We start from the raw sequence: 55587 nt of genomic DNA, 5'->3' as shown, positions 1-55587 counted from the left end.
GGTCGACGGTGGGTGCGTCCGGATGGCAGCCGACCATGTAACTGCCCACGGAGAAGCCGTCGAACTCCTCCTCCCAGTCGTCGGGATAGAGGGAGACCTCGTCCAGCGCCCAGGACTTGATGCGCCGGCTGACCTCCTCGACGCGCACCGGATCCGGGTCGGCCACCTGGTGGTAGTACAGGCCGGGGATCGGCCTGCCCTTCGGTGCGGTGGCCGACGGCTCGGGCGCGGCCGGTCCGGGACCGTCCGGCAGCTCCTCCCGCAGGGTGAGGCGCAGGCCGGACGTGCCGATGCCGCTGGGGCCGCGCAGCACCCGCTCCAGGTCGGCGCCCGGCACCGGGACGTCGGCCGCCGGCCCTTCGAGGGGCGGCAGCGCGGGCTCGGGCACCGTGGGCGCGGCGGTCACGGAAGGGGCACTGGGCGGGCCGCCGGTGGCGGCCGTGATGTCACAGGCGCGGGCCGCGGCATCGGTGAGGACCTGAGCGCCGAAGCGGGCGGCCGCTTCCGGCAGGGTCGATTGAGGAGGTGTCGGATCGGGTGGTGGCATCCCTGACTCCTAGAGGGATCGAGAGGGGGGTGGGTGCCCGGCACGGGCCTTTCGGGCATGCGTGACCGGCCCGGGGACCGGGCGACGCACCACGCCGTGCGGACCGCGCGTGCTACCTGGGCCAGTGGGAGATCTGCACGTTCTCCAGGACGCCGACCGCGTCCGGCACGAGGATGGCGGCGGAGTAGTAGGTGCTGACCAGGTACGAGGTGATCGCCCTCTCGTCGAGGCCCATGAAGCGCACCGAGAGTCCCGGCTCGTACTCGTCCGGCAGCCCGGTCTGCCGCAGACCGATGACGCCCTGGCTCTCCTCACCGGTACGCATGATGAGGATGGAGCTGGTCCGCTCCTTGGTGATGGGGATCTTGTTGCAGGGGAGGATCGGGACGCCGCGCCAGGCCGGGACCTGCCGGCCGCCGAGGTCGACGTTGTCCGGATAGAGGCCGCGTGCGTTGAACTCCCGCCCGATGGCCGCGATCGTCCGGGGATGCGCGAGGTAGAACTTCGATCCGCGGCGGCGGGTGAGCAGTTCGTCCAGGTCGTCCGGCGTCGGCGGGCCGGAGTGGGGCTGGATGCGCTGCTTGAAGTCGGCGTTGTGGAGCAGGCCGAACTCGCGGTTGTTGATGAGCTCGTGCTCCTGGCGCTCGCGCAACGCCTCGATGGTCAGCCGGAGTTGTTCCTTGGTCTGGTTCATCGGCTGGTTGTAGAGGTCGGCGACCCTGGTGTGGACGCGCAGGATCGTCTGGGCGACGGAGAGCTCGTACTCGCGCGGCTTCTCCTCGTAGTCGACGAAGGCGCCGGGCAGTTCGTGCTCGCCGCGGTGGCCGGCCGACATGGCGATCTCCGCCTCGCCGCGGTGGTTCTGGCGCCGGCGCGAGCGGGAGCTGAACTCCTCAATGTGGGCCTGCAGGTTCGGGGCCGAGGCGAGCACGGACGCGAAGTCGGCGCGCGACAGGGTGAGCAGGGTGCCGGCGGTCTCGGCGACCGCGGTGTGCTGCCAGCGGGCGCCCTCGTCCAGGAGGGCGTCGTCGCCGAACCGGTCGCCGTCGGCGAGGACGTCGAGGGCGATCTCGTCGCCGTACTCCCCGACGGAGAACTGGCTGACGCGGCCGTGGGCGATCAGGTGGAGCCGGTCGGCGGGCGCGCCGCGCTCGACGAGGGTCTCCCCGGCCCGGAAGTCGTGCTGTTCGCACCGGCCGGCGATGGCGGTGAGCACGTCGACGTCGTCGAAGCCCCGCAGCAGGGCCAGTTCGCCGAGCTCCCGGGGGATGACGCGGACCTGCGCGCCGTCCTGGACGAACTCCACGCTTCCGTCGCCGACGGTGTACGTCAGACGACGGTTCACCCGGTACGTGCCGCCGGTGGTCTCCACCCAGGGGAGCATCCGCAGCAGCCAGCGGTCCGTGATCTCCTGCATCTGCGGGACGGACTTGGTCGTGGTGGAGAGGTTGCGGGCGGCCGCCGTGCCCAGGCTGGACTGCCGGGGCGGCTCCAGGCGAGCGTCCGGGGTGGAGTCAACGGTCATCTGGGAGGGCTCTCCTTGGTCGGGCTGCGGGAGCAAATACGGGGCCAGGGACGGGATTTCGTCCGGATTTCGCAAGAACAGTAAGGGTCCGTCCACCCGTCGAGCCAAGCGAAGTCGGTGACATTAACTCGATGCGATGATCACGGCCGCCCGAGGTTTGCCCGGGCAACGGCGGAACTCGGCCCGGTTTTCGCGGCGCCGCACCCCGCCGACCGCCTGCCGCACGGCCGCTCGCCCGGGGGTGCGTCGAATTCCGGACAGGGGTCGGCTCGGCGGCCGTTGCGTCGACTCCCGGTGGAACCCTCGCTTCCCGTTCGGGCGCCCGTGCGGTGGAACCCTTGCTTCCCGTTCAGCGCGCCCGCGCGGTCGACTCCAGAACCGCCGTCAGGAACCGCCGCACCGTCGCCAGTTCCGCCTCCTCGAACCCTTCCGCGGCCCGCACCACCTCACCGATGACCGGCCCGAAGAAGGTCTCACCGAGCACCGTGGCCTTCTCCTCCACCTCCAGCAGCACGCGTCGCCGGTCGGCGACGTCCTTGCTGCGCCGGACAAGGCCGAGCCGCTCCAGCCGGTCCACCAGGGCGGTGGTGCCGGCCGAGTTCAGCCGCAGCTGCCCGCCGAGCCAGCCGGGTGTGGCCCGGGTGCCGGACCGGGCGGCGTCCAGGAGGTGGATCAGGGCGCGCACGTCGGTGGGATGCAGTCCGTGGCGCACGGCGAACTCGGCGCCGAGCAGGTCGAATTCCACGGTGACCGCGCGCAGCAGGTGCACCAGCCCCATCTCCGTGCTCTTGGCGTCCATACCCGCTCCGCTCCCTCGGCCCTTGCGTACTATCTCGCTGAACGAGATTATCGCCCAGCGAGAGGAACGCGCGATGTCCCCGTCCGCTTTCGACCTTGCCTATGACGCGCTGCTCGCCCGCTGGCCGGAGTCCACCGAAGAACGCGACATCAGGACGCCGTTCGGATCCGCCCGAGTCCATACGTACGGCCCGGAGGACGGCAGCCCGCTGGTGCTCCTGCCCAGCGGCTCGGCGACCGGCCTCTCGTGGTTCGCCAACGCCCCCGCACTCGGTGAGCGACACCGGGTCCATGCCGTGGATCTGGTCGGCGACGCGGGCCGGTCCGAGCGCCAGGGAACCCCGCTGAAGAACGCCGACGACCTCATGGCCTGGCTCGACGCGCTGCTGGACGGACTCGGCATCGCCCGCACCCACCTGTGCGGCCACTCCTACGGGGCCTGGCTCGCCGCCCGTTACGCCGTCCACGCACCCCAGCGGGTCGACCGCCTCGCACTCGTCGACCCCACCCAGGTCTTCGCCGGATTCCGCCCCGGCTACCTGCTGCGCGCCCTGCCCTCCCTGATCCGGCCGAGCGAGGGCCGCGCCCGCGCCTTCCTGGCCTGGGAGACCGCGGGCACCCGCCCCGACGAGACGTGGCAGCGCCTCTACGCGCCGGCCACCACGGTTCCCGGCCGGAAGTTCGTCACCGGCGGCCGCCCCCGGGTCGCCGACCTGCGCATGCCGGTCCTGGTCCTGGTCGCCGAACGCAGCCGCGCCCACCGCGCCGCCCAGGTCGCCGAACGGGCTCGCCGGACGCTTCCGCGGGGCGAGGTGACCCTCCTGTCCGACGCCACCCACCACTCCCTGCCGCACACGGCGCCGGAGCGGCTGAACGACCGGCTGCTGGACTTCCTGGACCGACCGCTCCAGGCGGATCGGGGACTCACCAGCGGACAGGGCTGAGTTCCTCATCCCAGGGCGTGCACGGCTGCCGTCGCGAAGACCATGGTCACCCAGGTCCACAGCACGGCGAGCGCGCCGTGGCCGGCCGTGCGCAGCCTGTCGCCGCGCCACAGCCGCGGTGAGAAGTAGGCGAACTGCATGATCCAGCGCAGGCCCCAGAACAGTGTCTGGGCGCACAGCAGGAAGGTCGGCAGGGGTGCGCCGGTGAGGAGGGCCGGGGCGAACGCGAAGGGGAGCGCGCCGAGCAGTGTGCAGGTCAGGGCGATGAAGAAGAGGTGCGCGTAGGAGACTTGGCGGGTCAGCAGGCTGCTGGCGCGCAGATCCGCGGGCCAGCCCAGGATGCGCGGCAGCGCGGCGTGCACCAGTCCCATGACGATGAGGGCGACACCGACCAGTCGCAACTGGCCCGTGAGGCCGAGGAGTTCCGTCATGCTCACTCCTTGGTGAAGGCGAACGCCGTCACCAGGCGGGCGAGTCGGCGCTCGGCCGCCTGGTGCAGACCGGCGTGCGCGGCGAGCCGCAGCCACTCGGCCCGGGGCAGGAAGTGCCAGGCGCCGGGTCCGAACGCGGCCGTGTTCGCGGCGTCCCTGAGGTGTTCGGTGACGATCAGGGTGCCGCCGGGGCGCAGTACCCGGGCGCATTCCGCGAACAGCTCCTCCCGGTCCCGGGCCCGGCGCAGCTCGTGTGCGGCGAAGACCAGCAGGACGGCGTCCGTCCCGGCCGAGGCAAGGCGCAGCGCGCCGGGGCGGCCCGCCACGGCATGGGCGGGCGGCGGCACGCGGCGCCGGGCGCGTCGTATCGAGCCTTCGTCGGTGAGCGTCGGGTCGTACAGGTCGACGGCGGACTGCCGGGCGGCCGGCCAGCGTGCGGCGAGCGAAGCGCTCACCTCGTCGAGTCCACAGCTCACCACCAGGTACGAGGACGGCGTGCGGGGCAGCAGTGCCGCCAGCCAGTCGTAGGTGTACAGGTCGGAGCGGTCGTACACGTACCAGCCGGCCGCCGTCGCCGTGCCGAGGAGAGTGAGCGCCGCCGCGGATCCGATCCGGGCGAAGTCGCTTACGGGGCGTGGAAGTTGTCGGGCAACGACGCCGGCCGCGACTGCCGTGGCCAGCCCCGCGGCGTACTGCGGCCAGTTGTAGACGATCGCGTCGCGGGCGCCCGAGTGCCGCTGCTCCGGCGTCATCGCACGCCCCCGCTCTCCGTGCGGCGCACACCGCGGTGCCAGCCGTAGTCGACGTCCGCGACGTGGAAGGCGTTGGCGAGCACGGGATCGGTCCCGGCGAGCGGGCCGTGGTCGAAGAACGTCAGACGGCGCACGTCGACGGAGACGGGCTGCGGATCCCACTGGGTGCGGAACGCCTTGACGACGACCACGGAGCGGGTCTGCGGCTCGTACTCGAAGGTGTAGGGCAGCGGCCCGGCGAAGCGGCGTGCGGCGCGCGCGTCGGCGAACGGGCTGTGCGGTGGCAGCGGTGCCGGGGCGGTGCGCAGATCGGCGGCCACCTCCAGGTCGGCGCGCCCGTCGCCGCTGTCGACCCGGAACTCCAGCGAGCCGTCCGTGACGCGTGAACCGATGCGTGCCAGGCGGTAGTTGTAGCGGGTGAGCACGTTCCCGCCCCACCGCATGAAGCGGGTGTCGGTGTCGCTGCGCAGGATCCGCAGCCCGCGCATGGTGCGACCGCCGGGGGTGCGGAAGCGGGTGAAGACGCGGTAGCCGGTCAGCAGGAAGTCGCGGCCGAACCGGGCGGGCAGGCCGGCCGGGCGCAGGGCGCGGGTGTCGACGAGGGCGGCGGCCACGAACCCGTACTCCACGTCGTGCTCGCCGGTCCGGTAGGTGTCGAGGTCAAGGCCGGGAGGCACGAGCGGGCGCAGCACCTGTGCGGGCAGGGCATAGGTGAGGACGAGCGAGTGCGCGAAGCGCGTACGCATCGCTATCGGGTGACGTTGTATCAGGTATCTGGGATCTCTCACGGTTCGATCCTTCTGTCGTCGGTGCCTTGCGGGTCCGCGCCCACGCGGACCACGCGGACCACGCCCCACAGCGCGGAGCGGTCCTGGGCCGCCCAGCCGGGGTCGGCCGGTCCGGGTTCCCGGAAACTCCGCAGGATGACGGTGCCGCCGGGGCGTACTGCGTGACGGACGGCGGTGCGCAGGCGGCGGGCGAAGGCGGGGCCGGGGCCGTCGAGCACGTTCGAGAGGAACACGGCGTCGAAGCCGGCGCGGGGCGAGCCTTCGAGGACGTCCACCACGTCGCCCTGGATCAGGCGGACGTCCGGCGCGAACATCCCCTCCGAGTCGGGGAGTTCGGTGTCGGCCAGCAGTCGCGCCATCCAGGGGTTGGTGCGGTTGGGGTGATGGGCGACGGTCCGTTCCAGGCGTCGCAGCAGCACCTCGTCGAAGCGCGCGGGAACCACTCCCGCGAACGACGGTCGCAGGGCCACGGCGAGTGCGCCGCCCGGTCGCAGGGCGAGCTTGAGCATCCGGCGCAGGCCGGGGCCGTCCAGCTCGGCGTGCCAGCGGCGGGCTTGTTCCGCCGGATCGTCCAGGGCGCAGAAGGCGCGCAGGGCCGGTGCGCGCCAGGCCGGCAGCAGGGCGCCGAGCGTGCCCCGGCCCAGGCGCATCAGCCGTTCCGCGGTGCCGTCCCTGGTCGGGCCGCCCGCGAGCCGGCCGCGCGCGTAGGCGAGTTGGACCAGATTGACGTCCACGGCCGTGACGTCGTGGCCGGCCCGGTGCAGGGCGGCGGCGGTGTCACCGGCGGAGGCGATGCACAGCACTCGCGCGCCGGATGCGGGCAGGACGCCCAGCTCGATGCCGTGGTCCTCGTACATCCGCCCGAACAGGAGGCGCGGGCCGCCGGACCCGCTGATGATCCGGCCACGCGCCCAGGGAGTGCCGCTCACCGGGCCGTCCTCCGCGGCGACATCCACGTCACCATCCAGATCAGGGCGACGAAGGCCAGGTTCTGCGTGAGCAGCCGTCCGGGCTCGTCGATCTGATCGGGGCTGAACAGCAGGCCGCCCGCGTTGAACCCGGCCACGAGCAGCGTCTGCACGACGGCCGCGGCCCGCACCCGCCGCCCGGTCAACACCCAGATCCCGATGGCGACTTCGGTGAGTCCGACGACCACCAGCGCCGTCGTCACCGCCCAGCCGGGCAGGATCGGCACGTCTCCCACGATGGCCCGCTGGTCCGCGCGCCCCGGCCAGACCTTGCACCACCCCCCTTCGTAGAACCACACCAGGGCAACCGCCCCACGAGCGGCCAACGCGTGCCACAGCCCGGGCAGCTGCCGACGCTGCTGGATCTCGGCCACCCCACTCATGCGCACCCACCACCGATCCGCTAAATTGAACGCGTTCAAGAAAAGCATACTGATCGCGAGCATGGAGGATCCACGCATGAAGAGGGGTGGCCGAGTGGCCGCGGGCGTCGGGGCGGCTGTCGTGGTCGCTGTCGTGGTCGCCGTCGTGGTGACCGGGTACGGGTCCGGATCCGACGGCTCCGTGCGGCAGAAGGCGCAGATGCGCAGCTACTGCGTCGCGCTGGGGGACTGGCAGGAGGCCAGGGACGAGGCGAACGGGGACACCGGAGTCGTGAACGGTGCGGGTGACGCGGCGCTGGCCGCGGCCAGGCATCTGGACGAGAGCGGGCTCGCACCCGCGGGAAGCGACCTTCTGGCCGACACCTCCCACGCGGTGAACGGCGACGCGGCCTCCGAGGGCCGTGCCGTGTCCTCCTGCGACGCCGACGGCTTCGAAACCCTGGTCCACCAGCCGTCATGACAGCCGCCGGCCGATCCCGCCAGGCTCCCTTCGGCGAACGGCGGTGGCGCCCGGCGGAATCCGCCGGGCGCCACCGCCACCCCGGATGGTCCGCGCCCCTCACCCTCCGGCGATGGCCTCGCGGATCAGCGGCTCGAACTCCCGCCGCACATAGGCGTCGAACGGCGCCGTCAGCGCGCCGTCGATCACCCGCCCCACCCGATGCCGCGCCGCGAACTCCTTGATCGATGCGCGGGACCCCGGCCCCACGCCACCACCGATGATCAGCACCCCGAACTGCTCGGTCTCCAGCAGCTTGAGGGCCTCTTCGTCGGTGCTCGCTCCTTCCACGTCAAAGCCGTCCGCGCGCAACGTGTCCAGCACGCTTGTCACCCTGGCGGGCGTCCTTCCCAGTACCAGCGTCCTCATGGCCGTTCCTCCCGGTACGTCGGCATCGACGCTCCCGAGCCTAGAAACTCAACCGGACTTGAGGTCAACCCCGACGTGCGGCAGGTCCTAGTCGCCGGTCGTGCCGTCGAGCATCTCCCGGAGGATGTCCAGGTGGCCGTTGTGGCGGGCGGTCTCCTCGGTGAGGTGGAGCAGGATCCAGCGCAGGTCGACGTGGAGCCCGTCGCGCACGGCTCGCCGTGCCTTCTCGTCCAGGCCGTGCCCGGCGGCCAGCTCGCGGTACCGGGCGCTCTGCTCCGCGTACTCGTCGAGCAACTGGGGGAGCGGGAAGTCCACGGCGACGCGCATCTCGCGGTCCGGGTCCTCGTCGGTCCAGGGGCCCTCGTCCTCCTCGCCGAGGAAGACCACCTGGAACCAGTAGTACTCGACCCAGCGGAGGTGGTTGATCAGCCCGCTCATGGTCATCAGCGGCGATCCCGGCAGCAGCGCCTTGCGCGCGTTCTCCGCGGAGACGCCCTCGCACTTGGCGCGGGCGGTGTCGCGTGCGTAGTCGAGGAACGTGGTGAGCTGGGTGCGCTCGTCCCACGCGGGCGGTGTGTCATCGGTTCTGGTCATCGCGCGAAGCGTTCCTGATCAAGGTGACCGATGTCCAGGGCATTTCGGAGCCCGCGCGGCGGCCTCGGACCGGGAGGACCGTGCGGCCGCGGCGGCGGGCGGCCGACGGCGCGCGGGTCCCGGTAGCGCGCGAGTCCCGGTGGCTCCTTACAGATGCCCGCCCGCCACCATCCGCAGCGCGTCCCACAGTGCGCGGGCCACGAGTGCCGCGCCGGTGCGCACCGCGAGTTCCCGCAGCATGCTGCCGCCTTCGCGTCCTGTCCTGCGGTTCCGCTTCATGGCCGGCTCCTCGGTGTCGGGTGTCCGCTGGGATTGCGTTCAGCGCGTTCAGCGCCTTCATCAGGTCGATGGCCTCACCTTGCGGGAGGGGCGTGGTGTTGCGGAAACTGCATCGGGGCGATGCGGAGAACTGGCCACACGAACGGGGTGGGTGACGGTATGTCAGAGAGCGGCGAGGACGACTGGCGTCACCTTCCGCCACCCTCTGACCTCGGCGTCGACGCGCAGGAGTTCCTCCAGGCATTGCGCCTCTACATGGGGTACACGAACCTCTCGCTGCGTGCGTTCGGGAAGAAGCACGGCTACGACCCCGGCACCGTCTCGCGATACCTGAGCGGCAAGCGGCCCGCCACGAGCGTCTTTCTCCGCGATCTGCTGAAGGCGGCGGCGACCGCCGGTCAGCAGGTCGGGGAGAGCGACCGGGCACGCCTGGAGCACCTCCAGCGCCGGTCCCTGGCCGACACCGGGAGTGCCGCCTCCAAGGACATCCTCAGGACCGAGTTCGCGCAGGTCTCCCGGGAGTTCGAGCAGCAGGCCGACACGCTGGAACAGGCCGTGCAGCAGCTCGCCCTGGCCAGGATCGAGGTCTCGGACCACACCGAGCGCATCAGGCAGCTGACCGAGTCCCTGGCCTTGAAGGAACACGACATCCGCGCCCTCGAAGCCCAGCTGGCGGAACACCGGCGCGAGGGGATCGGGCAGCAGGAACTGCGGGACATGACCGACGCCTACGAGCGGGCCCGCGCCGAGGCCGACATCCTCAGGACGGAGCTGTCGAAGACCAGGACGCTGCTGCGCGAGGCGGAGCAGCGGCTGGAGGACAGCCGGCGCGGCATGGAGTTCGTCGCATCGAAGATCGGGCGGGAGCTCCGGGAGCAGGAAGCCGCACACAAGGCCCGGGTGCGGGAGCTGGAGTCGCGGCTGCGATCCCTTCAAGAGGTGGTGAACCGCAGTCAGGTGAGCGACAGCCCGGGCACGGACGACCTCGACGCGCGGGTGCCGGGGGACCTGCCGATCGATCCGCGGCTGCAGAACGACCGCGTCGGCGCAGCCCTGCGCCAACTGCTCGCCCACGCCCGCTCGCCCGGACTGAGCACCGTGAGCCAGCTGTCGTCGGTGCCGCTCGGTGACGTCCAGCGCATGTTCATCCACAACGAGGTACGTGACGAGGAGAAGCTGCGGGCCGTCGCCGTGAAGCTGGCCGAACGCGCGGGACGACCCCAGGACGTCCGGGAGATCATGGATCTCTGGCAGGCCGGATCGCACTGACACCGGACCGGACGCCGTCGGTCTGCCCGCGCGACATGTTCCGGCCGCGTTCCGCTGTGTCGGGTGTTCCCTGGCGGCCACCGGCCGCGGGCACGCTGCCAGCGTGTTCACCCCCGGCGACGAATCCCACATACACAGATGCCGGCTGCTCGGACTCACCGGATCAGCCGCGCTGGCCGTCGGTGGGGCGAACGCCGGTGCGCTGCCCGTCGAGGACGCGCTCGATCCCGCGTCGGGGCCGGCGGCTGTCGGTCTGTTCGGTGCCTACTTCGGCCTCGTGCTGATGGTGGCCGCCTGGCTCTGGCTGGGGCAGGCCGTCCAGGGGCCCCGCCCCCCGGGGCGGCGCAGCATGATCGTGACGCTCGCCGTGTGGGCGGCGCCCCTGCTGGTGGCCCCTCCGCTGTTCAGCCGCGACGTGTACAGCTACCTCGCGCAAGGCGCCATGGTGGACGCCCACATCGACGTCTACGCCCATGGCCCCGACCGGCTCGGCGGGCACCTGGCCGCGCAGGTGCCGTCGGTGTGGCAGGAGACCCCGACGCCGTACGGGCCGGTGTTCCTGTCGTTCGCCGCGCTGGTCGCGCGGCTCACCCGGGCCGAACTGTCCACCGGCGTGCTCGGATTGAGGGGCGTGGCCCTGCTCGGTGTGGCGCTGATGGTGCTGGCGCTGATCCTGCTGACGCGCGGCGACCGGCGGCACTGCGCGACGGGACTGTGGCTGGGCGCCCTCAACCCCTTGTTGTTGCTGCACCTGGTGGCGGGCGCGCACAACGACGCCCTGATGCTGGGCCTGCTCGGCATCGGACTCGTCGCCGCCCAGCGCCGCGCTCCCGCCCTGGGCGCCGTGCTGGTGGCGCTGGCCGCGCTGGTGAAGGCGCCGGCCGCGCTCGGTCTGCTGGCCGTGGTCGCGCTGTGGGCGGGGCAGCTCGACGGCAGGTACCGGTACGTGCGGGCAGCGGGCGCCGCCACGGGCATCACGTTGGCGTGCACCGCCGCCGTCACCGCCCTCACCGGCACCGGGTACGGCTGGATCGCCGCGCTCAACACCCCGATCACCCACAACAACTGGGCCCTCACCTCGGTCCTGGGCCGGGCCACCGCTGCCGCGCTGGGCGGTGACGGCAGCGACCTCGCCGCGCTCGCCGTACCGGCCTGGCGGGTGGCCGGGCTGGCGATCGCGGGTCTCACCGTCCTCCTGCTCTGGCTGCGCGGCCCCCGGCACGGCCCGCTGTTCGCGCTCGGCCTGAGCCTCATCGCGGTCGCCGTCCTCGGCCCGGCGATCCGCCCCTGGTACGTCCTGTGGGGACTCTTCCCGCTGGCCGCCGCCGTGCTGCCGGGGCGCGTCCGGCGGACGGTGGCCGTCGCCAGCGGTGTCCTCGCCCTCGCCGAACTGCCCAGCGGGCTCGCCCCCGACGGGGTCCAGGTCGCCGTCGCGACCTGCGGGGCCCTGGTCGCCCTCGGCGCGCTCTGGTGGGCCCGCCAGATGATCGCGCAGGAGCCCCGCCTGGGCGCGGGAGAAGCGGGGAGCATGCTGTGAGCACGGGGATGCGCGGCCAACTGCGCGCCGAGTCAGGCCGGTTGCTGCCGCTGGGTGTGCTGTGCGCGGCCGTGGCTCTCTTCCTGGCGCTGGTCCCGCTCCACCGCGACTGGTTCGACCTGCGGGTCTACTACGACGCCGTCCACTACTGGGCGGGAGAGGCCGGCGGCCTGTACGACTACCGGGTGCCGGGGCAGGCTTACGGGTTCACGTACCCGCCGTTCGCCGCGGTCTGCATGTGGCCGATGACGCTCCTCAGCTGGCCCCTCGTGGTCGCCGTCGGCACGACGGCCAACCTGGTCGCCGCCGTGACGGTCCTCCGGCTGCTCGCAGGACCGGTCGTCCGCCGCCACGACTTCCCCCGGTTGCCCGCCTACATCGTGGCCGGCTGCCTCTTCGCCCTCTTCGAACCGGTCTACGACACCGTCAGCTTCGGACAGGTCAACCTCTTCCTGCTGCTGCTCGTCCTGCTCGACGCCCGGCAGCTGGCGCGGGGCGGTCGACTGGCGGGCGTGGGCACCGGGCTGGCCTGCGCGATCAAACTCACCCCCGCGCTGTTCATCGGCTACCTCCTGATCACGCGCCGCTGGCGGGCCGCGTCCACCGCCACCGGCGTGGCCGCCGCCGCGACGCTCCTCGCCCACTGGCTGGCCCCGGACACGTCCCACACGTTCTGGGCGACGGCCCTGTGGGACACCAGCCGCCTGGGTGAACTCGCCTACGTGTCCAACCAGTCGTGGCAGGGAGCACTGGCCCGCCTCGCCTACCCGGGACAGCCCAGCTCGGTGTGGTGGGCCTGCGGCGCCCTCGCGGTCGTCGCCTTCTGGGCGCTCCGGGTCCACCGGGCGGGAGCCGAGGACGTACGCCTCGGTGTCGCGGCCACCGGCGTCGCCGCCTGCCTCGTCAGCCCGGTCAGCTGGGTCCACCACCTGGTCTGGCTGCTGCCCGCGCTGGTCCTGCTCGCCGACCGGGCACTCGAACCGCCGCGGCGCCGCGCGCCGTTGGTCCTCGTGGGCGCGGCCTACGTACTGCTGTGCAGCAGTGTCGTGTGGCTGTGGCGCTACGACTCCGGCGGCATCGACGGGTTCATCGGCGGGAACGCCTTCGTATGGGTCGAGGTCGGACTGCTGCTCGCCCTGTCGGCCCGCCCGTCAGATCACCTTGCGCCGCACGAGCGAGGCCAGGACCAGCGCCCCGGGCAGCAGCGCCGCCTCGACGGAGCCGATCCCGCCCGGCGTCGGCACGATCCCGGCGACCACCGTGGCCGTCAGATAGGCGAGGGCGACGTCCAGCGCGGGCACCGGCAGCTGGAGGGCGCGCGCCACCGCGACCATGACGGCGGCCTGCAGCGCGGGGAAGCCGACGGCCCCGCACCACAGGGCGAGCGCACGGGCGGGTCGGGTGTGCAGGGCGCGGGCGTCGGTCAGCGCCGTGCTCAGCAGGTCCTGGACGAAGGCGCGCAGCGGACGCACGCACCACAGCAGTGCGGCCCCGACGGCACCGACCGTGACCAGCAGGAACAGGGCGAGGACGCCCCGCTCGGCGGGCAGCAGGGCGCCTGGCGCGGACGCGTCCGGTGAAGCCGCCATCAGCGCGATCAGCAGCGCGTACCGGCCGATGGGCTGGGCCAGCGAGTACAGCGCGAGCGCCGCGCAGGCCCGCGGGGCCGATATCCCGCACGAGCGCAGGAAGCGCAGCGTCACGACGTGCGCGCCGAGCCCGGCCGGCAGCAGATGGTTGGCGGACCCCGCCGCGACCTGCGAGGCGAACAGGCGCCCGGCGGGCAGCGGCTCCAGCACGGTGCCCTGCCGCAGCAGACACACCGGCAGCCAGCACGCCACGGTGAGGATCCCGGCGGCCACGAGCCACGCCGGGTCCGCGCCCCGCAGTCGGACGAACCCCGAGGCCATCACCGGCCAGTTCCCGGCCGCCCACGCGGCGACCAGGACGAGGGGTACGAGCGGGAGCAACTGCCGTACGGGCAGCCGTCGCAGGGTGGGAGGCAGTGCTGTGACCACGACTCGGCGTCCTTCCGGGGCGCGTGCAACGGCGGGGGAGAGTCCGTCACGGAGATGCCCGCCGCACGGGACGTCACGGTGTCGCGCGGTCGTCGATCGGCGGAACGGTGAGCGCCCCGGGCGCATGCGGCGAGGAAGCGCATGCGGCGAGGAAGGGAGCGCCGACCAGGCCGCTACCAGCGGTTGCGTGCCTCCTCGGCCCAGCCGACCAGCCCGTCCAGATCCGTCTTCGTCCCGTCGTCGGCCAGGGCCCAGCCGGTGAAGTGGCCGAAGCACTGGTGCGTCTCGTTCGCGACGACGCCCAGATTCGTCCGGGACACCTTCTCGTGGAACGGAGTGAACGTCACGTCCACCCGCTCCCCGCTGATGCGCCACGGCCGCAGCCAGTCCGACCGGTCGTAGCTCCAGCGGAGTTCCTCGCCGATCTTGTGCAGGCGGCCGTCGACGACCAGGGCGTTCTCGGTGACGCCCGTTCCGTCGGTCCACTTCCCGCCCAGCTGGATCGCCCGCCCGGGAGCCGCCCCGGCGGCCCAGTTCCAGGTGATCGCGTACGGCCACTTGCCCCGGCCGTGGTCCAGCACGGCGAACGCGTCCGGACCGCCCACCTCGTAGGTGCTGCCGTGCAGCACGAGCGTGCCGCGCACGGGCCGGCCGACGTCCTTGACCGTGTACTGGAACCGCTTGGCGCTCCACGGCACGACGACGCCGAGCGACTCGTGCCCGGGCGGGAGCGGCACTTCGACGTCGAGGCGAACGTCGGGCGCGGTCGCCCGGATCGTGGTGCCGTCCGCGTGCTGCGCGATCCTGACCCGCAGCGAGCCGGCGCGCACCGCGACCTCGCCCGCGCCGCTGCGGGACGGCAGCACCGCGCCGCGGGCCAATGGCACCACCGAGTCCGTGCTGGTCTCCCGCCCGGTCGCGCGGTCCAGGACGTAGAGCCCGTGCACGCCCGCGTAGTCCAGCGACGACACGACCAGACCGACGATGTGGTCGGGCGTGACGATGCCCCAGTACTCCCAGCGCTTCGCGCGACCCCAGCCGCGCAGGTTGGCGGAGTGCAGGGGGCGCCGGGTCCAGCCGACCGCGGCCGGGTTCAACCGACCGTCGGGCAGGCACAGTTCGACGGGGGAGGTCAGCTCGGGTTCGTGCGTCATCAGCGCAGGATAGTTCGCCGTGCCGGAGGGTCGAAGGGGCGTCGTTCGGGTGGTCCCAGCACCACCCCCGGATGCACTGTCTGGCCGCACTGTCCGATCGCGCCGTGTCCGCCAGAGTCGTGGTGGCGGCGGAAAGGGACCGCCGGACGCGACATCAGGAGGAACACGGCATGTCCGAAGCGACAGTTGGGGAACACCGTGGCGTGGGACGACGAGACGTGCTGGCCGGTGCGGCAGCGATGACGGGCGCGATGCTGACGGCGACGGCATCCGTCGCGCCGGCACGTGCCGCCGGGACGACTGCCGGAAACGGCGGCGCCACCGGGCCGTTGGCCTTCACGAACGTCACCGTGATCGACGGATCGGGAGCGCCACCCGCCCCCGGCATGTCGGTCGTCGTCGAGGACGGCCGCATCACCGGACTTGCTCCCACCGGACGCATCAGGCTCCGCCCGGGCACCCGTACGGTCGATCTCACCGGCAAGTACCTGACCCCGGGACTGATCGAGGCACACACCCACAGCGACGGTCCCGAGGCCGTGGTCGCACCGCTGTACGCCCTGACCGGTGTCACCACCGTCCGCGAGATGTGGGGCAAGCCGGTTCACCACGAGTGGCGCGACAAGATCCGCAACGGGGCGCTCCTCGGGCCCCGTTGGGTCATCGGCAGCCCCATCGTCGACGGCGCGCCCTCCCTGTGGACGGCCGACGTCGGCCCGGCCGTCGAGGTGCGCGACGCGGCCGAGGCCCGGCGCGTCGTCCGGCAGGTGAAGCGGGAAGGCGCGGACTTCGTGAAGGTGTACTCGCGCCTGTCCCGCGAGGCCTACTTCGCGCTCGCGGACGAGGCCCGCCGCCAGGGCATCGCCCACCTCGGGCACTGCCCCGACACCGTCCGGATCGCGGAGGCGAGCGCCACCGGCCACCGCAGCATCGAGCACCTGCACGCGCTGCTCCTCGCGACCTCCCGGCACGAGAAGGAGATCCGGCGCCGGCTGGCCGCCGTACGGATCGACCCGGGCGACCCCAGCAGTCTGTCCCGCTACCACAGTTGGTTCCAGCAGGTGCACCCGCTTGAATGGCAGGCGGTGCAGGGCTACGACCGGGACCGGGCCGACGCCCTCTTCCACACCCTGGCGACGCACGGGACCACCATCGTGCCCACGCTCAGCGTGCACCGCACCCTGGAGCTGCCCGACGACGTCCCGACCCGGGCCGAGGAGTGGAAGTACCTGCCCGCATGGCAGGTGGAGAGCTGGCCGGACCAACTGGCCGCCCTGACCGGCGGACGCACCCCCGAGCAGGCCCGGGAGATCCGCCGGATCTTCCAGCACCGGCAACGGCTGGTGAGCGAACTGCGCGACGCGGGCGTACGGCTGGCGGCGGGCACCGACACCGGCACGGGCTACCTCGTCCCGGGCTTCGCCCTCCACGACGAACTGGCGCTGCTCGTGGCGGCCGGTCTCACCCCCGCCGAAGCCCTGCGAGCGGCCACGCAGGACGCGGCCCGCCTGCTCGGTCTGTCCGGCGTCGGCACCGTGGCCCGTGGGCAGACCGCGGACCTGCTCGTCCTCGACGCCGACCCGTTGCGGGACATCCGCAACACCCGCCGCATCCACGGCGTGGTCGTCGACGGCAGGTGGATCCCGCCGCAGGAGCGCAGCCGACTCCTCGCGGACGTGGAAACGGCCGCCGCGCAGACGCCGCCGCCTCAGGAGGCGGTGACAGTGACGGGGTGCGGCTGCGGCGGACATCCCTGAGGGCGGGAGCGCCGGCCCCGCCAGGCCGCCGAACTCCCGGGAGGCAGCGGCGAGATGAGTGGATCCGGTCCGTTTGTGAGGGCCATGCTTCCACTCGGCGTGACGGTTAGCATCACGTGCGCGTGTCTTCCCCCCTATCACTGGAGACTCCCATGACCCGCACACCTCACCTCCCCCTCACCCGCCGCGGTCTCCTGCGCACCGGTGCCGGCGCCTCGCTCGCCGCGCTCGGACTGGGCGTCGGCGCGCAGAGCGCCTCCGCGGACGTGGCCGCCACCAAGCGGTTCGACCTCACGCAGCCGTCGTACGACCTGTTCCGGGACAAGGACCTGCACGGCCCGCGGGTGCAGCAGAGCTTCGCCTTCGACTGGGTGAACAAGTTCCTGTTCGTGGCGACCAAGCGGGACGGCAGCCCCGAATCCGCCGGCGACCTGTGCATCAACAAGCTGGACTTCGACGGGAACTACATCTCGTACATGCACCTCAACGGCTTCGGGCACGGCGTCGCCTTCGCCGCGCTGCCGGACGGCTCCGGAACCGAGCTGTGGATCGAGTGCGCCACCAACACCGGCGGCTACGGCACCGCGCTCGCCCCGATCCGCTACACCGCCAACACCACGCTGGGCTCCCCGGCCGGGTCGGCCGCGTACCGGCCGATCGCCGCGGCCAGCGAGTACACCTGTTCCGTCGACCCCGTCTACCAGCGCATGATCGTGCGCTACCACACCAGCGCGGGCAAGCGGATCGCCGTCTATCCGCTCTCCGCCTTCACGTCGCGCAGCTTCGGCACACCGCTCGTCGACTTCAAGCAGCCGACGATCAGTGGCACCGCGCAGGGGTACGCCCTCTACGGCTCGTACATGTACTACCTGACCGGCGACGCGTACCCCGGCGACGGCACCCCCAGTGGCGACGGCAACACCTACGTCACCAGCGTCGACATCAACACCGGCACCGTGAAGCAGGGCCCCGTCCTCACCAAGGCCGGCTCCACCCTCCACCACCGCGAGCCCGAGGGCCTGGCGATCTACCGCACCGACGCCGGCGAGGCCCGCCTCTTCATCGGCTTCGCCACGGGGTTCGAGGGCGACCGCAGGTCCAGCATCTTCTACAAGAACGACCTGATCTGACGCTCGAACGCCAGGTCGCCCCGCCCTCGGACCCCCGGTCGGTGGGTGGGGCTACGTCGCGTCGGGCAGCCCCAGTGCGGTCATGAGGGCCGAGGCGAGATCCTCGGCGAAGACGGCCGACCCGGTGAGCGCGTGCCGGACGGCCGCCTCGTCGGGCGTCAGTCCGGCGGCCGCGGACCATGCGAGGGCGCTGGTGACCGCGGACTCGACGGGGAAGTTCTCCAGAGGTATTTCGTAGCTCTCCGCCATCTCACGATTGAGCAGGCCCTCCCAGGCGGCTCCGTCCGGCGTGAGCGACTCCACGAACCCCACGTCGCTGTCGTGGAAGGACACCATGACGGCCGGTGCACCGGTGCTCCGGACGATGCGCGCGAGGCTGTGCCGGCCGGAGTCGGCGAACTCCGTGACCTGCCAGCCGCCCGCCAGAACCGCTGTGTCCTCGATGTCGGTGAACCCTGCTTCCCGCATGAGCAGGTGCAGTTCGCCCGTCGACCGGGCCGCCAAAGATCCGCCTGAATTTCCCATGGTCGGCAAGGTAGCCGATGCCTCTGACAAGTCGGCGCGCCCGAGGTTCGGCACGCATTTCTCCCGGCCCGTCACGAGTCCGTACTGTGTGTAACAGGAAGGTAATTGGGTGCGGGGGGTCGGAACGCGGCGCCGGATCGGTGGCTCTTGGTGCTCGTAGAGCGACCGCCGACACTGAGGAAGAAAACGATGCGCGTTCACAAGGTCACCATCGCCGCCCTGGCCGTCGCCGCGGGCCTCTCGCTCACGGCCTGCCAGAACGGCGACGACGGCAAGGGAGAGAGCGCCCCGTCGTCCGCTTCCAGCCCTGCCGGCGGCTCCACCGGATCCGCCGGGGGCTCGTCCGACGGCGGTTCGGGGGCGGGCAGTTCGGATCAGGGCGGCGGGAAGGACTCCGCGGGCAAGACCTCCGGCGGCCAGGGCTCGACCGCGGGAACCGGCTCCGACACGAACAGCAAGACCGGCAAGTGCCGCACCGCCGATCTGCAGATCACGGCGAGCGACAGCACCATCGACGGCGACGACGACCTGTCCGTCGCCGTGACGCTGAAGAACACCAGCGGCCGGAACTGCACGATCTCCGGGTACGCGGGCGTCGACCTGAAGACCAACGCGGGGTCGCTGTCCGCACAGCGCACGGGGCAGGAACCCACGTCGGGCGTCCTCAAGAACGGCGAGTCGGTTGCCTTCGGCATCACCTACCCGGCCAACGACTCGGGCGGCTCCGGCGTCCGCATCACGGGCCTGCTGGTGACCCCGCCGGACGAGACGAGGACGGTCACCCTGAACTGGCCGGGCGCGGCCACGCTGCCCGTCACGGAGGGCGGCGGTTCCCCGGTGAAGGTCGGCCCGATCGGCAGCGCCGGCCAGGGCGGCTGACCCGGCCGCGCCGACGGCTGCCGCCGGCCGTCGGCGACCGTGCGGGAACGTGCGGTTCAGGACGTGGGGGAGTCCTGCAGCTGGGCGGCGAGGGACTTGTCGGGTTTCGGGATGGACCGGTAGTCGGCGTCCGAGGCATCGAGGGCTTCCAGTCGTTGGACGGCGTTGTTGAGCGAGCAGGACAGGCCCCGGTTGTGGGCGGGCCGGTCGCCGCTGAGTCCCACGTCGAGTTCCGGTCCCAGCTCACCCAGGTCGAGCCAGCGGTCGGAGTCCGCGAGGTGCAGCTCGGGCCAGCGCGCCTGGCTGACCTCGCTGTCGGGTGCCGCGTCCTCGTCGTAGTAGCCGGTGCCGTGCAGCTCGGCGAGCCGGGCGGCCTGGGTCAGCCAGTGATCGGCCTCGCGGAGCGCGCCCCGGCGCAGGTGCAGCAGGTACAGGCAGTACGCGGAGACGGTGCTGCCGGCCCCCGCGGCGAACTGCCACCAGAACACCGCGCCTTCCTCCCGGTCGGCGAGGTAGAGCAGCGCCGCGAAGATCCTGGCCCCGGTGGGGTCGATGCGTTCCTCGCTCACGAGGAGCGCGATGTTGGCGGCGGCACGCTCGTCGTGGATCATCAGGGTGGCGAGGTCCTGGAGGTCGCCACCGGCCATGTCGTAGTAGGTGGGCGGGGTTCCCGGGACGCGGGGCGCGGGCAGCACCCCGGCCGGCGGCTGCTGCACGTCGGTCTGTGCGTCATCCCAGTAGACGGCGCTCATCCACAGCGATTCGCCCACGTCGCGTTCCAACCGGGCGCGGGAGGCGGCCAGTTCGGCTTCGTCGGCCGCGTGCGGGAGGCAGAACGCGTCGTCCAGCAGGTCGTCGAGAGTCAGCGCCGGGTCGGGCAGCCGGCTGGTCCTGGGGGAGCGGTGCCACCAGTGGCCGAGCTTCCGGGCGAGGCCGCGTTCGAAGCCGTCCTGCTGGAGACCGTCGCTGAACACGTTGAGTTCGGTGTGGGGCCGGCGAGGGCCGTCGGGATCGCGGTGGGGTGTCACTGGAGGGTCACCCCGTTCAGAAGGTTCCCGTCGGTACGGAGCGCGCAGTACGGAGACATGGATGTTTCTCACTCCTCGTGGTCACGGGTGGTCTTCAGGGACAGGTTGAGGTCGTCGGCGAGTGCCTTGCGCGCACGGAAGCAGTGGGAGCGGACGGTGGCTTCGTCGACTCCCATGATCGCGGCGGTCTGTTTGGTGGTGTGTCCGAGGACGAACCGCAGGACCATCACGTCGAACTGCCGGTCCGGCAGGTTGGCGATGGCTCCGTAGACACCGAGCGCGGATTCCATGACCGCGAGCTGGCTGCGCACGCCTTCGAGGGCGGCGCGGGTGACCTTGTCGAAGACGGCGGTCTGGGCCATCGCGGGTTCCTTGCACAGGCTCTCGAGTTCGACGGCGACTCGGTGCTTGAGCAGGTTCCAGGCGCAGACGTGCGGTCGTTCCTGGCGCATCAGCGACGACCAGTTCACCGCGATGTACAGGAACACCTGGTGGACCAGCCGGTCGGCTTCGGCCCTGCTGCCGAGCTGGAGGTGGGCGTAGCGCTGGTACGGGGCGTAGTACTGGCTGTGGAAGGCCCAGAACGCGGCGGGCAGTTGGACCCCGGCCAGCGCGCGGGCCGGTGGTGGCGAGTACGGCGTGGGCTGACTCGTCATGGCGAGTCCTCCTGGCTCGGGTCAGTCGAGGAGTCGGGGGGAGGGCCGGGCGGGCGGCGCCCTTCGGCGAGCGTGGCGGCTCCGGTACGCACGGCGGCGGCGAGGAGGCGCCGCCCGATGCTGCGGGCGTCGGGGACGGCGATGCGCAGGGCGAGGGACAGCATCAGGGCGTCGTGGATGGCGTCGGGGCTCACGGTGAAGCGGCTCCTTAGGGAGGGCGCCGGCCACCTGCCGAGTCTTCGGAGGCGAGGCGTCGGACGAGCTGTTCTGATTCCAGCTAAGCGACTCAAGTGGTCATACGTGCAAGGGGAGTTCAGGATTCTTGGGTTGCACGGACGTTCGATGCCTCACCCGAGTGGCGTAAGCGCTCGGGGGCCCGCTTCTGCGGGGCGAGTGCGGCCGGGTGCGGGAATCTCAGGAGACCGCGGGCGGCCCCGCCTGCGAGACTTCGCGGCATGACGCGACCCGACCTGACAGAGGCGGAATACGCGGGTGAAGTCGACAGACTCGCCCGCGCGGTCCGGTCCGCAGCACTGGACGAAGGATGGCTCTGCTACGGCCCCGACCCCGAGGACGCGACCGCCCTCCAGCGCGCGGTGAACGCCCTCGCCCGAACGCTGCGCCACCATCACTTCCCCGGTGACGGCTGCGTCGAGGAGGACCGGCCCCTGGTCGAGCTGGCAGGTGTGGTGGTCATCCGGCCGGGAGTGATGCCGTCCGCGTCGGACGAGACCTACGAGCAGGCCTGCCTCCGCATCGGCGTGGAGCCCCGCGAGGAGGGGTGGGCCCTGTGGTGCACGTGGGGCAAGGAGCGCGCCCGCATCACCATGGTGGTGTCGGCCGTCGACACGACGGAAGGGCTGCTCGCGAACTGGTCCCGTGGCGTGCCCGTGAGCCCGGTCCGGCCCGTACCGTCGCAGATCGCGCTGATCCACCAGGGCTGGGCCGGGCCCATGACGCTGTCACCGCGCGCCGTGCGCCAGCTCGGCCTGCTGGAGTCCCCCTGACTCACGCTGCTTCGGTCAGTGGTGGAAGGGGACGGCCGGTGGTCCCTGGGCGGGGCCGGCCCCGTCAAGTACCCCCGGACCGGCCGGTACACGCCGCCAGGACGTGCGGTTCAGGACGACAGCCCGCGCGATCACCGAGGGCCGGGTGCGGCGACGCGGTATGTGGGGTCGCTGCTGCGGGAGTTGTAGAGCTCGGCGAGCAGTCGCGTGTGGTGGCGGTCGCGGCGGATGGCGGTGACCGCGATGAGGGCGATGCAGGTGGTGATGCCGAAGACGCAGAGGAGGGCGCCGATGAGCAGCCGGCCGGTCAACGCGACGAGGCTGCCGGTGTCCCCGATGGCGTACCGGGACGGTCCGCGGGACGAGCAGGTGATCTTGTAGACGCCCGCCCGTGGCGCGTCGATGGTGTAGAGCGGGTTCCACGCCGCGTCGCGGGAGAGGAACACGTCGATCCCCGGATCGCTGAGACCGGGGTCGCCCGGACCGGTGATGCCGCACTTCTGGTCGGGCGACGGGCCTCGCTCCTTGATCCAGATCGCCTTGTCGCTCCCTGCCTCCAGGTGCAGGGTGAGGGAGCCGCCGTCGGCGAACTGGTTGTCGGTGTCCACCGCGTTCATCGCGTCGTGGAACCGGAGCACGCCGATGACCACGCCCAGCACGGTCAGCAGGACGGCGATCACGGCCGACACGGCGTACCAGTATCGGCCGGGTCGCAGGGCGTTCGCCGGTATCCGTGGGGGTGGGGAGGGCTGCATCGACGCATCTTAAACGGCGCAACCGTTCACGGGCGGCGGGCCCGGTGCACGGGGACCACGACGTCTGCCGCAGGCCTGGCCGTGTTCCCGTCGATCATGATTGTCTCAGAGGAACCATGACTGCCGGGGGGCGCGGCGCGAGGCGTGCGACGGCGCGGTTCGGACCGGCGGAGGGGAAGAACAGTGGGACTGATCTACGGCTACGACATCTACCTGCCGCCCCGGAACATCTCCCGGGTGCTGACCGAACTGGCCGAACTGGCGCCGCCGGCCCGTGGCAAGCCCCCGCTGGAGGTCAAGCTCCCGGGCGGCGAGCGGCTCGTCCTGCCGTTCACGTCCCAGTTCAAGAGCGAGCCGGTCGACTGCGCCGACAGGCGCACGCTCGAACTCGACACGTCCCTCATGTTCGACCTCGATGACGCCCTGCGCGCGTACGCGGAGGAACACGGTCCTGAACCCGACGCGGACGGGCGGCTCCAGATCGGGTACGTCTACCTGACGCTCCGTTTCGAGTCACTGCTGCACCCGGGCTACGCGTCGGCGGAGTTCTGGGCTGCGACGTCGGCGATGAGCCGCCTGTTCGCGCGGTCGACCGGGGTCAGGGACGTGTTCACCGGGCTCACCGCCGCCGGCGGCGGAGTGTGCTGCCTGTTCGACACCGGCGACGGAGGTCCGGAGAAGGTGTGCTGGCTCAACGGCGAGACGACCGACGACATGATCTCCGGTCCTCGCTTTCCCGATCAGCGGTCCCTGGTGGCGACGTGGCCGGACCCCGACCCCGCCCAGAGTGAGCCTCAGGAGAACCGGTAACCGGCGAAGTCGCCGATGCGGACGTATCCGAGGCGCTGATAGAGAGCATTGCTGGTGGGATTGTCCGGGTCCGTGAACAGGACGACGTCACTCGCGCCCGCGTCCAGCGCGGCCCGGCTCGCCGCGACGGTCACCGCACCCGCGTAGCCGTTCCCCCGGAGGCGGGCCGGTGTGTAGACGGGGTCCACCCTGACCATGCCGCCGACCACCGAGGTCCGCGCCGCCATGGAGACGGGCGTACCGTCCGGTGTCTCCCAGAAGGTGAAGTGCCTGTCACCGAAGCGCGATGCGGCCCACGAACCGGCGTCGATCAAGTCGATGGAGCGCTGCTCGCCGACGTCGACGCAGAACTCCCGGCACCAGCGCACGACCTGCTCCCGGTCCGCGTCCCCGATGCCACGTCGGCGGCCCGCCGGCCCCGGCTGCGGTGGGGTGAGCGTGCCGAGCCGGTAGAGGTGGGTTCGCCAGAAGAGCTCCGACGCGGCGCCTGTGCGCTGCTGCCACGCGTCGGCGAACGACGTGGCGGTGTCCTGGTCCGCGATGACGGTGGCGGGGGCGTGGCCGAGATCGGTCAGGCGGGCGGCGAGGCGGCCGGCCTGGTCTGCCGGGAGGGGGGTGAGGCCGAGGCGGCCGCTCGTCGTGAGGTAGAAGATGGCGCGTACCTCACCGCCTGACTCCAGCCGGCCGAAGGCGACGGCTTCGGCGCCGTGCGCGTCCGTCCCGCGGATCCGCAGCTTCTCGATGTCCGTGAGGGGTGTGTTGTGCAGGGCGGGCCGTGAGCGCAGGAAGTCGCCTGCCCGGGCGAGGAAGTCGTCCACGTCGTCGGTGAGTTGCCAGTCGTCAGGGAGCATGCCTCATGATCCCTCAGGCGCTGTGCGGCAGTTGCGGGCCGGTCCGGTTCTCGCCGTCCACGAGAGCCACGTCGGGGGACAACCCCCGGCACCGCCCTGGTGGCAGCACGCGGTGCTTCGGGGGGACGGCTGCATGGGCCGATCCCGCCTCCACTGCTGGGATGGTCGCCGAGTGCCCACAGCAGAGGAAGCGGAGGAGGAGTCGTCATGCCTGGACCACGAAGGCGGAGACGCGACGTCCTGGCCCTGTCCGGCGCGGCCGTGGCCGCCCTGGCCGTATCGGCCACGCCCACGGCGGCGGCGAAGCGGTCGACCGGACCCCTGCAACAGCAGGTGGACCTGATCCACGACAGCGGCGCCGTGGGAGTGCACGCCGAGGTGACGGCATCGGGCACGCGCCAGATTGCGTACGCCGGCACGGCCGCGCGGAACGCGCGACATCCGATGCCGCGCAACGGCACATTCAGGATCGGCAGCGCCACCAAGACGTTCACCGCGACAGTGGTCCTGCACCTGGTCGGCGAGGGGCGCATGTCCCTGGAGGACACCGTGGAGCGGTGGTTGCCGGGAGTCGTCCGGGGCCATGGCAACGACGGCAGACGGATCACGGTGCGCCAACTCCTCCAGCACACCAGCGGCGTCCCTGACGTCGGCCCGCGGATCCCCGCATTGACCACCGCGGAGGGCTACCGGGCCGAACGCTTCCGTACGTACACCCCCGAGGAGTTGGTGCGGCTGGCGATGCGGCAGCCGCCCACGTTCTGTGCGGGCAAGGGCTGGTCGTACTCCAACACCAACTACGTCCTCGCGGCCATGGTCATCCATGCGGTCGCGGGCCGGCGTTGGGCCGAGGAGGTGCGGGACCGGATCATCCGCCGCCTGGACCTGAGAGACACCAGCGCGCCCGGCGTCTCCCCGTCCATCGCGGGCCCGCATGCGCACGCGTACGCCAAGTTCCCCACAGGCACAGGCACGGAGGTCGACGTCACCGAGCTCAACTCGACCATGGCCATCGGATCCGGCGCACTCATCAGCACCGTGCACGACCTGAACCGGTTCTACGCCGCGCTCCTCGGCGGTCGTCTGCTCGCCCCGGCCCAGCTCGACGAGATGACGACCACTGTGCCCGCCCCTGAGCTGGGCGTGCGCTACGGACTCGGACTCGCCGAGATCCCTTCGCCCTGCGGCGACAGCTACTTCGGCCACCGCGGCGAACTCCTCGGTTACGTGGCCTGGGCCGGCGCCACCCGGGGCGGGTCACGGGCCGCCGCCGTGTATGTCACCGGCGGCGGCGGTGAGTCGACCGAGCAGGCCATGCTGACCCTCGTGGGTCAGGAGCTGTGCCGGCCGGCAGCATCCCGTCCGTGAGGGCCTTCGATGGACACCTCGGGCAGTTTTCGGGCCAGCCACCCAGGGAGCCACCAGGCCCTCTTGCCGAGCATCTGCATGACGGCGGGGACGATGAGGCAGCGGATCACCACGGCGTCCAGCAGGATGGCGACGGCCAGGCCGAGGCCGAACTGCTGGAGCATGCGGTCGGAGCTGAGGACGAAGGCCCCGAAGACGAACATCATGATGGCCGCCGCGGCCGTGATGACCTTCCCGGTGGAGGCGAGACCTTCCCGCACGGACTGCGACGGGTCCTCGGTGCGGGTCCACTCCTCGTGGATGCGTGAGACGAGGAAGACCTCGTAGTCCATGGACAGGCCGAAGACGATCGCGAAGATCAGCGCGGGGATGAAGGCCTCGACGGGACCCGGCTGTGCTCCGAACCAGCCGTGCTGGAACACCAGGGTGATCACGCCGAGCGCCGCGGAGATCGACAGCAGGTTGAGGACGGCGGCCTTGACGGGGATCCAGACGGACCGGAAGACCAGCAGGAGAAGGAGCGAGGAGAGGCCGACGACGACGGCGACGAACAGGGGGAGCCGGTCGGCGAGCGTCTCGGAGACGTCCTGGGAGGCCGCGGTGGCGCCGCCGACCAGGACCTCGGCACCGGTGGAGTGCTCCAAGGGCGAGGCCACGTCGTCGCGCAGTCGGTGGACGAGGTCCACGGTCCCCTCGTCCTGCGGCGAGGTGGTCGGGTAGACGAAGACGGTGGACAGGGCGCCGTCCTCGGAAGGCAGCGCAGGGCTGGCCGCGGCGACTCCCTCGGTGGCGGTGAGCCGCGCCCGGACGGTCCGGCCGGCTTGCTCGTCGCCCTTCACCAGGATGATGAGGGGACCGTTGAAGCCGGGGCCGAAGCCTTCGGCGAGCAGGTCGTAGGCGTGGCGGGACGTGGTCTCCTGCGGGTCGTTGCCGGAGTCGGCGAACCCGAGACGCATCCCCAGTGCGGGTGCGGACAGGGCCAGCAGGGCGATCACTCCGGCCAGCAGGGTCGGCAGGGGGCGTCGTTGTACGGCGCGGGCCATGGCGCGCCAGCCGTCGCCCTCGGTCCGGCCCTTCTCGGTGGCCTTCGCCTGTTGCTTGAGCACGTGGCGCTGGATGCGCTTGCCGAACAAGGCGAGTAGCGCGGGCAGCAGCACCAGGGACGCGGCCATCGTGATGAGGACGGTGATGGCCACCGCGAGGGCGATGCCCTGCAGGGAACCGAGCCCGAGGGCGACCAGGCCAAGGAGGGCGACGATGACCGTGCAGCCGGCGAAGAAGACGGTGCGGCCGGCGGAGTCGAGCGCCTTGCGGCAGGCCTCCGCGGGCCGCACGCCGGCCAGGAGTTCCTGGCGGTAGCGGTAGAAGATGAGCAGGGCGTAGTCGACGCCGACCCCGAGGCCGACGAGCATCAGGATGGGCGGGGTGAAGTCGGCGACCGTGAAGACGTGCGAGGCCAGGGCGATCAGGCCGATGGCGCCGCCGACGGCGAACAGCGCGGTGATCAGCGGCAGCGACGCGGCCAGCAGGGAACCGAACAGCAGCACGAGGATGACCAGGGCGGCCGCGATCCCGGCGAGCTCGGCGGTCGGTCCCGCCTTGTCCTCCGCATTGCGGGCCGCCTCACCGCCCACCTCGACCTGGAGGCGCTCGGTCGCGATGTTCTGCGCGGTGTCGATGATCCGGGCGACGTCCTCCTTGGGGACCTCCTCCGTCTTGCCGTCGAGGGTGACGGACGCGTAGGCGATCGTGCCGTCCCGGGAGACCGCCGAGGCATCGGAGAAGGGGCTGCGCACGTCGGCGACGCCCGCCATCCGCCGCACCTCGTCCAGCATCGGCTCGATGCCGGCCTCGGCGCTTCGGATGCCGGAGGGGGCCTTGAAGACGATGTCGACGCTGTCGCCCGCCTGGTCGCTGCCGTGCTCCTTGAACAGGTCGGTGGCCGTCTGGGAGTCGGTGCCCGGCAGCGAGAAGTCGTTCTTGTACGCGGAGCCGACCGCGGTCGAGCCCAGTGTGATGGCAGCCACCACGGCCACCCAGAGCACGACGGCGGCCCAGCGGTGGCGCTGCGCCCAGCCAGCCAGGGCGCCGAATCGTCCGAGGGACGTGGACGGTTCGGCCTGGGGCGCGGGCGCAGCGGGGGGCGCGGCGGAGCCGCGGGGGGAAGACATGGTGCCTGCCTCGATGTCGAGCGAGTGGAGTCCGGGGTCATCGCCACGCCCACGACCGGGCGGGCGGCGACATGCCCTCGATCGTTCCCCTGCGCCGCGGTCGCGGGCGTCGGCCCACGGCTGACACGTGCCCTGCACCAGGCGCAGGAGGCGGCGAGCGCGGCGTACACCAGCGGATGTACGGTCCGGCCGCGGCGTACTCCTCCAGCACGCACTCCTGGCGCAAATGCGGAGATAACGGGCAAGGAGTCGTCGTGCTGCGGGCAGAATGAAGCAATGCTCCAGCTCCCCGTGTCCCGCCTCCGCCTGCCCGAAGGGCCGCGTACGGACCTGGCGCTCGCCGGGATCGTGCTGGTGCTGGCAGGAGTGGCCGAAGGGCAGCGGCTCGGCCCGGACTGGCACGCGACCGCGTCCGTCGTCGTCTCCTGGCTGCTGGCGGCGGCCGTGTGCGCGGCGCTGCCGTCGCGGCGGCGCCACCCGGTGGCGGTCGGCTGGTTCGTGGTGATCGGCACGGGCGCCTACTACTTGACGAGCACGGTCGACGGCCCGCTCGTCGTGATCCCGGTCGTGGCGCTGTACGGACTGGCGGCCCGGGGGAGGATCAGGGCGGCGGCCGCCATGGCGGCGGTGATGGTGACCGGAGTGGGCGCGGGCGCACTGGCCGGCACCGGAGACGTCAACGGCACGGCGGTGTTCATGCTGGCGGGCTGGCTGGTCGCCGTGGTGGCGCTGGGCGCGATGCGGCACGGCCGGGTCGCCTACGCCGAGGAGGAGGCCAGACTGCGCGCCACCCAGGAGCGGCTGCGCATCGCCCGTGAACTGCACGACGTGATCGGTCACACCATGTCGATGATCCACGTGCAGGCGTCCTCCGCCCTGCACCGGATGCAGAAGGACCCCCACCAGGCGCAGGAAGCGCTGACGGCCATCAAGCAGGGCAGCAAGGAGGGCCTGCGCGAACTGCGCGCCACGCTCGGGGTGTTGCGCCAGGTCGACGAGGAAGCTCCCACCACTCCCGCACCCGGCCTGTCCCGGATCGGCGACCTGGTCTCCTCGGCCGTCCGCGCCGGCCTGGACACACGCGTCGAGCGGAGCGGGGCGCCGTCCCCGCTGCCGGCCGCAGTGGATCTCGCCGCGTACCGCATCGTGCAGGAGTCGCTCACCAACGCCGTGAGGCACAGCGGCGCCCGCCGCGCCGTGGTCCGGGTCCATCACGGCGACCGGGAGTTGACCCTCGACGTCGAGGACGACGGGAACGGGACCAGGAGGGGGAACGAGGACGGGATCGGGAGCGGGATCGCCGGCATGACGGAACGGGCGCGGGCGCTGGGCGGAACCCTGAGCGCCGGGCCGGGTGACGCGGGCGGGTTCGTCGTGCGGGCCCGGCTACCGTTCTGAGACCACCACGAGCCGATCGGCGGAGCAGCAGATGATCAGGATTGTGCTGGCGGACGACCAGCGCCTCGTGCGCGCGGGGATCCGCGGCATCCTCGACGACGAGGACGACCTGCACGTGGTCGCCGAGGCGGCCGACGGGCACGCCGCCCTGGCCGCCTGTCGCGAACTGCTGCCCGACGTGGTGCTGATGGACATCCGCATGCCCGGCATGGACGGCATCGAAGCCGCGCGACGCATCGCCGCCGACGAGCGGCTCCGCTCCGTGAAGGTGGTCATGCTGACGACCTTCGACCTCGACGAGTACGTGTACGGGGCGCTGCGGGCCGGCGCCACGGGCTTCCTGGTCAAGGACACCGAACCGGCGGAACTCCTGCACGCCGTGCGGGTCGCCGTCCGGGGTGACGCGCTGATCAGCCCTTCCGTCACCCGCCGGCTCATCGCCGAGTTCGCCGGCCGCCCGGAGAGCAGCCGCGCGCCGGACGAGCGGCTCGACGTGCTGACCGGGCGCGAACGCGAAGTGATGCGGCTGATCGCCGCCGGGCGCACCAACGACGAGATCGCCGCGCAACTCGTGGTCTCCCCGCTGACGGCGAAGACCCACGTCAGCCGGATCATGGCCAAACTCGGCGCCCGCGACCGCTCCCAAGTCGTGGTCATGGCCTACGAGTACCGCATGGTCAGCCCCGGCCGGCCCTCGGACTGAGCCACTCGACCCGGCACCACGGGAGCCCGACGATCTTCCGGTCGCGGGTTCGCCGAACCCCGTGCGGGAGCGCTCCCACCATGGAAGGCTGCGGCGTATGGAGACTCGCCCTTTCGTCCGTTCCTATGAGAAGACCGACCGCGACCGCGTCGCCGAGATCTGCGTGAGGACGGCCCACGAGGGCCAGGACTCGTCGCAGATCTATCCGGACCACGACCTGATGCCCTCGATCTTCGCCCTGCCGTACGTGGAGTTGGAGCCCGAGCTGGCCTTCGTGCTGGACGGCGGGGACGGGCAGGCGGTCGGGTACGTCCTGGGTGCCGCGGACACGGCGGGCTTCGCCGACCGGTACCGGGCCGACTGGCTGCCCCGGGTGGCCGACCGGTATCCCGCGCCGACGCGCGAGGCTCGGACGCCGAGCGAGGAGATGATCGGGCTCCTGCACACCCCGGAGCGCATGGTTCGGCCGGAACTCGACGCGTACCCGGCCCATCTGCACATCGACCTGCTGCCTCGATGGCAGGGCAACGGCCACGGCCGCACGCTGATGTGGGCGCTCCTGGACGCCTTGCGCGGCAAGGGAGTTGACGCAGTCCATCTGTGCATGGTGCAGGCGAACCGGCCGGCCAGGGCCTTCTACGACCGGCTGGGGTTCGAGGAGCTGGCCGTGTCCGACCCGGGGCCCGTCTGGTACTTGGGAAGGTCCACGCGGACTCCGTCGTGAGGGAGGGGGAGTGACGGGGGCCGACGCGCCGCCGGTCCTGCGGGAGGCGGGACCACCCCGAGCTGTACGGCGATCTCGTCGAGGCATCCCGGATCGAGGGCGGCCAGGGGCGCGATGACGTCCTCGGTGAAGCCGTGGGCCAGGGAGCGCTTGACCAGGTCGAGGTGGGGCGGGGAGGCCGTCGCCGCGGCGAGGGCCAAGGCCCGGGCGCGGTCGGCCTGGAGATCGTCGATGAGGGGGAGGGCCTCGGCCAGGAGCCCTGCGGAGAGCATCGCTTCCACCAGGCCGGCCAGCACTCCCTCGGAGAGCACCTCGCTCATGCGGCGCGCGTCGGCGTGGTAGCGATCCCACAGGCGCAGACGGACGACGACGTCCAGCGGCACCGTGTTCGTCACGTAGTGGGCGCCGGTGACCAGGGCGGCGCGTTCCCTCGTGGCCGAGAGGCGCGTGTACTCCTCGTCGAGGCCGGTGGCCCGGCAGGCCGCGGCGAGCCAGGGGTGCGCCCAGAGACCACTGTCCAGCGTCAGGTCGGGGTCCGCGGCTGCCGCCAGTCGGGCCGTGATGTCCCGGCACTGGAGAGCGTGCCCGGCGTCGTGCATGGCGAGGACCATCGAGGCGGCCTGCTCCTGCGCGAGGGCGAGGTCCCGCGGGGAACTCTCGGTGTCGGGGAGGGCCGTTTCGCGGATCAGCGCCAGTGCGGCGGGGACGTCGTCGGACAGCAGGTGCGCGCGCAGTTCCAGGGCGCGGCCGGGGAGTTCGGTCCACCGGAGTCGTCGGGCCAGGTCCAGAGCTGTGGCGGCGTGACCGGCGCGGAGGTGGAGCGAGACGAGGTCGCGGGTGACGCGGCTGCGCCAGCCGGAACTGGTCGGGTCCGTCGACCTCTCGATGCCTTCGGTCACGTGAGCGATGAGCCGGTCGAGGTCGTCCGGGGCGTGCTCGCTGTCCGCGACGAGGGCCTTCGCGGCGTCGAGGAACACCTCCACGTGGTCCATCGGATCGTCCTCGAAGCCCGCCGCGAGCCTCATCACGTGGTCGAGACGGCCGAGCCGGGCGGCCGCGCGTGCCACGGCCTGTCCGTCCCATGCACGGTCCGTGTCTTCCTCGTTCCGCAGTACCGTGTGCAGCGCCAGGTCCAGGGCCGGCGCCGCCAGGTCCGCTCGCCCGGCGTCGCCGGCCGACTGCGCGAAGGCCGCGAGGACCGTGGGTGGTGGCGTGCTCCTGATCTCGTCCAGGGCCGTCTCCACCGCACCGACCACGTGAGCGGCCTCCTGGGGCGTGTCGGAGTCGAGCAGTGCGAGGGCGACCTCGGAGAGGCGTTCGGCGCGGGAGGAAGGGACGGTGATGTCCTGGGCGAGGGACACCGCCAGGGAGAGGTGTCCGTTGGACAGGGCTGACCTCGCCGCGTCGCTGAGGAGTTCCTCTGTAGCGCCCGGTTGTCGGGGGTCGATGCCGTGGGCGGCGAGCGTGACGTGGGCGAGCTCGGCAGGATCGTCGTCGGGCGGGTCCGAGGCGGCGAGGCCGAGCAGGTGGAGGGCTCGTTCCTCGTCCTGGTAGGCAGCCGATTCCACGAGTTCGACGGCGGAGAACTCCTCGTTGAGTGCCGCGAGGAGCGCCGCGGGTACGTTCCGGCGGCCTCCCTGCCTGAAGTGCTCCTCGCAGGCGGTGAGGAGGGCGTGCTTCCTGTCGTCGCGGTCCAGGTCCGCGATGTGTTCCAGGAAACGGTCGATGTCACCGAGGAGGACGAAGGCGGTCGCGAGGAGGCCGCAGAATTCGGGGCGGTCCTCCGGGTCGGCTTGCTCGATGGCCGTCTCGGCGAGCGTCCGGGTCAGCTCGGGATCGATCTCGGCCAGCGCGTCGGCGGCGGTGGTGAGGGACCAGCCGTACTCGTCGCCGGTCCCGGTCACGGCCCGGCGCGCGATGTCGGCCGCGCCCGGTTCGCCGTGTCGCGCGAGCGCGCGGGCCGCCCGTACCGAGTGCGCCATCTGTTCCAGCGTCAACCGGCCCGTGACGGCCATGGATTCATGGATGAGGTTCCGCGCCTCGACCGGCTGCTCACCCAGCAGGTGCTCGCCGATCGCCAGGAGCGCGTCGGCCCGCTCGTAGGAGTTCTGCAGGGTGCGGGCGAGCTGTACGCCCTCCTCGGTTCGGCCGAGGCGCACGAGCAGCAGTGGATACGTGCCGGGAACGGTGCGGTGGTCGTCCTCGATGCGGCTGTGGAACAGCGAGACGCGCGTCAGCAGGGTCAGGTCACAGTCGGGGGCCTCGGCGAGGAGCCGTGCGGCGTTGGACAGTTCGGAGAGCGCGGCCAGATCGCCCTTGGTGCGCCGGCGGAGCAGGGCGCGACGCGCGGGGGAGGCCAGCCCTGCCAGCGTCGGGCCGGCGCGCTCGGTGAGCAGGAGGGTCGGATAGGCGTCGGTCAGATAGTCCGGCGTCTCGTCGGGCCAGTCGGCCACGGCGAATCCACCGGCCCACTCGTCGACGGCGATGCGGGTACGGGTGGTCTCCTCGGGTTCCAGGTCCTCCCGCACGGCGGCGGCCAGGATGTCATGGGCCAGGGTGTACCGCGGCGGAGTGCCGGGGCGCTGCTCCACGACCCGCGAGAGGCCGCGCTCCAGGACCCGGCGGATCACCGGTGCGGAACCGCTGCCGATCGCGGCGACGTCCCTGCTGCTCAGGGCGCCTCCGGCGACGGTCAGGGTGGTGAGGACGGTGCGTGGGACGGGCTCGGCGAGGACGTGGTCCAGGTCCTGGCGGGCCCGCAGGAGCAGGCTCGTCGCGGCGGGGAACGGCGTCAGCACCTCGCGGCGGCAGGTGCGCAGCGGGTGGCCGCCGTCCACGTCGAGGGGGAGTTCGGTGTGGCGGCTCGTCACCAGGACGTGCGCCGCCGGTCCGGGAGCGGCCGGGAGCTGGGAGGCGATGCTGGGTTCGGCCAGTGCGCGGTGGTCGTTCTCGTCCAGGCCGTCGACGAGCAGCAGCAGGGATCGTCCGGGGCGGCGCACTGCCCGTTCCCAGAGGCTGAAGAAGGCGGCCGCGTCCGGCCGGGCGGGCGGGAACTCGCCCAGCAGCGCGGCAAGTTGATCACACACGGCCTGGTGGAACTGCTGGACGCGCATCTGCGCGTCGCGCCGGGAGATCACGAACGACACCACGTCGAGGCCGGGTTGGTGTCGCGTGGCGAAGTGCGTGACCAGTGAGGTCTTCCCCGCCCAGGGGCCGGCGACCAGCATCAGGTAGGGGTCGGGTCCGGTCGCGAACGCCAGGAGGTCGGCGAACTCCCTTTCGCGGCCAGTCAGTTGTGCGCACCTGTCCGCGTACTGGCGCACCATCGCCGCGTAGGCCGGGCGTCGCCGCTCCAGACCGTGCAGCGGCCGGGGCACGACGCCGTGCGCGGCCATCAGTTCGCGCGCGAGGGCGGCGCTCGGCCCGGGTTCGCGCTCGCTGTCCGCGCGCGGCTCGTACGCGCCGATCGCGGCGGCCAGCCGGACGGCCTCCAGCCCGCCGGAGTGGGTCGATTCGACGACGACGCCCACGGCCGCGCCTTCGCAGACGACGCCCGCGCCCGAGAAACCGCTCCACTCGTACGCCTCGAGACGTCGGCCGTCCGCCCGGTGCAGCAGCAGCCTGCCCCGCTTCAGGCTCGACCCGAGCGGGATCACTCCGTCGATCTGGTCACTGTCGCGCCAGGTCGCCGCCTCGTCGTCCGTCCAGCTCTGGTGGCGCGGAAAGCCGATCGCGGTGAAGGGGAGCCGCCCATCGGCCTCGCCCGGGACGACTCCGACGGCCATCGGGGCGATCTCGTCGAGCGGTGCATCCGGGGCGAGTTCGACCAGCGCGACGTCCAGCCGGGCGCTTCGCCACACCGTCCTGCCGGTGACGACGGTCTCGTCGGCGGCACCTCCGGACAGGCGCACGCCGATCGGACCGTGGCCCTCGACGACGTGCGCGGCCGTCACCACCAGGGCCGTCGCCAGCCGCAGCCCCGAGCCGTACCCGTTGGCGCCGTCCCGCCGGACCAGGATCTCGGCGCAGCGTCCGGCCAGCGAGTCCGTCACGGCGGGCTTCAGCGCGGGAGTTCGGGCAGGCGGTCGGTGACGGACAGCGGCCGGCCGGCGTCGTCGGTCGGCGTCAGGGTCATCCGCACCCGCTGGGTCCGGCCGCCACTGTACTTGCCGTCGGCGCCCGCCTCGACGACCCACAGCTTCACGCCGCCGCGTCCGCTCGCCTCCCGCGTCATCGTGACCTCGAACTCCAACTCCACGTCACCGACGCCGAATCTGACCCCGCGGCTCGCGCCTTCCTCCTGCGCCGTCTCCAACTGGTCGCGGAGCACGCGGATGTAGTCGGCCAGGAGCACGCCTTCAGGTTCGCTCATCGGTTGCTGCCTCCAGGTATGTCGATCGCCACGAGTCTGCCAGGTGGCTGCCGCGCGCGTACCTGAACCCCGCCCGATCGACCTTCACCCCGGTCCGCGGCGCCACCTGCACAACCAAAGCGGGGAGCGCTCCCCGCTTCGTGTTAGGGTCCGTCGACACGTAAACGGGGAGCGATCCCCAGTTCTGTCCGGGAGTCGCACATGCCGTCCATGCCGTCCATGCCCTCCACGTCGTCGTCCACGCGCACGCAGTACCCCACCGTCCGACTCGCCGACCTCACCGACGACTTCACCACCGACCCCTACAGCGCCTTCGCCGCCCTGCGCACCAGCGGCACCGTCCACTACGCGCGGTTCCCCACGGGAGACGAGTCGTGGCTGGTCATCGGCCACGAGGAAGTGCGCGCCGCGTTCACCGACCCCAGGCTGCGCAACGACGTACGGCACTCCGCCGACTTCCAGGACGACGGCCTGTACGCCGTGGGCCGCAACATGCTCCAGGTCGACCCGCCGGACCACACCCGCCTGCGGACACTGGTGGCCCGCGAGTTCACCGCCCGCCGCGTCCAGGCGCTGTACCCGCGCATCGAGGAAGCGGCCACCGCGCTCCTGGACGCCGTGGCCGCCGACGGCCGCGCCGACCTCGTGGCCTCGTACGCCTATCCGCTGCCGCTCACCATCATCTGCGAGCTGCTCGGCGTCCCCGACGCGGACCGGCCCGCCTTCCGGGCCTGGTCCACGCAGGTCGTCGCCCTGGACGATCCGGAAGGTTCCGCCCGCGCCTCGCAGGAGATGGGCGCGTACCTCGCGGGGCTCGCGGAGGAGAAGCGGCGGCTGCCGGACGCGGCGGACAGCGATCTGCTGCACGCCCTCGTGCGCAGCCACGACGGGGACGGCGCCGACCGCCTCACGCCCGAGGAACTGCTCGGCATGGCCTTCCTGCTGCTCGTCGCGGGACACGAGACCACGGTCAATCTCATCTCCAACGCCGTTCAGCTGCTGCTCGGCCACCCCGAGCAGCTGGCCGCCCTCCGCGCCGACCCCGCACTGCTGACAGGCGCCGTCGAGGAGACGCTCCGCTACGAGTCGCCCGCACCGGCCGGCACCTACCGCTACACCGCCGAACCGGTCGAACTCGGCGGCGCCCGGATACCGGTCGGCGCGCGCGTCGTCCTGTCCGTCGCCGCCGCGAACCGCGACCCCGCGCGCTTCCCGGCCCCCGAACGGTTCGACATCACCCGCGACCCGGCCAGGACACGCGCCCACCTCGCCTTCGGCCACGGCCTGCACCACTGCCTCGGCGCGCCGCTGGCCCGCATGGAAGCGACCGTGGCCCTGCGCATCCTGCTGGACCGCTTCCCCCGGCTCGCCTTCGACGGCGACGGGACGCCGCAGTGGCGCACGAGTCTCATGCGGAGCCTGCGCGAGCTGCCGGTGCGCTGGTAGACGTCGAGGGCGGGCAGCATGCCCTCGGTGCTCGGTGCTCGGTGCTCGGTGCTCGGTGCTCGGTGCTCGGTGCTCGGCGCGCTGTGGTTCGCAAGAGCGCGCGACAGGACCTCTGCGCGCCTACCAGTTCGGGGGATGCTGCCCACAACGCGCCCAGCGGGACGGCCCCGCACGCTAGCGTCACGCCATCGCACGGGTCGGCAGGAAGGCCGGGGATGGGACGTTCAGAGGGACACATCGCGTTGCTGCAGCGTGTGGCGGACACACAGGGTGAGCCGGACGGCTGGGCCACGGCAGGCCCCGGGGTCGACGCACGCACCATGTCTCCGCTGGTCAAACTCGGCCTGGCCAGAGTGGCGTCCGCGAACGAGCAGGCCGAACTCTCCGCAAGGACGGGCGCTCCGCCGCTGTGGGCGGTACGGCTCACCCCGGACGGCTGGGACGTGCTGCTCTACGCGGAGCGGCGGGCCGCCCCCGTAGCCCTCGAACCACCCGCGCCCGGCCTGCAGATGGTGGCGCTGCGCCGTTCGGAACTCGACGTGCTGAAGCGGTTCGTCGCACTCGGCGACCGACTGCGCCACCGCCCCGCGGACGGGCTCCAGCCGGTCGTCGACTCCGCGCGCTTCAACGCCGTCGCCAACCGGTGGATCATGCACGTCGACGGGGCGCAGATGCGGTGCATAGCCCGCGCCTTCTTCCTGGAACGGCTCGGCGGCTCGGCGGCACCGGCCAATCGGTTCGGCCGCATCTACGGAGTGGTCTACCCGCCGCAGCCGATTCCCGTCCCGCACGAAGCGGAGGAGCACAGCGGTACCACCCGGGCGTGAGGGGGCGGGTGGGCGTGCCGGCCGGGACCGAGGAAGATGATGTGTCGTGAACATACTGATGGTGGGTGGCAGCGGCTTTCTCGGGCGCGAGGCGGCTCGGCAGGCGGCGGCCGCCGGACACACGGTCACGGCGACCTTCGCCACGCAGGCCGTCGACATCGCCGGAGTCCGCTGGCTGCCCCTGGACCTGAGCCGTACGACGGAGATCGCGGCGGTACTCGACAGTGTCCGGCCCGACGTCGTCGTCAACGCGTCCAGTGGCGGCGCCGACTGGGCAGTGACGGCTCAAGGCCCGCTCCACCTCGCGCTGGTCGCCGCGCGGCACGGGATCCGCATGGTCCACGTCTCGAGTGACGCGGTGTTCTCCGGGGCCGACCGCGTCCACTACGACGAGTCCTGCCTCCCGGACCCCATCACCCCTTACGGAGCTGCCAAAGCCGCGGCGGAGACCGGGATCCTCGCGGTGCATCCGAGGGCGACCGTCGCCCGTACGTCCCTGATCATCGGCCACGGGCGTTCCGTGCACGAGCGCCTGGTGCACCGACTCGTCGCCGGCACCGCCGACGGCGCCCTCTTCACCGACGACGTCCGCTGCCCGGTCCATGTCACCGACCTGGCGGCCGCCCTGCTGGAACTGGCCGCGAACGGCGCGCCAGGCATCCATCACCTCGCCGGGCCCGACGCCCTGAGCCGCCACGAACTGGGCGTCCTCATCGCCCGCCGCGACGGTCTCGACGCGTCCCGCCTGCGCACGGGGCTGCGGGCGGAGAGCACGGTGCGCGGGGCCCTCGACGTACGCCTCGACAGCCGCGCGAGCCAGCGTCGTCTGCGCAGTGTGCTGCGTGGAGCAGTGGAGTTCCTGCGGTCTGACGTGGCCCCGGCGGGATCGTCGAGCACCGAGGTCGGCGCACGGTAGTCGAATGCCGGAGGCCAGCCGTAAGCCGCCAGCCGCAAGTTTGTCAGCGTCGCGACATATAGAGGTCGAGGGCTTTGTGGAGGACCTTGTTGAGCGGATAGTCCCACTCGCCGAGATACTCCACGGCCTGCCCGCCGGTGCCGACCTTGAAACGGAGCAGGCCCAACAGGTGGTTGTCCTCCTCCAAGGTGTCGGTGATGCCGCGGAAGTCGTAGGTGCCGGCGCCGAGTTCATGGGCGTCGGACATCATCCGCCACTGGATGGCGTTGGTCGGCTGGACCTCGCGCTTGCGGCTGGTCGACGCGCCGTAGGAGTACCAGGCGTGTTCGCCGACGGTCAGCATCGTGGCGGCGGCGAGCACCTCGCCCTCGTGGTGCGCGAGATAGAGACGCATCCGGTCGTCGCCCTCGGCGCGCAGCGTCGTCCACATGCGCTGGAAGTAGGCCAGCGGGCGGGGGATGAAGCGGTCCCGCTGGGCGGTCTCGACGTAGATCTCATGGAAGGCGGGCAGGTCGTCGTAGCCGCCCTGCACGACCGTGACGCCGGCCTTCTCCGCCTTCTTGATGTTGCGCCGCCACTGCTGGTTGAGACTCCGATGTACCTCGTCCAACGTCCGTCCGGCGAAGGGGACTTGGAACACATGGCGTGGCTGGCCCGCGGCGAAGCCGTCTTCGTCGTCGGGTTCGGTCTGCTGCCAGCCCATGCGGCGCAGCCGGTCGGCGAGGTCGAAGGCCTGCGGTTCGTGCGCGGTGGCGTCCACGTCGCGCAGCTTCCTGGCTTGCGGATCGGTGATCGCGGCCTTGACCGCGTCGGCGCTCCAGCGGCGGGTGACCACGGGCGGCCCCATCTTCACCGAGAAGGCGCCGCGCTCCTTCAAGTGGGCGAGCATCGGCTGAAGCCACCGCTCCACGTCGGGAGCCGTCCAGTCGATGACCGGGCCCTCGGGCAGGTAGGCGAGGTACCGCTTCAGCTTCACCTTCGGCAACGGCCGCAGCAGCACCAGCCCCGCCCCGACCAGGCGCCCTTCCTCGTTGAACCACCCCAGACTCTCGGCCCGCCAGTCCGGCTTCACGTCCCCCATGCGGGAACCTGCATGTGACTCACCGATGGCCGGGTCCTAGTGAGGCGCAGGCCCCGGGCAGGTGCTTCGGGAGGGGTGCGCGGCGTCGTCGATCCCGGAGGAGGAACGGACCGCTCGGCCACCGACCCGAGCGAGCCCCGCTCACGGACTGACCAGTTCCTCCCGGTCGTGCACTCCGCTCAGTGTCCGCCGCGGTTCTCCACACAGGGCCCGGACGGGTCCGGTTCCGCGTAGGCGCCGTAGACCTCGGTCGTCACGGCTTGCGACGTGATCTCGGCGGACACGCAGGAACTGCCGTTGTGGAAGGAGAACCAGACGCGCTCGTACTGCGGCGCCTCAGAGGCGATGGCGAGTCCGTTGTCGTCTCCGCACCCCCACTTGGACAGCACGGTGCGCACGCTCTCCTCGCTGAACTGCTTGTTCTTGCGCAGCTTCTCCAGCGCGGGACGGATCAGGCGCGCGGTGGCCTCGCCGGCTGCCCGGTTCTCGGCGGTGAGTTGCCCGGACATCCGGTAGGCGTGGTTCTCGTCGTAGTGAGGGTTCTCCGGAGAGGGACCGCTGTCGGCGGTTGCCGTCCCGGACCGGGTGGGCGATGCGGAGGGCACCGGGTCCGAGGGGGCCCTCGCGCATTTCGGACGTCCGGTGAACGACGGGGACGGGGACGACGGCGCGGCGGATGTGGAGGGGGCCCCGGCCACGTCGTTGCTGTCGACGGTGCCGCACCCGACGAGAAGCATTCCCGCCGCGATTGCCCCTGCGGTGAAATGCACCCAGTGTCTGGACCGGTCGATTCCCATTCCCCACCCCTTGGTTGACGTGGCGCGATCATACGAGCTGCCTCTGAAGAGCGCTTCGAAGTGCCCGCGCCCCACGCGGTCATGACTGCGGAGCAGCTATCTCCGCCGTGACCGGCCATTGAGCGCTGGACGACCTTGAGGCAGATCAGCGGAGGTGCGGGGCGCGATGGTCGGCAGATGCTGCATCATGGCATCGTCGGTGGGGGTGAGCATGGCCAGGTGGAAGATGCGGCAGACCCGGATCCTGACCGGGCGGAGCAAGTGGCCCTTCTACGTGTTCACGCGGGTGACGGACCCGGTGGCGCTGGAGGCGCTCCACAACCACCTGCACGAGGTGCACGGCGCCCTGTGGTGGCCTGACCGGTCCTGGGAGGGCATGGTCGCCGACCATTCCGCCCGGCACGACCGAGACGGGTGGGGCACGCACTCCCATCGCGAGATCCCGGAGACCAGTTGGGAGTGAGAGGGCGAGATCGGGCACGGCGTGGGAGCGATGTCGCGCACTCGCCGGTGGGCGGACACACGACACCTACGTCGAGCGATCGGTAGCAGGGGTGGCAGGAGTCGAACCTGCGGCATCCGGTTTTGGAGACCGGCGCTCTGGCCTCTGAGCTACACCCCTTCGCTGGGCGCAAGTCTGGCATCGCCGTCTGCCTGGCGGCCAACGGATTTTCTGCAGCCACGCGGACGTATGAGAACAAGTGGGCGAGTAGTCTTCGGCGATGAGTGATCAATTGGCCCCCACCGGGCAGGGCAACAGCCCGGCCGGAGGAACCGCCGGATATGCCGAGAGGGCGGACGCGCTCGCCGTCCAGTACGAGGAAGTCACCTTCGAAGAAGTCCACTTCGATGTGCTGCGGCTCGTTCCTGCCGAGCCCTGCCGCATCCTGGATGTGGGCGCAGGGACCGGACGCGATGCCGCCCCCTTGGCGGCCCGTGGGCACAGTGTCGTGGCTGTCGAGCCGACCACGGAACTGCGAGCGCATGGACAGCGAATCCATGCAGACAGCGGTATTGATTGGGTCGACGACGTTCTTCCGGACCTGGCGCTGAGCCAGCACGCAGGCCGCTTCGACGCGGTCTTCGCCACTGCGGTGTGGATGCATCTGGACGCCGAGGAACGGCGGCACGCGATGGCCAGGATCGCCGCATTGCTGGTGCCTGGCGGCCGGTTCTTCGTCAATCTGCGCCACGGCCCTGTGCCCGAAAGCCGCCGCATGTTCGCCGTGTCCGCTGCTGAGACAGTCGAGCTGGGCAGTACGTACGGTCTGCGGACGGTCCACCGAAGCGAGCGTCCCGATCTTCACGGCCGTGACAACGTCTGGTGGAGCTCTCTGGTGCTCCAGATGAATGACGCCGACCACTCGCCCAACTGAACAGGGGCACCGCGATCGCGCGTCCAAGTGCAGCTCGCCATACAGCTCCCCATGCGGCTCCCCGGGATGCGGAAACCGCGGGCAGAGGGTCGGATGGTGCTGATGGAGGGAGTCCTGAGAGAGGACCAGCGACTGTGGCCGACCCGACGCAGGAACCCGCGGACAGCAACAGCACAGGAGGGGAGCCTCCCCAGCTGATGGACGTGGCGTTCGCGCACCGCATACGCAGGGACTTCCAGCGCATCCAGATGGAGCACGAGTTCGCCGTCGACGAAGTGCTGACCAAGGTGTCGATCCTGCGCAGGGAGTTCCTGCACATGCACCGGTACAACCCCATCGAGCACGTCGGCTCCCGCGTCAAATCCCCCGAGAGCATCCTGAAGAAGGCCGCCCGCCTCGGCATCGACCCCACGCCGGAGGCGATCCGGGCCGGGATCTACGACATCGCCGGCGTACGGATCACGTGCAGTTTCATCGCCGACACCTACCGGGTTCTCGAGGCGCTCACCTCCCAGACCGACGTCGGCGTGCTCCGGGTCAAGGACTACATCGCCCAGCCGAAGGCCAACGGCTACAAGAGCCTGCACGCGCTGCTCGAGATCCCCGTGTTCCTCAGCACCGGCCCGGTACCCGTACCCGTAGAACTGCAGGTACGGACGATCGCCATGGACTTCTGGGCCAGCCTGGAGCACAAGATCTACTACAAGTACGAGGGCTCCGTGCCGGCCGAACTCGTCACCAGCCTGACCGAGGCCGCGCACCTCGCCGAACAGCTCGACCAGCGGATGGAGGCGCTGCACACCAAGGTGCGCGGGGCCGGGTGGGAGCGCGCCGAGAACGAGCCGTCGGGCATGAACGAGGAGATGCTGGTGCGGCTGTGGGAGAGCGCCCGCGCAAGCACGGAGTCGGAGGAGAGCGGCCGGTCGGCGGACTGAGGGGTCCGTCTCTCGGCCAGGGCACGGGGTACTGGTTCCCCGTTGCGTCGTCCGCCCCTGCTGAGTGCTGAGTGCTGAGTACTGAGTGTGCCGAGGAGCGCAGCGCTACACCTCCCCGATGCGGCTCCGAGCCGCCGGCACCGTCCGGCCGATCACGGTGGCGAGTGCCGCCCCGAGGGCGCCGACGCCGACCAGGGTCAGCCAGATCGCGGGTGCTCCGGCGGACAGCAGCCCGGAGAGGGCGATCGGCGCGACCGCCCCTGCGACGGTCACGGCGAGCTGGTTGAGGGCCAGGTACCGGCCTCGGAGGGCCTCCGGGGCGCTCTCCGCGGCGATCGTCGACGTGACCGGGCTGCCGAGGATCTCGCCCAGGGTGTAGGAGGCCGCGCCGAGCAGCACGACGGTGACCGCGAGGGTGAGTGCGCTCACGCCGTCGGCGGCGAGGAACAGGACGTAGCCGGTGGCGAAGCAGACGTGTCCCGCGACGAGGACGCGGCTGCGGACCCGTCCGCGGAGCCGGCCGATGACGATGCCCTGGCCGAAGCCGACCATCAGGGTGTTGAGCGTGAAGACCGCTCCGGCCGTCCAGCCCGGCAGTCCGAGGACGTCCACGGCGTAGACCGGTATCGCGATGTTCAGGGCGAACAGTGAGATGGCGAAGCACAGTTGATGAGCGACGACCGGAAGGTAACGCCGGTCCCGGAGTACGCGCCGCCAGCCACCGACAGGGTCGTGGCCCGCCGCGGGACGGGCGTTCGGCACGGACCGCAACAAGGTGAAGGCGGCGACGTAGGACAGGGCGTTGAGGGCCACGATCGTGGCGTAGGCGCCGTCGGTTCCGATGCCGACGGCGACGGCGGACAGGAGACCGCCGAGCGCGTAGCCGAGGTTGCGCACGGACCCGAGGAGGCCGAACCAGCGCTCGCGCTGGCCGGGCGCGGCCAACGCCGTGACGGTCACGCCGTAGCAGCCGAAGAACACGGCCCTGCCGGCGCTGTTCAACCAGGCGCAGACGACGATCTGCCAGGTCTGGCCGACGACGAGATACCCGGCGAAACCGAGCGCCTGGGCCAGGTTCGCCGCTTGCAGCACCGGCTTGGCGCCGTACCGGTCGACCAGTCCTCCGGCCAACGGCCCTGCCGGGAGCGCCAGCAGCCCGGCCGCCGTCAGCGCCGCGCCCACCTGGACCAGCGTCAGCGAGGTCGTGGCCAGGAAGTACAGCATCGATACGGGGATGAAGACGCCGGTGCCGATCGAGTCGATGACGATCGCGGTGACGAAACGACCGTGTCGAGTCTTCGGAGGGCGGATTGCGGAATCGAGGTCTGCCACGACTTCGAAGGTATAGTTTGTATATCGGTATCTACAACGCTACCGGGAGTCCTCCATGGGCAAGGCTTACAACGTCATGGCGGCGACGTGCCCCAGCCGCACCGTCCTGCACCGGATCGGGGCGCGCTGGACGGTGTTCGTCGTCAACGCGCTCGACAGGGCGCCGATGCGCTTCACCGAGCTCAAGGCGCACATCCGCGGGATCACACCCAAGGCGCTCACGGAGACGCTGCGTGCGATGGAGTACGACGGCCTGATCTCCCGCACCGAGATCTCGGCGAACCCGCCACACGTCGAGTACGCCCTCACGGACCTCGGGCGGTCGCTGCTCGTACCCCTCCGCGCGGTCAGGGAGTGGGCGGAGCACCACGTCCCCGACATCGAACGTGCGCGTGCGCAGGCTGAGTCGGGGCGGTGAGGTCGGTAGCCGCTGCCCGGCCATGAGCGACCCGGCTCGGCGCCCGTGTCGGGTGTGGCGGCTCCTGGGGTGACGGCTGGGTGTGAGTGATCGCCGACGGCCGCAGGATCAGAGTTCGTCGGGCGCCATCAGGCAGCCCCTAGAGTCGCCGCATGCGGCGGAGCACTGGACTGGTGATGGTGGTCGGCGTGGCCGGCCTGGCTTGGGGTGAGTGGCTGAACTGGCGGTGGTCGCGGGTGCTCGTGGGGGACCGCGAGGGCGGTTCCGTTGCCGTCGTGGTGTTGGGGTACCGGAATCCGCAGGAGACGGCGAACCCGATCAACCGTTGGCGGGTCCGTGCCGGGATTCGGTCCGTCGTCGATCGCGAGGCGCGGGAGACCCGCGTGGTGTTCAGCGGTGGTGCGGCCGCAGGCCAGGGTGCCACGGAGGCGCAGTTGATGGCTGACTACGCGAAAGCGGTGCTGGGGTTCGACGGGCGGGTCGTTCTTGAGGATCGGAGCGCGACCACGTGGGAGAACATCACCAACGTGATTCCCGAGCTGGAGGACGTCGACCGCATCAAGGTCGTCTCCCAGCCGGCTCATGCGCTCAAGGCCCGCGCCTACTTGCGGCGGCAACGCCCCGACCTCGCGGGGAAGTTGGTGCGCGCGAACGACTATCGACCGGGGGAGTGGCCGGCCGTCAAACCGCTGCTCGCGCTCTACGGGCTCTGGTCACTTCGTGGTCTCAGCGCCGACGAGCGCAAGGTCGCGCCAGGGTTCGGCCGGTTGCGGCAGGGCGCGTCAAAGGTACGGTCTGCGCCATGGACACTGGAGAGCTTGAGGTCAATGGTCGGGCAATCATCGACGCGAACCGATTCATGACGCTGGGGACCGCCGACTCCGACGGCCGGCCCTGGGCGTCGCCAGTCTTCTACGTGGCCGACGGGTACTCGACGTTCTACTGGATCTCCTCGCCCGAGGCGACACAGGTCCGCAACATCGCGGTGCGGCCCGAGGTCGGCATCGTGGTGTTCGACTCACAGCAGGAACCGGGCTCCGACGAGGCGGTGTACATGGCCGCCACGGCGTGCGAACTGACCGGAGCCGAACTGGACCGGGGCCTGGAGATCTACCTGAGCGCGGCACCGTTCGGCAGGGGACCGGAGGCCTTCCGGCCGCCCGGGCAGTACCGGGCTTACCGAGCAACGGTGACCGAACACTCCATGCTCTGCCCGCAAGCGTCGAGTGAGCCGTGCCCCGCGCACGGCCGCGTGTCCGACCACCGCATGCCGGTATCCCTGTAGCAAGGACCCGTACCGGAACTCACCACCCACTCGGCGCACAACCATCAGCCGTCTCCACGGGTCTCTCAGGTGAATCTCGTCCCTGCGCACGCGTCTCGATCTCGCCTGCGCCTCAAGGAGGAACCGTGGGCATTCGTCGACCCGCCGTATCGACCGCTGTGGCTGCCGCCCTGATCGGATCGCTCGGCGTCCCCATCGTGGCGGGCACCGCATCCGCGAAGGCCGGCGCCACCACCGTGCGCGAGGACTTCGACGGCGACGGCTACCAGGACGTCGCCGTCTCCGCCGCCGGCGCCAAGGTCGGCGGCCAGCTCTGGGCCGGATACATCACGATCACCTACGGCTCGGCACACGGCATCGACCCCGCGCGCACGACCACCATCACCGAGGACACCCCCGGTGTGCCGGGCACCTCCGGGGACAACCACGTCTTCGGGTACGCGATGATCGCCCGCGACCTGGACGGCGACGGCCTGACCGACCTGGCTGCGGTCGCCCGCGGCTACCGGCCCGACGACAACGCCAGCGGATCGGTGATCGTCCTGTGGGGTCGCAAGGGCGGCATCACCGGAGAGGGCGCCGTGCGGGTCCCCGCACCCGCGAACGCCCAGGTCGGCGACGACATCACCGCGGGCGACTTCGACGGCGACGGTCACATCGACCTGTTCATGAGCAACGGCGAGGACTACGACTACCACGACGTGCTCTACGGGCCCTTCGGACGCGACGGCGCCCCGGCCCGCGAGCAGCAGGTGAAGGTGTTCAGCACCGACAACTTCATCAACTCCACGGCGGCGGGTGACTTCAACGGCGACGGCATCGAGGATCTCGCCACCTTCTACGTCTACGAGAACCACGCCGAGGGCGGCAAGCTCTGGCTCGGCACCAAGACCGGCCTGTCCACCGTCCCGCAGCGGCTGAACTCCGCGGCCGCCACCGCCGTCGCCGACTTCGACCAGGACGGGTACGCGGACCTCGCCACCCGGATCTTCCCGGGTGAGGACACCGAGGCCACCGACGACGACCCCGGCACCGTGAAGATCTTCTACGGGTCGGCGTCGGGCCCCAGTCAGACCAGGACCCAGACGATCACGCAGGACACGGCGGGCGTGCCCGGGGCGAGCGAGAAGGGCGACCAGTTCGGCGATCGGCTGAACGCGGGCGACGCGAACGGCGACGGATACCCCGACCTGGCCGTCGGCGTGACCGGCGAGGCGATCGGCACGAAGACGCGAGCCGGTGCGGTGGTGCTGCTCAAGGGCGGCAAGGGCGGGCTCACCGGCCAGGGAGCGCAGGCGTTCCACCAGGACACGGCAGGTGTGTCGGGCGTCGCGGAGAGCGGCGACGTGTTCGGCGGGTCGGTGCGCCTGCTGGACGTGACGGGTGACGGGAAGGCGGACCTGGTCGCGAGTGCGCCGGGCGAGAACCTGGACCTCGTCGTGAACGGTGGCGCGGTGTGGATGCTGCCCGGCGCCGCCTCCGGCGTGACGGCGTCGAAGTCGGTCGCGCTGAACCCGAGGGACATCGGGGCGCCGGCCACGAAGGCGTTGTTCGGCTGGAACCTGGGCGGCGACAACGGCCCCGGAGCACTGATCCCCTAGCGGGCGGCGGGTGAGCGCGGGCCGTCGGCGGGTGATTTCCCGGACGGCCCTCCTCACCGGTTTCAGGCGCCGTTCGGCCAGGTCAGACGCCGGGCGAAGTGTGTCCAGGCGGCCACGACCACGAGCGTGGCCGCCAGACCGCCGAGCGTCATGACCGTCGACGGCGACGTCCGGTCCACGATGACGCCACCGGCCAGCGCGCCGAGGGAGATCGTCGCTTGGAAGGAGGCGGTGAAGAGCACCGACGCCGCCTCCGGAGCGTGCGGGGTTGCCTTGGCGAACCACGTCTGCGAGGAGACGGGGACGGCGCCATAGGCAACGCCCCACACGACCAGCAGTGCGACGGCACCGGCCTGCCGGCGGCCGAGTACGGGCAGCAACAAGGTGACGGCGGCGATCATGCCCGCGGCGACACCGAAGACCACCCGGGGACGGCGGCCCACCACTGCGCCGCCCACGAAGTTGCCGACGATTCCCGCGGCTCCGTAGACCAGCAGGAAGACGGTGATCAGCCCTGAGCCGGCCTGCGTGACCTGCTCCAGGAACGGAGTGAGATAGGTGTAGGCGCCGAAGTGCGCCAGCACGGCCAGGAACGTCAGCAGCAACGCGAAACGAGTGTTGACGCCCTGGCACATGCCGCGCAGCACACCCAGGCGGGTTGGCTGCTCAGGTGTGAGCGGCGGCAGCACGAGGAGCAGCAGGGCCAGGACACCGACGGCGAAGGCGCCCAGCACCATGAACGTCGTCCGCCAGCCCGCGAGGTCCCCGATGAACGTGCCGGCCGGTACGCCGAGTACGGAACCCAGCGGTACCGCGGAGAAGATCACCGAGTTGGCCCGTCCGACCGACGTCGCGGGTACCAGACGCGGGGCCAGTCCGGCGCCGATCGACCAGAAACCGCCGATGACGATGCCGACGACGACACGGGAGAGCAGGACCAGCCAGTAGTCCGGGGCCGCCGCGGCCAGGAAGTTCGCCCCGGCCAGCATGAGCACGAACACGCACAGCATGAGACGGCGGTCGATGCGCGCGGTCGCCACGGTGATCACGGGCGCGGAGACGGCCGCGAGGATGCCGGGCATGGTCATCATCAGCCCGGCCGCCCCGTCGGAGACGGCGAAGCTGGAGCCGATCGTGGTGAGCAGGCCGATCGGCAGGATCTCGGTCGTGACGATCGAGAAGATTCCCAGCATGACCGCGACGACGGCCAGCCAGCCGACCAGAGGGGACCGCGTCGGTAAGTCGACTTCGCCGGGGCGGGGTGTCGCGGCGGAGTCGGCGGAGGTGGTGGTGGCGGTAGTGGTGGTGGCGTTTGTCGAGGTCATGACTTCCGTCCTGGGGAGGGACCGGCGTTGCGTGATCAGTCCACAGGGCCTGCGCGGTGAACGCTGGCAGGTATGCGACGTCACCCGTGCGGTGCGCGGGGATCGTGGCGGTGCGTGACCAAGGCGGTGCCGCGGGAGTTGGGCAGGCGATGTCCCTTTGTCCTCTTGTCGTCGAAGCAGGGAGAACCTCCATGCGCATCCGTACCGCCACCGCCGCGGGAGCCGTCGTCATGGCCTTGGCCGCGCCCGTTGTCTGGTCCGCCCCGGCCGTTGCCGCCGGGCCCGAGCCGGGTACGGGCACCGTCGTGCTGTCGGACGAGGCGTTCGGCAGTTTCGACCGGGCGGACGAGGACGAGCAACTGCTGATCCTGACGGATGCGTCCTACCGCGAGGCGTGGCTCTTCTGCCTGCGCTCCACGGAGCCCAGCCACGTCGAACGCAACGGGTGGGGCCCGGGGTACGTGTGCATTCCGGACGGGGCGGTGCAGTAAGGGAAGTTGGAGGCCCGGGCCCCACTCGTAAATTCGGTGTTCCGCGCACACGCACGACACGCAAGATGGTGCGCATGACTCTGCCCACGCCCACCCTGCACACGGACCGCCTGCGACTGCGGCCCTTCACCGCCGCCGACGCGGACCACCTCTACACGCTGCACAGCAACACCCACGTGATGCGTTACTGGGATTCCGAGCCGTGGACCGACCGGGCTCGCGCCGACCGGTTCATCGCGATGTGCGGGAAGGTCGCCGACGAGGGCACGGGGGCGCGGGTGGCTGTCGACCGTGCTGCTGACGGCGCCTTCGTCGGCTGGTGCGGTCTGATCGGATGGGACCAGGGCAACCGCAGCGCGTCATTGGGCTACTGCCTCGACGAGTCGATGTGGGGCCACGGCTACGCGACGGAGGCCGCGCACGCCTTGCTGGGATGGGCGTTCGACACGCTGGATCTCAACCGGGTGCAGGCCGAGGCCGATACGCGCAACGCGGCATCCGGCCGGGTCCTGGAGAAGAACGGGTTCGTGCGGGAGGGGACGCTGCGGGAGGACTGCGTCGTGAACGGCGAGGTGTCCGACTCCTGGGTGTACGGGCTGCTCAGGCGCGAGTGGCGGCCGTAGACCACGCCGATCCCGGCTCCCTGGCGGGGCGCCATGTGCCCTTCGGCGGACCTCAGCTGGGAGGGAAGGCACGTTTCGTGAGCTCTTCGGAGACCTGCCAGATGCGTCGGGCCTGTTCGGTGCTGCGAAGGCGGGAGTAGAGGTTCTGTTCGCCGGGAGCGCCACCCATGTGTCCGAGCCCGCCCGGCCCGTAGAACCCGCCTGGTCGGGCCTCGGGGGAAGTAGCGGCGTACAGGGCGGGAAGTTGTGCGGTGTGGACCGTCCCCACAAGGATGCCGCGGGCCGACAGCGCTCGGATGAGGCGCACGCCCAGGGTGTCCTCGGCGCGGCCCATCTCGGGGCGTGCGGCGAGCAGGTTCGTCGGAGCGACCCCGGGGTGGGCGAGGTTGCTCGTGATGCCCCAGTCGTGGGCCCGGCTGCGCCGGTCGAGTTCGAGGCCGAAGAGCCCGAACGCGATCTTCGACTGGCGGTAGGCCTTCATGCCGTCGTAGGTGCGTTCCCAGTTCAGGTCGGCCCAGTTGATGGAGCCCTGCTTCGCCGCGACGCTGACCTGCGAGGTGACGCGCGCCCGGCCCGCGCGCAGCAGGGGGAACAGATGGGCCACGAGCGCGAAGTGGCCGAGGTGGTTGGTGCCGAATTGGAGCTCGAAACCGTCGGAGGTCGTCCGCCGCTCGGGCGGGGTCATGACGCCGGCGTTGTTGATGAGGATGTGGATCGGCCGGTCCTCCGCGCGCAGGGCGTCGCCGAGGGCGGCGACGGAGGCGAGCGAGGACAGGTCGAGCTCGCGGAGTGACACGTCGGCCTGGGGGACCGTCCGGCGGATCGTGGTGAGCGCGGCCTCGCCCTTGTGCGGGCTGCGGACGGGCAGGACGACTTCGGCGCCGGCCGCGGCGAGCCCGGTGGCGAGGCGGAGCCCGATGCCGTCGCTGCCTCCGGTGACGACGGCGCGCTTGCCCGACAGGTCGGGGACGGTGATGTCGATGGGCTTGCGCGGCATGGGATCACTCCGGGGTCGTGTCGTTGCGTCCACCGCCGTGGACGTCATCGAGCCTCGTTCGCCGCCCTGGCGGCGGCAACCCGTGAAGGGGGGATCGATGATCCGTGGATGTCGCGAGGTGGGGGAGGTAGAAAGGAGGAGCGAAGAGCCAAGTGGCCCAGCACGGTGAGGACGGCGCACGGTGATCGATCGGACCGGACTTGCGGACTTCCTCCGACGCCGACGGGAGTCACTGCAGCCCGAGGACGTGGGGCTCCCGCGTGGCCGGCGCCGTAGGACGAGCGGGCTGCGGCGGGAGGAAGTGGCCGTGCTGTGCCACATGTCGACCGACTACTACGCGCGTCTGGAACGGGAGCGCGGGCCTCAGCCGTCCGAGCAGATGATCGCCGCCATCGCGCAGGGCCTCCGCCTCTCCCTCGACGAACGCGACCACCTGTTCCGCCTCGCCGGGCAGACACCTCCCCCGCGGGGTGTGGACAGCGAGCACATCGGCCCCGGACTGCTGCGCATCCTCGACCGGCTGCAGGACACCCCTGCGGAAATCGTCACGGAACTCGGCGAGACACTGCGGCAGACCCCGCTCGGCATCGCGCTCACCGGTGACCTGACCGCATACAGCGGCCCGGCCCGCAGCCTGGGCTACCGCTGGTTCACCGACCCGACCACGCGCGGGCTCTACGCTCCCGACGACCATCCGTTCCTCACCCGGATGTTCGTCTCGGGGCTGCGCGGGGTGGCCACGCTGCGCGGCCCCGGATCCCGTGCGGCCCACTACGTCGATCTGCTGCTCGCCGAGAGCGAGGAGTTCCGGCGCGTGTGGCACGACCACGAAGTCGGCATCCGGCCCGACGAGGTGAAGCACTTCGTCCACCCCGAGGTCGGCCCACTGGAGCTGACCTGCCAGAGGTTGCTGGACCCGGACCAGTCGCACTTCCTGCTCGTCTACACCGCCGTCCCTGGCAGTGAGAGCTACGAGAAGCTGCAACTGCTGTCGGTCATAGGAACGCAGGCGCTGCGCCGGACGGGCTCAGGGGGAGAGTAGACGGGCCGGCATCGGAAGACGCCGATGCCGGCCCGCTCCAGTCCTGCGGCGCGACTACTTCAGGGCGACGCTGTCACCGCCGGCGGTCACCGCGCTCGTCGTGCTCGTGCCGGCGAACTTCCAGCGCCAGGTGCCGGCCGAGTTCGCCGTGACCGTCGTCTTCAGCTTGCCCGCGCTGTCGGTGGTCACGGTCTTGACCGTGGAGTAGGTCGAGGAGCCGGACTTCTTGAACTGCAGGGCGACCTTCTGGGAGGTGTACCCGGCGTAGACGTTCGTGTTCCAGTTGGCCCGGGTGAGGGCGCCGGTCACGGTCAGGGTGCGGCCCTTGACGACGGGCTCGGGGCTCGCCTGCGTGGCGGTCAGCTTGGCGTAGCGCTTCACCTTGACCGTCCTGCTGGTGTCGAGCGTGTAGAAGTCCTGGTCGTTGGCGGCGGCCTCGGCGTCGAGGTGCCAGGTGCCGGCCTGGACGTTCTTCAGGTCGGCGTAGTCGTCGGAGTCGTTCGCGTCCAGCGAGTACGTCCAGGTGCACTTCATGGTCGTGGTCGTCGGCCGGGTGCAGGACGCGTCGACGGGGAACGTGATGTGCTGGTCGGGGCTGACCAGCTTGCCGCCGTAGATGCCCTTGATGCCGGAACCGTCCTTGGCGGTCGCCACGACGGTCAGGGACTGGGCGGCGCTGACGCCGACGTTCACGGTGGACTTGCTGAACGTCACCGACGTGAAGGTGGTGTCGCCCTTGTGGGCGTCCGCGTGCGCGGCGGGCGCGAGGACGCCGAGCAGGGCGAGGGTGCCGCCCGCGGCGGTGGCGGCCGTACGGATTCGCATGGTTCTCCAGGCAGGATGAGCCGGATCTCGGTCCGGGCGTGGAGAAGACACCCGACAGGTCAGGTTGGTTGTACGGGCGGTGGGGCCGGTTCTCCCGGCCTTGGCCGGTGGGCGGCGGATAGCGGTGTCCTATGGCTGCTATTGGGAGATCGCCCGTTGTTCACCCACTGTTCGCGGGGCGAGGGTGGCGGTGACGATCCCACCGGCTGCGAAGGAGCAGACCATGGCTGTGGCACCGGGTGACATGCGGTTCGATGTGGCAGAGCGTTTGACGGGCAATTACATCGGTGGGCAGTGGGTCGCGGCGCAGTCGGGACAGCGCCGCGCCGACGTGAACCCGGCCGACTTCTCCGACGTCCTGGGGGAGTTCGCGGAGTCCGGTGGCGTCGACGTGGACGTCGCCGTCGACGCGGCCGCGCAGGCCCTCGACCACTGGCGCGGCATCGGCCCCATCGAACGGGCCGGCTACCTGACGAAGGCGGGCCGCATCCTGGAGGCACGCTCCCAGGAACTGGCGTACGCGATCACGCGGGAACAGGGAAAGCTCCTGAAGGAGGCGACCGGGGAGGTCCAACGGGCCCTGGCCGTGCTGGAGTTCACGGCCGGACAGGCCCGCCTCCTCGGCGGTGTCACCGCCCCCGCCGAGGAGGCACGCACCTTCGCGTACACCTTCCGCAAGCCGATCGGCGTGGTCGGGCTGATAGCGCCGTGGAACTTCCCGCTGGCGATCCCGATGTGGAAGGTGGCGCCGGCGCTGCTGGCCGGCTGCACCGCCGTCCTCAAGCCGTCACCGCTGACGCCGCTCACCTCGGCGCTGCTCGTCGACGTGTTCCGGGAGGCGGGCCTGCCCGACGGGGTGCTCAACCTCGTGCAGGGTGATGCCGCGGCCGGTGAGGCACTGGTCGCCAACCCGGCCGTCGCCGGCATCAGCTTCACCGGATCGCTGCCGATCGGCACCGCGATCCATGCGGGCGGTGCGCACCGGCTGCTGCGCACCCAGCTCGAACTCGGCGGCAAGAACGCCGTCGTCGTGTGTGACGACGCCGACCTGGACAAGGCCGTGAACGCGGTCGTGCACGGCGCGTTCGGGCAGGCGGGCCAGCGCTGTTCGGCGACCAGCCGGGCCGTCGTCGACGTACGGGTGCGCGAGGAGTTCCTGGAGCGGCTCGTCGCCCGCGTCGCGCATCTGCGGGTCGGGCCCGGCTTCGACGAGGCGTCCGAGCTGTGCCCGGTGGTGGACACCGCCCGCCGCGACGCGGCCCTCGCGGCGATCGCGGGCGCCCAGCGCGGCGGCGGCAAGGTGGTGTGCGGCGGCGGCCGCGAGGAACGCCCGGAGCTGCCCGAGGGCTGTTACGTCCAGCCGACCGTGATCCGGGACGTGCCGTGGGACGCGGAACTCGCCCAGGAGGAGGTGTTCGGCCCGGTCCTCGCGGTGGTCGACGCGGACGGCTTCGACGACGCGCTGCGCATCACCAACTCGGTGAAGTACGGCATGTCGGGGACCGTGTTCACCACCTCGCAGACCCGCGCCTTCGAGGCTCTGGAACGCTTCGAGGCGGGCATGCTGCACGTCAACCGGCCGGGCGTGGGCGCGTACGCGCACCTGCCGCACGTGGGGGACAAGGCCAGCCAGTACGGGCCACCGGAGTGCTCGCCGGAGGTCTTCGACTTCTACACGGCCTGGCACTCGGCCTGCATCTCGTACTGACACTCGTACGCGCGTCTGGACCTGGCATCCAGTACTGAACCCTGCACGCCGAAAGGGCCGGAGCCCCACCAGGGGCACCGGCCCTTTTCGACGTCGCCGTCAGGCGGTCACCGGGGCGTCGCGGTGCGCGGGCGGCGGTTCCAGTGGGGGAGCATGACGAGGCCGGCCAGCGCGGCGGTGATCGAGAACAGGATGAACAGGGCCGAGCCGGAGAGGAAGCCGGGCAGCAGCCCGCCCAGGATCGCGCCGACCGAGCCGCAGCCGTTGACCAGGCCCGCCGCGGTGCCCGCGGCCTCCTCCGTGCCGAAGTCGACCGCGGCGACGCACGAGATCATCGAGTCGGCCGCGTACACGGCGAGTCCGATCACGCCGAGCAGCGCGATCATGATGCCGACGCTGTCGGTCGCGGTGAGCGGCATGAACAGGGCCAGGACGACGGTGAGTACGGCGAGTGCCAGCACGCAGGCGGGGACCCGGCGGGACTGGAAGAGCCGGTCCGACACCCAGCCGACGACGATCGGCGCGAGCACCCCCGCCGCCCCGAACGCGATCGGGATGAGGGTGGCCCCCACCTTGTCCACCTGCGGCAGCCGGTCGCTGACCAGCACCGGGCCCCACAACAGGATCGCGTATCGGGCCGGCTTGAGCAGGAAGTAGGCGGCGCCCAGAGTGAGCACCATCGGGTCGCGCAGCGTCTTGCGGTACAGGGCGAGACCGCCGTGCCGGGCCGGCACGGCGGGAGCGGTCTGCTCCGTGTCGCCCGCCCCTTCGGGTGCGTTGCGCTGGAAGAGGACGAAGAGGACGAGGACGACGGCCAGGGTCGCGGACCCGCAGAAGAACGCCGCCTGCCAGCTGTCGAAGACGGAGTAGGCGAGCCAGCCCAGGAACGGGGGTGCCGCGAGACCACCGAACGCGTAGTTGGTGGACCAGAACCCGAGCACCCGGCCCCGCTCGGCGACCGGGAAGAAGGCGCCCATGTTCTTGCACAGGGGCGCCCACCCGGCCGACTGCGCCAGGCCCATGAGGACCATGGCGCCGCCGAAGACGAGCACCCCGGTGAAGGCGCCCATCAGCAGCCCCGCGCCGATCGCCCCCACCATGCCGGTGATGACGACGACCCGCGGCCCGAACCGGTCGGACCAGGCGCCCCACACGAACTGCCCGACGGCGTACGCCGCGAGATAGACGGCGTCGATGACACCGAGGACGCGTTCGGAGAGCGTGTGGGCGAGGAGCGGGTCGTCGAGGATGCCGAGCTTGGCGACGGAGAACGCCTGCCGGACGAAGTAGAAGCCCGCGTACGCGACCCAGGTGATGGCGAAGATCTGCAGGCGCAGGCGCTTGCTCACCAGGTACGGGTGAACGGTGCGCTGGGCCTCGCGGGTGGTGACGGGTGGTTCGGTGTCGGCCATGGTGAGTCCAATCCTGGAAAGAGCGGAATGGAGCAGGGGAGGGCTGAACCGTGGACCGGCGGAGGACGTGGGGAGTCGCCCACCGCGTCCGGGTACGGCACGGCACGGCACGGCCCCGGCGCGCACCTCGGCGGCGCGCCGGGGCCGGGAAGGCCTTTCGG

General features: G+C 71.4%; 54 protein-coding genes, 1 tRNA gene and 3 pseudogenes (1 of these 58 only partly in view). 28 read left to right on the top strand and 30 right to left on the bottom strand.

Annotated elements, in window-relative coordinates:
- The 3 genes from M4J07_RS09860 to M4J07_RS09850 form a co-directional block, all read right to left on the bottom strand.
- On the bottom strand, window positions 1-547 hold the 5' end (the start) of the coding sequence (locus M4J07_RS09860; protein WP_255969815.1) for a family 2 encapsulin nanocompartment cargo protein terpene cyclase. 779 nt of this gene lie to the left of the window's left edge; the window shows 547 of its 1326 coding nt (coding positions 1-547); its start codon is at window positions 545-547; its stop codon lies off the left edge, out of view.
- A gap of 112 nt (window positions 548-659) precedes the next feature.
- The gene (locus M4J07_RS09855) at window positions 660-2072 is read right to left on the bottom strand and encodes a family 2B encapsulin nanocompartment shell protein (RefSeq protein WP_255969812.1); all 1413 of its coding nucleotides are present in this window, start codon (window positions 2070-2072) and stop codon (window positions 660-662) included.
- 349 nt (window positions 2073-2421) lie between these two features.
- Window positions 2422-2871 carry a MarR family winged helix-turn-helix transcriptional regulator gene (locus M4J07_RS09850; protein ID WP_255969809.1) on the bottom strand — a complete coding sequence of 150 codons (450 nt, stop codon included), beginning with the start codon at window positions 2869-2871 and terminating at the stop codon, window positions 2422-2424.
- A 73-nt stretch (window positions 2872-2944) separates the two neighbouring features.
- Between M4J07_RS09850 and M4J07_RS09845 the strand changes: the two genes are divergently transcribed.
- The gene (locus tag M4J07_RS09845; protein ID WP_255969806.1) at window positions 2945-3814 is read left to right on the top strand and encodes an alpha/beta fold hydrolase; all 870 of its coding nucleotides are present in this window, start codon (window positions 2945-2947) and stop codon (window positions 3812-3814) included.
- 5 nt (window positions 3815-3819) lie between these two features.
- Here the strand turns inward: M4J07_RS09845 and M4J07_RS09840 are convergent, their stop codons facing one another.
- The 5 genes from M4J07_RS09840 to M4J07_RS09820 are packed head-to-tail and all read right to left on the bottom strand — an operon-like array spanning window position 3820 to window position 7136.
- Window positions 3820-4245: a hypothetical protein gene (locus M4J07_RS09840; protein ID WP_255969803.1), complete on the bottom strand. Its 426-nt coding sequence runs from the start codon at window positions 4243-4245 to the stop codon at window positions 3820-3822.
- 2 nt (window positions 4246-4247) lie between these two features.
- Window positions 4248-4997 carry a class I SAM-dependent methyltransferase gene (locus tag M4J07_RS09835; RefSeq protein ID WP_255969800.1) on the bottom strand — a complete coding sequence of 250 codons (750 nt, stop codon included), beginning with the start codon at window positions 4995-4997 and terminating at the stop codon, window positions 4248-4250.
- Entirely contained in the window at window positions 4994-5743 is a 750-nt protein-coding gene (locus M4J07_RS09830) for a DUF2071 domain-containing protein (protein WP_255969797.1), read from the bottom strand. Before M4J07_RS09830 ends, M4J07_RS09835 begins: the two co-directional genes overlap by 4 nt.
- 38 nt (window positions 5744-5781) lie before the next feature.
- Entirely contained in the window at window positions 5782-6714 is a 933-nt protein-coding gene (locus M4J07_RS09825) for a BtaA family protein (protein WP_255969794.1), read from the bottom strand.
- On the bottom strand, window positions 6711-7136 hold the full coding sequence (locus tag M4J07_RS09820; protein ID WP_255969791.1) for a DoxX-like family protein: 426 nt from the start codon (window positions 7134-7136) through the stop codon (window positions 6711-6713). Before M4J07_RS09820 ends, M4J07_RS09825 begins: the two co-directional genes overlap by 4 nt.
- 76 nt (window positions 7137-7212) lie before the next feature.
- Between M4J07_RS09820 and M4J07_RS09815 the strand changes: the two genes are divergently transcribed.
- Window positions 7213-7596: a hypothetical protein gene (locus tag M4J07_RS09815; RefSeq protein ID WP_255969789.1), complete on the top strand. Its 384-nt coding sequence runs from the start codon at window positions 7213-7215 to the stop codon at window positions 7594-7596.
- A gap of 99 nt (window positions 7597-7695) precedes the next feature.
- Here M4J07_RS09815 and M4J07_RS09810 read toward each other — a convergent pair whose 3' ends face one another.
- The 3 genes from M4J07_RS09810 to M4J07_RS09800 form a co-directional block, all read right to left on the bottom strand.
- Complete coding sequence (locus M4J07_RS09810; protein WP_305127490.1) at window positions 7696-8004, bottom strand: hypothetical protein; 309 nt, start codon at window positions 8002-8004, stop codon at window positions 7696-7698.
- An 87-nt stretch (window positions 8005-8091) separates the two neighbouring features.
- Window positions 8092-8598 (bottom strand): DinB family protein, encoded by a 507-nt coding sequence (locus tag M4J07_RS09805; RefSeq protein WP_255969783.1) that lies wholly within the window; start codon window positions 8596-8598, stop codon window positions 8092-8094.
- A 147-nt stretch (window positions 8599-8745) separates the two neighbouring features.
- Complete coding sequence (locus M4J07_RS09800; RefSeq protein WP_255969780.1) at window positions 8746-8877, bottom strand: hypothetical protein; 132 nt, start codon at window positions 8875-8877, stop codon at window positions 8746-8748.
- 159 nt (window positions 8878-9036) lie between these two features.
- On the opposite strand from M4J07_RS09800, the gene M4J07_RS09795 reads away from it, so the two are divergent.
- The 3 genes and pseudogenes from M4J07_RS09795 to M4J07_RS09785 all read left to right on the top strand — a co-directional run.
- The gene (locus M4J07_RS09795; protein ID WP_255969777.1) at window positions 9037-10146 is read left to right on the top strand and encodes a hypothetical protein; all 1110 of its coding nucleotides are present in this window, start codon (window positions 9037-9039) and stop codon (window positions 10144-10146) included.
- Between the two features lie 103 nt (window positions 10147-10249).
- Window positions 10250-11683 carry a polyprenol phosphomannose-dependent alpha 1,6 mannosyltransferase MptB gene (mptB, locus tag M4J07_RS09790; RefSeq protein ID WP_255969774.1) on the top strand — a complete coding sequence of 478 codons (1434 nt, stop codon included), beginning with the start codon at window positions 10250-10252 and terminating at the stop codon, window positions 11681-11683.
- Between the two features lie 8 nt (window positions 11684-11691).
- Window positions 11692-12534: pseudogene (locus tag M4J07_RS09785) on the top strand (glycosyltransferase 87 family protein); the annotation flags it as partial.
- 300 nt (window positions 12535-12834) lie between these two features.
- On the opposite strand, the gene M4J07_RS09780 reads toward M4J07_RS09785, so the two are convergent.
- The gene (locus tag M4J07_RS09780; protein ID WP_308284744.1) at window positions 12835-13593 is read right to left on the bottom strand and encodes a lysylphosphatidylglycerol synthase transmembrane domain-containing protein; all 759 of its coding nucleotides are present in this window, start codon (window positions 13591-13593) and stop codon (window positions 12835-12837) included.
- Between the two features lie 281 nt (window positions 13594-13874).
- Window positions 13875-14855: a DUF2804 domain-containing protein gene (locus tag M4J07_RS09775; protein ID WP_255969771.1), complete on the bottom strand. Its 981-nt coding sequence runs from the start codon at window positions 14853-14855 to the stop codon at window positions 13875-13877.
- Window positions 14856-15058: 203 nt separating this feature from the next.
- On the opposite strand from M4J07_RS09775, the gene M4J07_RS09770 reads away from it, so the two are divergent.
- Together M4J07_RS09770 and M4J07_RS09765 are read left to right on the top strand one after the other, a co-directional pair.
- Complete coding sequence (locus M4J07_RS09770; protein WP_255969768.1) at window positions 15059-16612, top strand: amidohydrolase family protein; 1554 nt, start codon at window positions 15059-15061, stop codon at window positions 16610-16612.
- Between the two features lie 152 nt (window positions 16613-16764).
- Entirely contained in the window at window positions 16765-17742 is a 978-nt protein-coding gene (locus M4J07_RS09765) for a phage baseplate protein (RefSeq protein WP_255969765.1), read from the top strand.
- A gap of 51 nt (window positions 17743-17793) precedes the next feature.
- On the opposite strand, the gene M4J07_RS09760 is transcribed toward M4J07_RS09765, so the two are convergent.
- Complete coding sequence (locus M4J07_RS09760; protein ID WP_255969762.1) at window positions 17794-18267, bottom strand: hypothetical protein; 474 nt, start codon at window positions 18265-18267, stop codon at window positions 17794-17796.
- A gap of 189 nt (window positions 18268-18456) precedes the next feature.
- Between M4J07_RS09760 and M4J07_RS09755 the strand changes: the two genes are divergently transcribed.
- A complete protein-coding gene (locus tag M4J07_RS09755; protein WP_255969759.1) occupies window positions 18457-19146 on the top strand; it encodes a DUF4232 domain-containing protein in 690 nt (229 codons plus the stop codon).
- Between the two features lie 56 nt (window positions 19147-19202).
- On the opposite strand, the gene M4J07_RS09750 is transcribed toward M4J07_RS09755, so the two are convergent.
- The 3 genes from M4J07_RS09750 to M4J07_RS09740 all read right to left on the bottom strand — a co-directional run bounded on the left by M4J07_RS09750 (window position 19203) and on the right by M4J07_RS09740 (window position 21024).
- Window positions 19203-20120, bottom strand: a complete 918-nt coding sequence (locus M4J07_RS09750; protein ID WP_255969756.1) for a hypothetical protein — start codon at window positions 20118-20120, stop codon at window positions 19203-19205.
- A gap of 122 nt (window positions 20121-20242) precedes the next feature.
- Window positions 20243-20830 carry an RNA polymerase sigma factor gene (locus M4J07_RS09745; protein ID WP_255969753.1) on the bottom strand — a complete coding sequence of 196 codons (588 nt, stop codon included), beginning with the start codon at window positions 20828-20830 and terminating at the stop codon, window positions 20243-20245.
- The gene (locus M4J07_RS09740) at window positions 20827-21024 is read right to left on the bottom strand and encodes a hypothetical protein (protein WP_255969750.1); all 198 of its coding nucleotides are present in this window, start codon (window positions 21022-21024) and stop codon (window positions 20827-20829) included. Before M4J07_RS09740 ends, M4J07_RS09745 begins: the two co-directional genes overlap by 4 nt.
- Before the next feature lie 261 nt (window positions 21025-21285).
- Here M4J07_RS09740 and M4J07_RS09735 point away from each other — a divergent pair, with 261 nt between their 5' ends.
- A complete protein-coding gene (locus M4J07_RS09735; RefSeq protein ID WP_255969747.1) occupies window positions 21286-21837 on the top strand; it encodes a hypothetical protein in 552 nt (183 codons plus the stop codon).
- A gap of 131 nt (window positions 21838-21968) precedes the next feature.
- On the opposite strand, the gene M4J07_RS09730 is transcribed toward M4J07_RS09735, so the two are convergent.
- Window positions 21969-22526, bottom strand: a complete 558-nt coding sequence (locus tag M4J07_RS09730) for a hypothetical protein (protein WP_255969744.1) — start codon at window positions 22524-22526, stop codon at window positions 21969-21971.
- Between the two features lie 249 nt (window positions 22527-22775).
- Here M4J07_RS09730 and M4J07_RS09725 point away from each other — a divergent pair, with 249 nt between their 5' ends.
- Window positions 22776-23402, top strand: a complete 627-nt coding sequence (locus tag M4J07_RS09725) for a hypothetical protein (protein WP_255969741.1) — start codon at window positions 22776-22778, stop codon at window positions 23400-23402.
- Here M4J07_RS09725 and M4J07_RS09720 read toward each other — a convergent pair.
- On the bottom strand, window positions 23387-24253 hold the full coding sequence (locus tag M4J07_RS09720) for a GNAT family N-acetyltransferase (RefSeq protein ID WP_255969738.1): 867 nt from the start codon (window positions 24251-24253) through the stop codon (window positions 23387-23389). The genes M4J07_RS09725 and M4J07_RS09720 overlap by 16 nt on opposite strands.
- A gap of 207 nt (window positions 24254-24460) precedes the next feature.
- Between M4J07_RS09720 and M4J07_RS09715 the strand changes: the two genes are divergently transcribed.
- The gene (locus M4J07_RS09715; RefSeq protein WP_255969735.1) at window positions 24461-25621 is read left to right on the top strand and encodes a serine hydrolase domain-containing protein; all 1161 of its coding nucleotides are present in this window, start codon (window positions 24461-24463) and stop codon (window positions 25619-25621) included.
- Here M4J07_RS09715 and M4J07_RS09710 read toward each other — a convergent pair.
- Window positions 25585-27792 (bottom strand): MMPL family transporter, encoded by a 2208-nt coding sequence (locus tag M4J07_RS09710; RefSeq protein ID WP_255969732.1) that lies wholly within the window; start codon window positions 27790-27792, stop codon window positions 25585-25587. The genes M4J07_RS09715 and M4J07_RS09710 overlap by 37 nt on opposite strands.
- Before the next feature lie 276 nt (window positions 27793-28068).
- On the opposite strand from M4J07_RS09710, the gene M4J07_RS09705 reads away from it, so the two are divergent.
- The 3 genes from M4J07_RS09705 to M4J07_RS09695 all read left to right on the top strand — a co-directional run bounded on the left by M4J07_RS09705 (window position 28069) and on the right by M4J07_RS09695 (window position 30617).
- Window positions 28069-29190: a sensor histidine kinase gene (locus M4J07_RS09705; protein WP_255969729.1), complete on the top strand. Its 1122-nt coding sequence runs from the start codon at window positions 28069-28071 to the stop codon at window positions 29188-29190.
- Window positions 29191-29221: 31 nt separating this feature from the next.
- Window positions 29222-29893, top strand: coding sequence for a response regulator (locus M4J07_RS09700; protein WP_255969726.1), 672 nt, complete (start codon window positions 29222-29224; stop codon window positions 29891-29893).
- Between the two features lie 97 nt (window positions 29894-29990).
- Window positions 29991-30617 carry a GNAT family N-acetyltransferase gene (locus M4J07_RS09695; protein WP_255969723.1) on the top strand — a complete coding sequence of 209 codons (627 nt, stop codon included), beginning with the start codon at window positions 29991-29993 and terminating at the stop codon, window positions 30615-30617.
- Here M4J07_RS09695 and M4J07_RS09690 read toward each other — a convergent pair.
- Together M4J07_RS09690 and M4J07_RS09685 are read right to left on the bottom strand one after the other, a co-directional pair.
- Entirely contained in the window at window positions 30530-34669 is a 4140-nt protein-coding gene (locus M4J07_RS09690) for a trypsin-like peptidase domain-containing protein (RefSeq protein WP_255969720.1), read from the bottom strand. The genes M4J07_RS09695 and M4J07_RS09690 overlap by 88 nt on opposite strands.
- An 8-nt stretch (window positions 34670-34677) precedes the next feature.
- Window positions 34678-34989 (bottom strand): trypco2 family protein, encoded by a 312-nt coding sequence (locus M4J07_RS09685; protein ID WP_255969717.1) that lies wholly within the window; start codon window positions 34987-34989, stop codon window positions 34678-34680.
- A gap of 201 nt (window positions 34990-35190) precedes the next feature.
- Between M4J07_RS09685 and M4J07_RS09680 the strand changes: the two genes are divergently transcribed.
- The 3 genes from M4J07_RS09680 (at window position 35191) to M4J07_RS09670 (ending at window position 38178) form a co-directional block, all read left to right on the top strand.
- Window positions 35191-36435, top strand: a complete 1245-nt coding sequence (locus M4J07_RS09680) for a cytochrome P450 family protein (protein ID WP_255969714.1) — start codon at window positions 35191-35193, stop codon at window positions 36433-36435.
- Window positions 36436-36689: 254 nt separating this feature from the next.
- The gene (locus M4J07_RS09675) at window positions 36690-37262 is read left to right on the top strand and encodes a DUF6417 family protein (protein ID WP_255969711.1); all 573 of its coding nucleotides are present in this window, start codon (window positions 36690-36692) and stop codon (window positions 37260-37262) included.
- Between the two features lie 46 nt (window positions 37263-37308).
- On the top strand, window positions 37309-38178 hold the full coding sequence (locus M4J07_RS09670) for an SDR family oxidoreductase (RefSeq protein ID WP_255969708.1): 870 nt from the start codon (window positions 37309-37311) through the stop codon (window positions 38176-38178).
- Between the two features lie 43 nt (window positions 38179-38221).
- On the opposite strand, the pseudogene M4J07_RS09665 reads toward M4J07_RS09670, so the two are convergent.
- Window positions 38222-39309, bottom strand: a pseudogene (locus tag M4J07_RS09665) (lipid II:glycine glycyltransferase FemX).
- A gap of 129 nt (window positions 39310-39438) precedes the next feature.
- Window positions 39439-39768 (bottom strand): hypothetical protein, encoded by a 330-nt coding sequence (locus tag M4J07_RS09660; RefSeq protein WP_255969704.1) that lies wholly within the window; start codon window positions 39766-39768, stop codon window positions 39439-39441.
- A gap of 499 nt (window positions 39769-40267) precedes the next feature.
- Here M4J07_RS09660 and M4J07_RS09655 point away from each other — a divergent pair, with 499 nt between their 5' ends.
- Window positions 40268-40519: a hypothetical protein gene (locus tag M4J07_RS09655; protein WP_255969701.1), complete on the top strand. Its 252-nt coding sequence runs from the start codon at window positions 40268-40270 to the stop codon at window positions 40517-40519.
- An 86-nt stretch (window positions 40520-40605) separates the two neighbouring features.
- Here the strand turns inward: M4J07_RS09655 and M4J07_RS09650 are convergent.
- Window positions 40606-40678: transfer RNA gene (locus M4J07_RS09650), tRNA-Trp, on the bottom strand.
- 100 nt (window positions 40679-40778) lie between these two features.
- Between M4J07_RS09650 and M4J07_RS09645 the strand changes: the two genes are divergently transcribed.
- On the top strand, window positions 40779-41432 hold the full coding sequence (locus M4J07_RS09645; protein WP_255969698.1) for a class I SAM-dependent methyltransferase: 654 nt from the start codon (window positions 40779-40781) through the stop codon (window positions 41430-41432).
- Between the two features lie 134 nt (window positions 41433-41566).
- Window positions 41567-42367 (top strand): GTP pyrophosphokinase, encoded by an 801-nt coding sequence (locus M4J07_RS09640; RefSeq protein ID WP_255969695.1) that lies wholly within the window; start codon window positions 41567-41569, stop codon window positions 42365-42367.
- Between the two features lie 105 nt (window positions 42368-42472).
- Here M4J07_RS09640 and M4J07_RS09635 read toward each other — a convergent pair whose 3' ends face one another.
- Complete coding sequence (locus M4J07_RS09635) at window positions 42473-43699, bottom strand: MFS transporter (protein ID WP_255969692.1); 1227 nt, start codon at window positions 43697-43699, stop codon at window positions 42473-42475.
- 55 nt (window positions 43700-43754) lie between these two features.
- Between M4J07_RS09635 and M4J07_RS09630 the strand changes: the two genes are divergently transcribed.
- From M4J07_RS09630 to M4J07_RS09615, 4 genes and pseudogenes are all read left to right on the top strand, one after another.
- A complete protein-coding gene (locus M4J07_RS09630; protein WP_255969689.1) occupies window positions 43755-44117 on the top strand; it encodes a winged helix-turn-helix transcriptional regulator in 363 nt (120 codons plus the stop codon).
- A 152-nt stretch (window positions 44118-44269) separates the two neighbouring features.
- Window positions 44270-44869: pseudogene (locus tag M4J07_RS09625) on the top strand (YdcF family protein); the annotation flags it as partial.
- Between the two features lie 50 nt (window positions 44870-44919).
- Entirely contained in the window at window positions 44920-45402 is a 483-nt protein-coding gene (locus tag M4J07_RS09620) for a pyridoxamine 5'-phosphate oxidase family protein (protein WP_255969686.1), read from the top strand.
- A gap of 125 nt (window positions 45403-45527) precedes the next feature.
- On the top strand, window positions 45528-47003 hold the full coding sequence (locus M4J07_RS09615; RefSeq protein ID WP_255969683.1) for an FG-GAP and VCBS repeat-containing protein: 1476 nt from the start codon (window positions 45528-45530) through the stop codon (window positions 47001-47003).
- A gap of 62 nt (window positions 47004-47065) precedes the next feature.
- Here the strand turns inward: M4J07_RS09615 and M4J07_RS09610 are convergent, their stop codons facing one another.
- A complete protein-coding gene (locus M4J07_RS09610) occupies window positions 47066-48328 on the bottom strand; it encodes an MFS transporter (RefSeq protein WP_255969680.1) in 1263 nt (420 codons plus the stop codon).
- Between the two features lie 191 nt (window positions 48329-48519).
- Here M4J07_RS09610 and M4J07_RS09605 point away from each other — a divergent pair, with 191 nt between their 5' ends.
- Together M4J07_RS09605 and M4J07_RS09600 are read left to right on the top strand one after the other, a co-directional pair.
- Window positions 48520-48819 carry a hypothetical protein gene (locus M4J07_RS09605; protein WP_255969677.1) on the top strand — a complete coding sequence of 100 codons (300 nt, stop codon included), beginning with the start codon at window positions 48520-48522 and terminating at the stop codon, window positions 48817-48819.
- Between the two features lie 74 nt (window positions 48820-48893).
- The gene (locus M4J07_RS09600; RefSeq protein WP_255969674.1) at window positions 48894-49442 is read left to right on the top strand and encodes a GNAT family N-acetyltransferase; all 549 of its coding nucleotides are present in this window, start codon (window positions 48894-48896) and stop codon (window positions 49440-49442) included.
- Between the two features lie 52 nt (window positions 49443-49494).
- On the opposite strand, the gene M4J07_RS09595 is transcribed toward M4J07_RS09600, so the two are convergent.
- A complete protein-coding gene (locus M4J07_RS09595) occupies window positions 49495-50439 on the bottom strand; it encodes an SDR family oxidoreductase (RefSeq protein WP_255969671.1) in 945 nt (314 codons plus the stop codon).
- Window positions 50440-50620: 181 nt separating this feature from the next.
- Between M4J07_RS09595 and M4J07_RS09590 the strand changes: the two genes are divergently transcribed.
- The gene (locus M4J07_RS09590) at window positions 50621-51481 is read left to right on the top strand and encodes a helix-turn-helix transcriptional regulator (RefSeq protein WP_255969668.1); all 861 of its coding nucleotides are present in this window, start codon (window positions 50621-50623) and stop codon (window positions 51479-51481) included.
- A 54-nt stretch (window positions 51482-51535) separates the two neighbouring features.
- On the opposite strand, the gene M4J07_RS09585 is transcribed toward M4J07_RS09590, so the two are convergent.
- Entirely contained in the window at window positions 51536-52306 is a 771-nt protein-coding gene (locus tag M4J07_RS09585; protein WP_255969666.1) for a calcium-binding protein, read from the bottom strand.
- 223 nt (window positions 52307-52529) lie between these two features.
- Between M4J07_RS09585 and M4J07_RS09580 the strand changes: the two genes are divergently transcribed.
- Window positions 52530-54014 carry an aldehyde dehydrogenase family protein gene (locus M4J07_RS09580; RefSeq protein WP_255969664.1) on the top strand — a complete coding sequence of 495 codons (1485 nt, stop codon included), beginning with the start codon at window positions 52530-52532 and terminating at the stop codon, window positions 54012-54014.
- Between the two features lie 107 nt (window positions 54015-54121).
- Here the strand turns inward: M4J07_RS09580 and M4J07_RS09575 are convergent, their stop codons facing one another.
- A complete protein-coding gene (locus M4J07_RS09575; protein WP_255969661.1) occupies window positions 54122-55426 on the bottom strand; it encodes an MFS transporter in 1305 nt (434 codons plus the stop codon).
- Between the last annotated feature and the right edge of the window lie 161 nt (window positions 55427-55587).

Source organism: Streptomyces longispororuber, assembly GCF_024448165.1.
GTDB classification, from domain to species: Bacteria; Actinomycetota; Actinomycetes; order Streptomycetales; family Streptomycetaceae; genus Streptomyces; species Streptomyces longispororuber_A.
The sequence above is the reverse complement of the archived record's forward strand: the minus strand, read 5'-3'. Positions and strand labels throughout refer to the sequence as shown.

Coding starts and splice junctions, on each gene's coding strand:
- M4J07_RS09855 (WP_255969812.1), bottom strand. CDS start 2,072: ATGACCGTTGACTCCACCCCGGACGCTCGCCTGGAGCCGCCCCGGCAG.
- M4J07_RS09850 (WP_255969809.1), bottom strand. CDS start 2,871: ATGGACGCCAAGAGCACGGAGATGGGGCTGGTGCACCTGCTGCGCGCG.
- M4J07_RS09845 (WP_255969806.1), top strand. CDS start 2,945: ATGTCCCCGTCCGCTTTCGACCTTGCCTATGACGCGCTGCTCGCCCGC.
- M4J07_RS09840 (WP_255969803.1), bottom strand. CDS start 4,245: ATGACGGAACTCCTCGGCCTCACGGGCCAGTTGCGACTGGTCGGTGTC.
- M4J07_RS09835 (WP_255969800.1), bottom strand. CDS start 4,997: ATGACGCCGGAGCAGCGGCACTCGGGCGCCCGCGACGCGATCGTCTAC.
- M4J07_RS09830 (WP_255969797.1), bottom strand. CDS start 5,743: ATGCGTACGCGCTTCGCGCACTCGCTCGTCCTCACCTATGCCCTGCCC.
- M4J07_RS09820 (WP_255969791.1), bottom strand. CDS start 7,136: ATGAGTGGGGTGGCCGAGATCCAGCAGCGTCGGCAGCTGCCCGGGCTG.
- M4J07_RS09815 (WP_255969789.1), top strand. CDS start 7,213: ATGAAGAGGGGTGGCCGAGTGGCCGCGGGCGTCGGGGCGGCTGTCGTG.
- M4J07_RS09810 (WP_305127490.1), bottom strand. CDS start 8,004: ATGAGGACGCTGGTACTGGGAAGGACGCCCGCCAGGGTGACAAGCGTG.
- M4J07_RS09805 (WP_255969783.1), bottom strand. CDS start 8,598: ATGACCAGAACCGATGACACACCGCCCGCGTGGGACGAGCGCACCCAG.
- M4J07_RS09800 (WP_255969780.1), bottom strand. CDS start 8,877: ATGAAGCGGAACCGCAGGACAGGACGCGAAGGCGGCAGCATGCTGCGG.
- M4J07_RS09795 (WP_255969777.1), top strand. CDS start 9,037: ATGTCAGAGAGCGGCGAGGACGACTGGCGTCACCTTCCGCCACCCTCT.
- M4J07_RS09780 (WP_308284744.1), bottom strand. CDS start 13,593: ATGGCCTCGGGGTTCGTCCGACTGCGGGGCGCGGACCCGGCGTGGCTC.
- M4J07_RS09775 (WP_255969771.1), bottom strand. CDS start 14,855: ATGACGCACGAACCCGAGCTGACCTCCCCCGTCGAACTGTGCCTGCCC.
- M4J07_RS09765 (WP_255969765.1), top strand. CDS start 16,765: ATGACCCGCACACCTCACCTCCCCCTCACCCGCCGCGGTCTCCTGCGC.
- M4J07_RS09760 (WP_255969762.1), bottom strand. CDS start 18,267: ATGGGAAATTCAGGCGGATCTTTGGCGGCCCGGTCGACGGGCGAACTG.
- M4J07_RS09755 (WP_255969759.1), top strand. CDS start 18,457: ATGCGCGTTCACAAGGTCACCATCGCCGCCCTGGCCGTCGCCGCGGGC.
- M4J07_RS09745 (WP_255969753.1), bottom strand. CDS start 20,830: ATGACGAGTCAGCCCACGCCGTACTCGCCACCACCGGCCCGCGCGCTG.
- M4J07_RS09735 (WP_255969747.1), top strand. CDS start 21,286: ATGACGCGACCCGACCTGACAGAGGCGGAATACGCGGGTGAAGTCGAC.
- M4J07_RS09720 (WP_255969738.1), bottom strand. CDS start 24,253: ATGCTCCCTGACGACTGGCAACTCACCGACGACGTGGACGACTTCCTC.
- M4J07_RS09715 (WP_255969735.1), top strand. CDS start 24,461: ATGCCTGGACCACGAAGGCGGAGACGCGACGTCCTGGCCCTGTCCGGC.
- M4J07_RS09710 (WP_255969732.1), bottom strand. CDS start 27,792: ATGTCTTCCCCCCGCGGCTCCGCCGCGCCCCCCGCTGCGCCCGCGCCC.
- M4J07_RS09705 (WP_255969729.1), top strand. CDS start 28,069: ATGCTCCAGCTCCCCGTGTCCCGCCTCCGCCTGCCCGAAGGGCCGCGT.
- M4J07_RS09700 (WP_255969726.1), top strand. CDS start 29,222: ATGATCAGGATTGTGCTGGCGGACGACCAGCGCCTCGTGCGCGCGGGG.
- M4J07_RS09695 (WP_255969723.1), top strand. CDS start 29,991: ATGGAGACTCGCCCTTTCGTCCGTTCCTATGAGAAGACCGACCGCGAC.
- M4J07_RS09685 (WP_255969717.1), bottom strand. CDS start 34,989: ATGAGCGAACCTGAAGGCGTGCTCCTGGCCGACTACATCCGCGTGCTC.
- M4J07_RS09680 (WP_255969714.1), top strand. CDS start 35,191: ATGCCGTCCATGCCGTCCATGCCCTCCACGTCGTCGTCCACGCGCACG.
- M4J07_RS09660 (WP_255969704.1), bottom strand. CDS start 39,768: ATGTCCGGGCAACTCACCGCCGAGAACCGGGCAGCCGGCGAGGCCACC.
- M4J07_RS09655 (WP_255969701.1), top strand. CDS start 40,268: ATGGCCAGGTGGAAGATGCGGCAGACCCGGATCCTGACCGGGCGGAGC.
- M4J07_RS09645 (WP_255969698.1), top strand. CDS start 40,779: ATGAGTGATCAATTGGCCCCCACCGGGCAGGGCAACAGCCCGGCCGGA.
- M4J07_RS09630 (WP_255969689.1), top strand. CDS start 43,755: ATGGGCAAGGCTTACAACGTCATGGCGGCGACGTGCCCCAGCCGCACC.
- M4J07_RS09620 (WP_255969686.1), top strand. CDS start 44,920: ATGGACACTGGAGAGCTTGAGGTCAATGGTCGGGCAATCATCGACGCG.
- M4J07_RS09610 (WP_255969680.1), bottom strand. CDS start 48,328: ATGACCTCGACAAACGCCACCACCACTACCGCCACCACCACCTCCGCC.
- M4J07_RS09605 (WP_255969677.1), top strand. CDS start 48,520: ATGCGCATCCGTACCGCCACCGCCGCGGGAGCCGTCGTCATGGCCTTG.
- M4J07_RS09600 (WP_255969674.1), top strand. CDS start 48,894: ATGACTCTGCCCACGCCCACCCTGCACACGGACCGCCTGCGACTGCGG.
- M4J07_RS09595 (WP_255969671.1), bottom strand. CDS start 50,439: ATGCCGCGCAAGCCCATCGACATCACCGTCCCCGACCTGTCGGGCAAG.
- M4J07_RS09585 (WP_255969666.1), bottom strand. CDS start 52,306: ATGCGAATCCGTACGGCCGCCACCGCCGCGGGCGGCACCCTCGCCCTG.
- M4J07_RS09580 (WP_255969664.1), top strand. CDS start 52,530: ATGGCTGTGGCACCGGGTGACATGCGGTTCGATGTGGCAGAGCGTTTG.
- M4J07_RS09575 (WP_255969661.1), bottom strand. CDS start 55,426: ATGGCCGACACCGAACCACCCGTCACCACCCGCGAGGCCCAGCGCACC.